Source organism: Sporolactobacillus kofuensis (genome assembly GCF_024125425.1).
In the GTDB taxonomy this organism is placed as follows: Bacteria; Bacillota; Bacilli; order Bacillales; family Sporolactobacillaceae; genus Sporolactobacillus; species Sporolactobacillus kofuensis.
This window is the reverse complement of sequence record NZ_JAMXWN010000005.1, coordinates 115,343-173,013: the sequence shown is the minus strand read 5'-3', so window position 1 is coordinate 173,013 and position 57,671 is coordinate 115,343. Positions and strand designations below refer to the sequence as shown.

The 57,671-nt window shown below is 42.5% G+C and carries 62 protein-coding genes (2 of these 62 running past the window's edge); 11 read left to right on the top strand and 51 right to left on the bottom strand.

Annotation, left to right across the window (positions count from 1 at the left end; all coding sequences use genetic code 11):
* The 3 genes from floA to rpsU all read right to left on the bottom strand — a co-directional run.
* Positions 1-729 carry the 5' portion of a flotillin-like protein FloA gene (gene floA, locus NIE32_RS06075; RefSeq protein WP_253053896.1) on the bottom strand. Its footprint begins 276 nt before the window's first position, so only the first 729 of its 1,005 coding nucleotides appear in the window; its start codon is at positions 727-729; the stop codon falls past the left edge of the window.
* A gap of 121 nt (positions 730-850) precedes the next feature.
* A complete protein-coding gene (locus tag NIE32_RS06070; RefSeq protein ID WP_253053894.1) occupies positions 851-1,294 on the bottom strand; it encodes a GatB/YqeY domain-containing protein in 444 nt (147 codons plus the stop codon).
* Between the two features lie 14 nt (positions 1,295-1,308).
* Entirely contained in the window at positions 1,309-1,488 is a 180-nt protein-coding gene (gene rpsU, locus NIE32_RS06065) for a 30S ribosomal protein S21 (protein WP_010025726.1), read from the bottom strand.
* Between the two features lie 241 nt (positions 1,489-1,729).
* Between rpsU and NIE32_RS06060 the strand changes: the two genes are divergently transcribed.
* Complete coding sequence (locus NIE32_RS06060) at positions 1,730-2,650, top strand: Na/Pi symporter (RefSeq protein ID WP_253053892.1); 921 nt, start codon at positions 1,730-1,732, stop codon at positions 2,648-2,650.
* A 5-nt stretch (positions 2,651-2,655) separates the two neighbouring features.
* Here the strand turns inward: NIE32_RS06060 and mtaB are convergent, their stop codons facing one another.
* The 11 genes from mtaB to gpr form a co-directional block, all read right to left on the bottom strand.
* Positions 2,656-4,005, bottom strand: coding sequence for a tRNA (N(6)-L-threonylcarbamoyladenosine(37)-C(2))-methylthiotransferase MtaB (gene mtaB, locus NIE32_RS06055; protein WP_253053891.1), 1,350 nt, complete (start codon positions 4,003-4,005; stop codon positions 2,656-2,658).
* Between the two features lie 2 nt (positions 4,006-4,007).
* Positions 4,008-4,775, bottom strand: a complete 768-nt coding sequence (locus tag NIE32_RS06050) for a 16S rRNA (uracil(1498)-N(3))-methyltransferase (protein WP_253053889.1) — start codon at positions 4,773-4,775, stop codon at positions 4,008-4,010.
* Position 4,776: 1 nt separating this feature from the next.
* The gene (gene prmA / locus NIE32_RS06045) at positions 4,777-5,721 is read right to left on the bottom strand and encodes a 50S ribosomal protein L11 methyltransferase (RefSeq protein ID WP_253053887.1); all 945 of its coding nucleotides are present in this window, start codon (positions 5,719-5,721) and stop codon (positions 4,777-4,779) included.
* Positions 5,722-5,797: 76 nt separating this feature from the next.
* Positions 5,798-6,937, bottom strand: a complete 1,140-nt coding sequence (dnaJ, locus tag NIE32_RS06040; protein ID WP_253053885.1) for a molecular chaperone DnaJ — start codon at positions 6,935-6,937, stop codon at positions 5,798-5,800.
* Between the two features lie 183 nt (positions 6,938-7,120).
* Positions 7,121-8,962 (bottom strand): molecular chaperone DnaK, encoded by a 1,842-nt coding sequence (gene dnaK / locus NIE32_RS06035; RefSeq protein ID WP_253053883.1) that lies wholly within the window; start codon positions 8,960-8,962, stop codon positions 7,121-7,123.
* A gap of 50 nt (positions 8,963-9,012) precedes the next feature.
* The gene (gene grpE, locus NIE32_RS06030; RefSeq protein ID WP_253053881.1) at positions 9,013-9,657 is read right to left on the bottom strand and encodes a nucleotide exchange factor GrpE; all 645 of its coding nucleotides are present in this window, start codon (positions 9,655-9,657) and stop codon (positions 9,013-9,015) included.
* A gap of 35 nt (positions 9,658-9,692) precedes the next feature.
* On the bottom strand, positions 9,693-10,718 hold the full coding sequence (gene hrcA / locus NIE32_RS06025; RefSeq protein ID WP_253053879.1) for a heat-inducible transcriptional repressor HrcA: 1,026 nt from the start codon (positions 10,716-10,718) through the stop codon (positions 9,693-9,695).
* Positions 10,719-10,969: 251 nt separating this feature from the next.
* Positions 10,970-12,115 (bottom strand): radical SAM family heme chaperone HemW, encoded by a 1,146-nt coding sequence (gene hemW / locus NIE32_RS06020; RefSeq protein WP_381450638.1) that lies wholly within the window; start codon positions 12,113-12,115, stop codon positions 10,970-10,972.
* A complete protein-coding gene (gene lepA, locus NIE32_RS06015) occupies positions 12,105-13,928 on the bottom strand; it encodes a translation elongation factor 4 (protein ID WP_253053877.1) in 1,824 nt (607 codons plus the stop codon). The genes hemW and lepA overlap by 11 nt, the downstream gene beginning before the upstream one ends.
* A gap of 170 nt (positions 13,929-14,098) precedes the next feature.
* Complete coding sequence (locus NIE32_RS06010; protein ID WP_253053875.1) at positions 14,099-14,416, bottom strand: hypothetical protein; 318 nt, start codon at positions 14,414-14,416, stop codon at positions 14,099-14,101.
* Between the two features lie 75 nt (positions 14,417-14,491).
* Positions 14,492-15,571, bottom strand: coding sequence for a GPR endopeptidase (gene gpr, locus NIE32_RS06005; protein ID WP_253053873.1), 1,080 nt, complete (start codon positions 15,569-15,571; stop codon positions 14,492-14,494).
* Between the two features lie 260 nt (positions 15,572-15,831).
* Between gpr and rpsT the strand changes: the two genes are divergently transcribed.
* The gene (gene rpsT, locus NIE32_RS06000; protein ID WP_253053871.1) at positions 15,832-16,098 is read left to right on the top strand and encodes a 30S ribosomal protein S20; all 267 of its coding nucleotides are present in this window, start codon (positions 15,832-15,834) and stop codon (positions 16,096-16,098) included.
* Positions 16,099-16,177: 79 nt separating this feature from the next.
* Here the strand turns inward: rpsT and holA are convergent, their stop codons facing one another.
* The 4 genes from holA to NIE32_RS05980 all read right to left on the bottom strand — a co-directional run bounded on the left by holA (position 16,178) and on the right by NIE32_RS05980 (position 21,203).
* Entirely contained in the window at positions 16,178-17,206 is a 1,029-nt protein-coding gene (gene holA / locus NIE32_RS05995) for a DNA polymerase III subunit delta (protein ID WP_253053869.1), read from the bottom strand.
* Between the two features lie 386 nt (positions 17,207-17,592).
* A complete protein-coding gene (locus NIE32_RS05990; RefSeq protein ID WP_253053867.1) occupies positions 17,593-19,908 on the bottom strand; it encodes a DNA internalization-related competence protein ComEC/Rec2 in 2,316 nt (771 codons plus the stop codon).
* 74 nt (positions 19,909-19,982) lie between these two features.
* A complete protein-coding gene (locus NIE32_RS05985) occupies positions 19,983-20,450 on the bottom strand; it encodes a ComE operon protein 2 (protein ID WP_253053865.1) in 468 nt (155 codons plus the stop codon).
* A gap of 87 nt (positions 20,451-20,537) precedes the next feature.
* Positions 20,538-21,203, bottom strand: a complete 666-nt coding sequence (locus tag NIE32_RS05980) for a helix-hairpin-helix domain-containing protein (RefSeq protein WP_253053864.1) — start codon at positions 21,201-21,203, stop codon at positions 20,538-20,540.
* A 109-nt stretch (positions 21,204-21,312) separates the two neighbouring features.
* On the opposite strand from NIE32_RS05980, the gene comER reads away from it, so the two are divergent.
* Positions 21,313-22,146, top strand: a complete 834-nt coding sequence (gene comER / locus NIE32_RS05975) for a late competence protein ComER (RefSeq protein ID WP_253053862.1) — start codon at positions 21,313-21,315, stop codon at positions 22,144-22,146.
* 362 nt (positions 22,147-22,508) lie between these two features.
* On the opposite strand, the gene NIE32_RS05970 is transcribed toward comER, so the two are convergent.
* From NIE32_RS05970 to NIE32_RS05935, 8 genes are all read right to left on the bottom strand, one after another.
* Entirely contained in the window at positions 22,509-23,477 is a 969-nt protein-coding gene (locus NIE32_RS05970) for a DMT family transporter (RefSeq protein WP_253053860.1), read from the bottom strand.
* A 121-nt stretch (positions 23,478-23,598) separates the two neighbouring features.
* On the bottom strand, positions 23,599-23,952 hold the full coding sequence (rsfS, locus tag NIE32_RS05965; RefSeq protein WP_253053858.1) for a ribosome silencing factor: 354 nt from the start codon (positions 23,950-23,952) through the stop codon (positions 23,599-23,601).
* A gap of 22 nt (positions 23,953-23,974) precedes the next feature.
* Complete coding sequence (yqeK, locus tag NIE32_RS05960; protein ID WP_253053856.1) at positions 23,975-24,547, bottom strand: bis(5'-nucleosyl)-tetraphosphatase (symmetrical) YqeK; 573 nt, start codon at positions 24,545-24,547, stop codon at positions 23,975-23,977.
* Positions 24,537-25,115, bottom strand: a complete 579-nt coding sequence (locus NIE32_RS05955) for a nicotinate-nucleotide adenylyltransferase (protein ID WP_253053854.1) — start codon at positions 25,113-25,115, stop codon at positions 24,537-24,539. Before NIE32_RS05955 ends, yqeK begins: the two co-directional genes overlap by 11 nt.
* Before the next feature lie 10 nt (positions 25,116-25,125).
* A complete protein-coding gene (yhbY, locus tag NIE32_RS05950) occupies positions 25,126-25,422 on the bottom strand; it encodes a ribosome assembly RNA-binding protein YhbY (protein WP_253053852.1) in 297 nt (98 codons plus the stop codon).
* Positions 25,423-25,449: 27 nt separating this feature from the next.
* Entirely contained in the window at positions 25,450-26,286 is an 837-nt protein-coding gene (aroE, locus tag NIE32_RS05945; protein WP_253053850.1) for a shikimate dehydrogenase, read from the bottom strand.
* Between the two features lie 6 nt (positions 26,287-26,292).
* Positions 26,293-27,390: a ribosome biogenesis GTPase YqeH gene (gene yqeH / locus NIE32_RS05940; protein ID WP_253053848.1), complete on the bottom strand. Its 1,098-nt coding sequence runs from the start codon at positions 27,388-27,390 to the stop codon at positions 26,293-26,295.
* 3 nt (positions 27,391-27,393) lie between these two features.
* Positions 27,394-27,909 (bottom strand): YqeG family HAD IIIA-type phosphatase, encoded by a 516-nt coding sequence (locus NIE32_RS05935; RefSeq protein ID WP_253053846.1) that lies wholly within the window; start codon positions 27,907-27,909, stop codon positions 27,394-27,396.
* Positions 27,910-28,508: 599 nt separating this feature from the next.
* Between NIE32_RS05935 and NIE32_RS05930 the strand changes: the two genes are divergently transcribed.
* From NIE32_RS05930 to NIE32_RS05920, 3 genes are all read left to right on the top strand, one after another.
* On the top strand, positions 28,509-28,679 hold the full coding sequence (locus tag NIE32_RS05930; RefSeq protein WP_253053975.1) for a sporulation histidine kinase inhibitor Sda: 171 nt from the start codon (positions 28,509-28,511) through the stop codon (positions 28,677-28,679).
* Positions 28,680-28,789: 110 nt separating this feature from the next.
* Complete coding sequence (gene sigK / locus NIE32_RS05925) at positions 28,790-29,491, top strand: RNA polymerase sporulation sigma factor SigK (protein ID WP_253053844.1); 702 nt, start codon at positions 28,790-28,792, stop codon at positions 29,489-29,491.
* A 93-nt stretch (positions 29,492-29,584) separates the two neighbouring features.
* Complete coding sequence (locus NIE32_RS05920) at positions 29,585-29,911, top strand: acylphosphatase (RefSeq protein WP_253053973.1); 327 nt, start codon at positions 29,585-29,587, stop codon at positions 29,909-29,911.
* A gap of 195 nt (positions 29,912-30,106) precedes the next feature.
* Here NIE32_RS05920 and NIE32_RS05915 read toward each other — a convergent pair whose 3' ends face one another.
* From NIE32_RS05915 to NIE32_RS05890, 6 genes are all read right to left on the bottom strand, one after another.
* Positions 30,107-30,328: a YrhC family protein gene (locus NIE32_RS05915; RefSeq protein ID WP_253053842.1), complete on the bottom strand. Its 222-nt coding sequence runs from the start codon at positions 30,326-30,328 to the stop codon at positions 30,107-30,109.
* A 125-nt stretch (positions 30,329-30,453) separates the two neighbouring features.
* Positions 30,454-31,587 (bottom strand): bifunctional cystathionine gamma-lyase/homocysteine desulfhydrase, encoded by a 1,134-nt coding sequence (locus NIE32_RS05910; RefSeq protein ID WP_253053840.1) that lies wholly within the window; start codon positions 31,585-31,587, stop codon positions 30,454-30,456.
* 37 nt (positions 31,588-31,624) lie between these two features.
* Positions 31,625-32,539 (bottom strand): PLP-dependent cysteine synthase family protein, encoded by a 915-nt coding sequence (locus NIE32_RS05905; RefSeq protein WP_253053838.1) that lies wholly within the window; start codon positions 32,537-32,539, stop codon positions 31,625-31,627.
* A 32-nt stretch (positions 32,540-32,571) separates the two neighbouring features.
* On the bottom strand, positions 32,572-33,048 hold the full coding sequence (locus NIE32_RS05900) for an S-ribosylhomocysteine lyase (protein WP_253053836.1): 477 nt from the start codon (positions 33,046-33,048) through the stop codon (positions 32,572-32,574).
* Positions 33,049-33,747: a 5'-methylthioadenosine/S-adenosylhomocysteine nucleosidase gene (gene mtnN / locus NIE32_RS05895; RefSeq protein WP_253053834.1), complete on the bottom strand. Its 699-nt coding sequence runs from the start codon at positions 33,745-33,747 to the stop codon at positions 33,049-33,051.
* Positions 33,748-33,769: 22 nt separating this feature from the next.
* Complete coding sequence (locus NIE32_RS05890) at positions 33,770-34,408, bottom strand: class I SAM-dependent methyltransferase (protein WP_253053832.1); 639 nt, start codon at positions 34,406-34,408, stop codon at positions 33,770-33,772.
* Positions 34,409-34,617: 209 nt separating this feature from the next.
* On the opposite strand from NIE32_RS05890, the gene NIE32_RS05885 reads away from it, so the two are divergent.
* The gene (locus tag NIE32_RS05885) at positions 34,618-35,082 is read left to right on the top strand and encodes a hypothetical protein (RefSeq protein ID WP_253053830.1); all 465 of its coding nucleotides are present in this window, start codon (positions 34,618-34,620) and stop codon (positions 35,080-35,082) included.
* On the opposite strand, the gene NIE32_RS05880 is transcribed toward NIE32_RS05885, so the two are convergent.
* From NIE32_RS05880 to cymR, 16 genes are all read right to left on the bottom strand, one after another.
* Entirely contained in the window at positions 35,069-35,620 is a 552-nt protein-coding gene (locus tag NIE32_RS05880; protein WP_253053828.1) for a YrrS family protein, read from the bottom strand. The genes NIE32_RS05885 and NIE32_RS05880 overlap by 14 nt on opposite strands.
* A gap of 457 nt (positions 35,621-36,077) precedes the next feature.
* Positions 36,078-36,548, bottom strand: coding sequence for a transcription elongation factor GreA (greA, locus tag NIE32_RS05875; protein WP_253053826.1), 471 nt, complete (start codon positions 36,546-36,548; stop codon positions 36,078-36,080).
* 35 nt (positions 36,549-36,583) lie between these two features.
* On the bottom strand, positions 36,584-37,255 hold the full coding sequence (gene udk, locus NIE32_RS05870) for a uridine kinase (RefSeq protein ID WP_253053824.1): 672 nt from the start codon (positions 37,253-37,255) through the stop codon (positions 36,584-36,586).
* 1 nt (position 37,256) lies between these two features.
* Entirely contained in the window at positions 37,257-37,931 is a 675-nt protein-coding gene (locus NIE32_RS05865; RefSeq protein WP_253053821.1) for an O-methyltransferase, read from the bottom strand.
* A gap of 43 nt (positions 37,932-37,974) precedes the next feature.
* Positions 37,975-39,063, bottom strand: coding sequence for an endolytic transglycosylase MltG (mltG, locus tag NIE32_RS05860; protein ID WP_253053819.1), 1,089 nt, complete (start codon positions 39,061-39,063; stop codon positions 37,975-37,977).
* A gap of 314 nt (positions 39,064-39,377) precedes the next feature.
* Positions 39,378-39,698 carry a DUF1292 domain-containing protein gene (locus tag NIE32_RS05855; RefSeq protein ID WP_253053817.1) on the bottom strand — a complete coding sequence of 107 codons (321 nt, stop codon included), beginning with the start codon at positions 39,696-39,698 and terminating at the stop codon, positions 39,378-39,380.
* Positions 39,691-40,128, bottom strand: a complete 438-nt coding sequence (gene ruvX, locus NIE32_RS05850) for a Holliday junction resolvase RuvX (RefSeq protein ID WP_253053971.1) — start codon at positions 40,126-40,128, stop codon at positions 39,691-39,693. The genes NIE32_RS05855 and ruvX overlap by 8 nt, the downstream gene beginning before the upstream one ends.
* Positions 40,125-40,391 carry an IreB family regulatory phosphoprotein gene (locus NIE32_RS05845; RefSeq protein WP_253053815.1) on the bottom strand — a complete coding sequence of 89 codons (267 nt, stop codon included), beginning with the start codon at positions 40,389-40,391 and terminating at the stop codon, positions 40,125-40,127. The genes ruvX and NIE32_RS05845 overlap by 4 nt, the downstream gene beginning before the upstream one ends.
* 37 nt (positions 40,392-40,428) lie before the next feature.
* Positions 40,429-43,071, bottom strand: a complete 2,643-nt coding sequence (gene alaS, locus NIE32_RS05840) for an alanine--tRNA ligase (RefSeq protein ID WP_253053813.1) — start codon at positions 43,069-43,071, stop codon at positions 40,429-40,431.
* 340 nt (positions 43,072-43,411) lie between these two features.
* Positions 43,412-44,473: an AI-2E family transporter gene (locus NIE32_RS05835; RefSeq protein WP_253053812.1), complete on the bottom strand. Its 1,062-nt coding sequence runs from the start codon at positions 44,471-44,473 to the stop codon at positions 43,412-43,414.
* Positions 44,474-44,596: 123 nt separating this feature from the next.
* Complete coding sequence (locus NIE32_RS05830; protein ID WP_253053811.1) at positions 44,597-44,794, bottom strand: YrzR-like zinc ribbon domain; 198 nt, start codon at positions 44,792-44,794, stop codon at positions 44,597-44,599.
* 174 nt (positions 44,795-44,968) lie between these two features.
* Positions 44,969-47,284: an SF1B family DNA helicase RecD2 gene (recD2, locus tag NIE32_RS05825; protein ID WP_253053810.1), complete on the bottom strand. Its 2,316-nt coding sequence runs from the start codon at positions 47,282-47,284 to the stop codon at positions 44,969-44,971.
* Positions 47,285-47,326: 42 nt separating this feature from the next.
* Positions 47,327-47,986: a tetratricopeptide repeat protein gene (locus NIE32_RS05820; RefSeq protein ID WP_253053809.1), complete on the bottom strand. Its 660-nt coding sequence runs from the start codon at positions 47,984-47,986 to the stop codon at positions 47,327-47,329.
* A 276-nt stretch (positions 47,987-48,262) separates the two neighbouring features.
* Entirely contained in the window at positions 48,263-49,396 is a 1,134-nt protein-coding gene (mnmA, locus tag NIE32_RS05815) for a tRNA 2-thiouridine(34) synthase MnmA (protein ID WP_253053969.1), read from the bottom strand.
* Between the two features lie 4 nt (positions 49,397-49,400).
* The gene (locus NIE32_RS05810) at positions 49,401-50,561 is read right to left on the bottom strand and encodes a cysteine desulfurase family protein (RefSeq protein ID WP_253053808.1); all 1,161 of its coding nucleotides are present in this window, start codon (positions 50,559-50,561) and stop codon (positions 49,401-49,403) included.
* Between the two features lie 67 nt (positions 50,562-50,628).
* The gene (gene cymR, locus NIE32_RS05805; protein WP_253053807.1) at positions 50,629-51,051 is read right to left on the bottom strand and encodes a cysteine metabolism transcriptional regulator CymR; all 423 of its coding nucleotides are present in this window, start codon (positions 51,049-51,051) and stop codon (positions 50,629-50,631) included.
* 241 nt (positions 51,052-51,292) lie between these two features.
* On the opposite strand from cymR, the gene NIE32_RS05800 reads away from it, so the two are divergent.
* Together NIE32_RS05800 and NIE32_RS05795 are read left to right on the top strand one after the other, a co-directional pair.
* Entirely contained in the window at positions 51,293-52,639 is a 1,347-nt protein-coding gene (locus NIE32_RS05800; protein WP_253053806.1) for a replication-associated recombination protein A, read from the top strand.
* Between the two features lie 131 nt (positions 52,640-52,770).
* Entirely contained in the window at positions 52,771-53,469 is a 699-nt protein-coding gene (locus tag NIE32_RS05795; RefSeq protein ID WP_253053805.1) for an RsfA family transcriptional regulator, read from the top strand.
* A gap of 149 nt (positions 53,470-53,618) precedes the next feature.
* Here the strand turns inward: NIE32_RS05795 and NIE32_RS05790 are convergent, their stop codons facing one another.
* From NIE32_RS05790 to NIE32_RS05780, 3 genes are read right to left on the bottom strand one after another with little or no spacing between them, the layout of a single operon-like run.
* Positions 53,619-54,836 carry a hypothetical protein gene (locus NIE32_RS05790; protein WP_253053803.1) on the bottom strand — a complete coding sequence of 406 codons (1,218 nt, stop codon included), beginning with the start codon at positions 54,834-54,836 and terminating at the stop codon, positions 53,619-53,621.
* A complete protein-coding gene (locus NIE32_RS05785; RefSeq protein WP_253053801.1) occupies positions 54,820-55,338 on the bottom strand; it encodes a pilus assembly FimT family protein in 519 nt (172 codons plus the stop codon). The genes NIE32_RS05790 and NIE32_RS05785 overlap by 17 nt, the downstream gene beginning before the upstream one ends.
* The gene (locus NIE32_RS05780; protein ID WP_253053799.1) at positions 55,328-55,768 is read right to left on the bottom strand and encodes a type IV pilus modification PilV family protein; all 441 of its coding nucleotides are present in this window, start codon (positions 55,766-55,768) and stop codon (positions 55,328-55,330) included. The genes NIE32_RS05785 and NIE32_RS05780 overlap by 11 nt, the downstream gene beginning before the upstream one ends.
* Before the next feature lie 103 nt (positions 55,769-55,871).
* On the opposite strand from NIE32_RS05780, the gene NIE32_RS05775 reads away from it, so the two are divergent.
* Both NIE32_RS05775 and NIE32_RS05770 read left to right on the top strand, forming a co-directional pair.
* Entirely contained in the window at positions 55,872-57,530 is a 1,659-nt protein-coding gene (locus NIE32_RS05775) for a GspE/PulE family protein (RefSeq protein ID WP_253053797.1), read from the top strand.
* Positions 57,531-57,554: 24 nt separating this feature from the next.
* Positions 57,555-57,671: the start of a type IV pilus twitching motility protein PilT gene (locus NIE32_RS05770; RefSeq protein WP_253053795.1), read on the top strand. The gene runs 918 nt beyond the window's last position; only the first 117 of its 1,035 coding nucleotides appear in the window; its start codon is at positions 57,555-57,557; its stop codon lies off the right edge, out of view.

Genomic DNA, 57,671 nt, shown 5'->3' with positions numbered 1-57,671 from the left:
TTCAGCTTGCTCCGTCTGCAGAAATGCCCCTATGTTCTTACCAACATCCACATCGGCAATATCGATGGAGAGAATTTCAAAAGCGGTCCCGGCATCTAAGCCTTTCTCCAAAACGGTCTTCGAGATCGTGTCCGGATTTTTCAAAACATCTTTATGCGTGTGCGAAGCACCAATCGTGCTGACAACCCCTTCACCAACCCGAGCAACAACCGTCTCTTCGCCTGCTCCTCCGACGAGTCGGTCGATATTGGCACGTACAGTAATTCGCGCTTTAACTTTCACTTCAATACCGTTAATCGCAACTCCGGCAATGTACGGTGTTTCAATGACTTTTGGATTAACGCTCATTTGTACTGCTTCCAATACATTTCGGCCGGCAAGATCAATGGCTGCCGCACGTTCAAAGGTCAATGCAATATTTGCTCGATGTGCTGCGATTAATGCATTCACGACCCGATCTACATTACCACCAGCCAAATAGTGGCTTTCTAATTGGTTTGTATGCAAATCAAGTCCTGCTTTCGTCGCTTTTATCAAAGGATCAATAACGCGCCTTGGAACCACACGTCTCAGCCGCATACCAATCAACGTGAAAATGCTAATCCTTACACCGGATGATAATGCAGAGATCCAAAGCATGACCGGAACAAATGTAAAAAGAATCACAAGAGCAATAATAAGAAGAGCAGCAATAATTAAAACACTAACTGTTGATGCATCTAATCCCATCAATTCATCCCCTTTAATATGGTCCTATTCATAATCAAAACAAAACATGCGAAAACTTACAAATAGTTCCTATGAAAACAAAGCTCTGTTTGCATGATAAAACAAACAGAGCTTCTGTAAATTAATTTAATTTTTCACGCACAATTTTATTGATCATGCTGCCATCCGCCCGGCCTTTAGCCTTCGGCATGACTGCTTTCATCACTTTGCCGATATCAGCCTTTGAGACAGCACCAACCTCAGAAATTGTTTCATCTATAAGCGCTTCAACTTCCTGTTCGGAAAGTTGTTCCGGCATGTAAGATTGAACAATTGCAATTTCTACAGCGACTTCATCAACAAGATCTTGTCGCTCTGCATTCTTAAACTCTTGGAGGGAGTCTTTCCTCTGTTTAAGCTCTCGGGTTAGAACTGCCAGTGCCTCGTCTTCCGACAACGGTTTACCTAGCTTGATCGATTCATTCTGCAGTGATGTTTTAATCATGCGAATCACCGAGAGACGTGCTTTCTCCCTCGCTTTCATCGCTTGTTTCATATCTGTAGTCAGACGATCAACAAGGCTCATGTTAAAACTCCTTCTCAGTATCTGCGGCGTTTCTTACGCGCAGCCTCAGATTTTTTCTTACGCTTAACACTCGGTTTCTCGTAATTTCTCCGTTTCTTAACTTCCGCTAATGTACCGGATTTAGAAACCGACCGTTTGAAGCGTCTCAGCGCATCTTCAATCGATTCATTCTTCCGAACCCTTGTCTCGACCATCTATGTTTCCCTCCCTCCAAAAACGAAAACAACTCAAATGACATCTCTTTTATGTCACTAGCCATTATATACGATAGAAAACAAATTATCAAATTTAGGAAAACGTTTTTTTTACTTATTCGCATATTTGATGAATGATTAGGACAATGAGTCACGAATGAAACTGTTATTTCCAATGTTCGATTAATTTGATGTCATGCTCGGTTACACTTGTCCATACAATAGGACGAGGTGATCAGATTTGGATCAACACGTCATCCTTTTCGTCCTTTATATCTTACTTTTTCTTCTTGGAATGGGTATCATGACCGGTGGCATGCATGCCTTGGTGGGTCATAAAATGCAGCATACACTCGAACGTGCGGCAAGCACACCATTCAAAGGATTGGTCATCGGTACCATTGCCTCGATGCTGCTTCAGAGCAGTTCCGCAGTGACCATTATTACTGTTGGATTGATCGGTGCTCATGCGATGCGTTTCTCCCAAAGTGTTGGCATCATCCTCGGTGCAAACATTGGGACGACCATGACCGGAGAGATTGCCGCATTACCTATGGGGTCACTGCATTATCTATTTCTTGGTGCCGGACTGATCTTGATGTGCCTACCGATTCGTCGGTTCTTTTCCTTAGGCTCACTCTTGTTCGGCATCGGTTGCTTATTTGCATCAATGACCGGCTTCAGCTCATTAGCTGAATCATTGATTCAGGCTCCATTTATCCGCGATCTGCTTGTTGATGCAAATAACAGTATGATTTATGCGGTCATTGTTGGTACGCTTTTTTCAGCAATCATACAATCCAGTTCGGCAACCTTACTCGTTTGTATGGGTTTTCTTGATCACAATATTTTAACCCTTCCAGCATCGATAGCGATCATGCTCGGATCCAATGTTGGAACATGTCTCACCACATATATCGCCAGTCTTGGAACAGGTAAAGAAGGGCGCTGGACCGCCTATACACATATTTTATTTAATGTACTCGGTGTCGTCGTCTTTTTCCCATTAATCCACTTTATGGCTGATTACACCATAGCCCTTGCCGGAAGTGGAAGGGCGGCACTCGCACATGTCTCAGTTATTTTTAACCTCATCACCGGTTTACTCGCTGTCCCACTTGCAGGTCCATTTGGACGTTGGGTGGAACGCACACGTCTTTAATTCTCTTAAAGCACCGTCTCTTGGGGTGCATCCTCTACAACGCGTACAAAGGTACCTTCATTCAATGGATACCCTGATTTCACAAGTTTCACACGAACCAGTTTGCCGACGATATCATTTGATGGATAATAAAACTTCACTTTCAAATAGTTATCGGTGAAGCCAACGAAATATCCGTCTGGTTCCCGGTGATTCATCGGTTCTTCCGGGATCACTTCAAGCACTTGATCCTGATATTTCGCTGCATATTCCGCAGACAATTTGTCGGACAACGCAATTAAGCGCTCAACACGCTCATGTTTGATTTCGTCTGGTACTTGATCAGGCATATTTGCCGCAGGCGTCCCCGTTCTTTGGGAGTAAGGAAAAACGTGAAGTTCCGAAAAATGTAGATCCTGAATAAAATTATAGGTCTCTTGGAATTCTTCTTCTGTCTCTCCAGGAAATCCGACAATAACATCTGAGGTCAATGCAAAATCAGGGAGAGCTTTACGCAGACGTGCAATCTTCTCTGCAAAAAAAGCTGTTTTATACTTGCGATGCATCCGTTCTAGAACACCATCTGATCCTGCTTGAAGCGGAATGTGAAGATGTCGGGCAAGAATTTTGGAGCGATTGACGACTTCAATCACTTCTTCCGTGATTTGACTTGCCTCAATCGAAGAAATTCTTAACCGCTTTAAACCGCGTACTTTTTCTTCTAAATCACGCAACAGTTGCGCGAAATTATAGTTCTCCATATCTTCACCGTATCCCGCTGTATGAATACCGGTCAAGACAATTTCTTTATACCCTGCATCGACAAGTTGTTGCGCTTGTCGAATCACATTCTCGGGTTCCCGGGAGCGCAGCAATCCACGTGCCCATGGAATAATGCAGAACGTACAGAAGTTATTGCACCCTTCCTGTATTTTCAAGGACGCACGAGTTCGATCTGTGAAAGCCGGCACATCTAGCTCTTCGTACACTTTTGCTTTCATGATGTCACGGACACCATTAATCGGCTCACGTTCTTTTCTGAACTGATCAACAAAACCAAGCAAACGGTTTCTGTCTTGGGTGCCAACAACAATATCAACACCAGGGATTGACATGACTTCTGCTGGAGAAGTTTGGGCATAACAACCTGTGACGCATATCACCGCTTCCGGGTTGTTACGAATAGCACGCCGAATGACTTGGCGGCTCTTCTGATCACCAGTATTGGTAACCGTACATGTATTAATAACATAGACATCGGCATGTTTCTCAAATTCAGATCGGTCATACCCGTTCTTTTTAAAGAGCTGCCAGATCGCCTCTGTTTCATAATGATTCACTTTACATCCTAACGTGTGAAAAGCAACTGAAGGCATTTTTATTCATCCACCTCACCATGTAGTAATTCAAAATGATAAGAAACTGCAGACAGTAAATACAAAGCAGCGGTTTCTGTTCTCAATATCCGAGGACCTAAGCCACAAAGGACAAATCCGTGCTCCTGCAGTTGAGCAGCTTCTTCAGTAGTTATTCCGCCTTCCGGGCCGATCACCGCGAGCAATGGATCATCTTTACTCATTTTCTTAATCAATGTTGGAAATCCTGACTGAGCGCCTACTTTTGCCGTTTCTTCAAAAGCAACCATTTTATAAGTAAATTGATCACCATAAGTAATTAATTGATCGAGTGTCATCGGATCGTAGATCTCCGGCACAAGCAGACGATGCGATTGCTCAGCCGCCTCTTTGCATATTTTCCGCAGACGTGTCAGTTTCTTTTCCTGTTTGCCTTTCTTCCATAGAGCGATCGATCGATTTGCCTGAAACGGAATAAACCGGTCGGCACCGCATTCCGTTCCCTTTTGAACGATGGTATCAAATTTTTCTGCTTTTGGAATGCCTTGAACAATCGTGACATGAATCGGCAATTCAGGATTGGTAGTCAGTTTCTGTAAAACTGTTGCATAGACAAGATCATCCTCAAAGTGCTCAATGGCGCACAAAAAGGCCTCACCCTGATTATCGGCACATTCAATTTGGTCAGATACCTTCATACGCATCACTTTTTGAATATGACGAGCATCATCACCAGAGATCCGCACACGCTGTTGATCCATTTGATCCCTAGGCACAAAATAGCGTTGCATTTCAAACCGCCTTTCGTGCAACAAGCGCAACCCAATCGCCGGATACTCGTTCGTCAATAATCTGTAGGCCTGATTGAGTAAGTGCTTGAGCAACTAATTCCTTTTTCGGCTTGATAATACCTGATGCAATAAGTAGACCATCTTTCTTAATGCAGTCTGCAACCCCGCCTTCACTCAGGCGAATCACGAGCTCTGCGAGTAAATTTGCAACCACGACATCATACGTACCGGTTATATTATCGGACAGATTATTTTGTCGTACCGAAACAATATCCTGAACTTTATTCAATTTAACATTGATCGTTGCGGATTGAACGGCAACTGAATCAAGATCTACCGCAAGTACATGATGAGCACCTAGTTTTGCTGCAGCGATTGAAAGTACTCCGGTACCCGTCCCAACATCCAAAACATCTGCGTGATTAGGCAAATAGTCCTCAAGCGCTTCAATACAAAGAACAGTCGTTGGATGAGTACCCGTCCCAAAAGCCATACCCGGATCGAGTTCAATGACCTGTCGCTTCTTATCCTCAGGGTGAAAATCCGTCCAAGTTGGTGAAATATAAAACTTATCGCCAACACTCACGGGTTTATAATACTTCTTCCATGCAGTCGCCCACTCTTCTTCATTATGTTCACTGAAAGTCAAGCGACCTTCACCTAAGTCAATGTCATAAAGTAAAAGATTATTCACCGATTGTTTTATTTCTTCTACGGTCTCTCCAAGAAAGCTATTCACCGGCAAATAAGCCTTAACATTTACGCCATCAACAGGATAATCTGCAGGATCAAGAGAATAAGTGGATTCTGCATCCGCTGGCCATTCCTTCTGCAGATCTTGTGAATCTTCAATGACAACACCGCCAGCTCCGGCTTCATAGAGAATGTTTGTCACCGGTTCAATTGCTTCTTCTGTAGTATGGATACAAATTTCCGACCATTTCATCGTAGTATTGGATTCGCTCCTTGTAGAGGATGTCAAAGACGTTTTCTTCGATTATGCTTCTCGCAAGATCTTAGAATCAGTCCGCTTTAAAGACCTTTTTCTTCATTTTGTCAAAAAAACTCTCGTCGCCTTCGCTAACTGGACTGCCCCCAACTTCTGCCAGTTTTTTAAACAGCGTCTTTTCCTCTTCTGACAGATGTTTCGGAGTCACGACTTTGACGGTTACATGTTCATCCCCTTGGCCATATCCTCTGACATTCTTAATTCCTTTATCTCTTAACCGGAATTTTGTTCCGGTCTGAGTACCGGCAGGTATACGCAACTTCACCTTACCGTAGAGGGTCGGAACCTCAATCTCATCGCCAAGTGCGACTTGAGCAAAATTCAAAGGTACCTCTAACAGCACATCATCGCCATTACGTTGATAATATTTGTGTGGTTTCACGCTAAAAACGATATAGAGATCACCCGACGGACCACCATTGACACCCGGTTCACCCTGTCCTGACAAACGGATTTGCTGTCCGTCATCAATTCCTGCAGGGATTTTCACTTCAATCTTCTTATTCACCTTCATCTTGCCGGTACCTGCACAGGTGCTGCAAGGATTTTTAATGATTTTACCGGTTCCATGACAATACTGACACACACGACGATTCACAATACGTCCAAATGGTGTATTCTGTTCCTGATTGAGTTGACCGGTACCATGGCAATGTGAACATTGTTCAGGTTTTGATCCTGCTTTTGCTCCTGTACCATGACATGTTGAGCAGGTTTCTTCTTTTGGTATACGAATATCTGTTGTCTTACCAAATGCAGCCTCTTCAAAAGTGATCGACATTTCGTACTGAAGATCCGAGCCCTGTCTTGGTGCATTAGGATCACGTCTTCTCGCACCGCCATTAAATATCTGATCGAAAATATCACCAAATCCCCCGAAGTCGCCACCGCTGAATCCTTGACCACCGCCAAAACCACCGAATCCACCCTGATTCGGATCGGCTTCGCCGAATTGATCGTACTGGGCTCTTTTTTGCGGATCGCTCAAAGTTTCATATGCTTTTGTTGCTTCCTTGAATTTTTCAGGCGCATCTGCATCTTTATTAACATCGGGATGGTATTTTCTCGCCAGTTTTCTAAACGCTTTTTTTATTTCATCCTTTGAGGCATCTTTACTAACGCCAAGGATCTCGTAATAATCCCGCTTACTCATCAAATCACTCCCGAAATGATTTCACATAAAGTTTATCATATCACCCAAATAGATAGTTAAGCAAGAAAAAGCCAAAGCCAGAACCCACGTCCGACTTCGGCTTTCTCAGAAACTTAATTCCATCGTACACTTTAAAAAAAACAGTGGTTGTTGAACCGAATCACACGATTAATCTATGAATGATCAGTTCTTTTTGTTCTTATCCTTATCGTCGTCATTTACTTCTTTGTAATCTGCATCAACTACGTCATCGTCTTTCTTTGCGTTTCCAGCAGTTCCTTGTGCATTTTGTGCACCTTGTGCTTGCTGATACAGTTTTACTGAAAGCTGTTGAACAACTTCATTTAATTCATCTTTTGCTGCTTTAATTGCTTCAAGATCTTTACCTTCGAGTGCTTTTTTCAGTTTATCTTTAGCTGCTTCAGCCTTAGATTTTTCTGATGCCTCCACTTTATCGCCAAGATCTTTAATCGTCTTCTCCGTTGCAAAGATTAACTGGTCTGATTCATTGCGAAGATCAACTTCTTCTTTACGTTTCTTATCTGCATCTGCATTTGCTTCAGCATCTTTAACCATTCTATCGATCTCATCATCACTTAGACCTGAAGACGATTGAATGGTGATTGATTGTTCCTTGTTTGTTCCCTTGTCCTTTGCCTTAACATTAACAATACCGTTTGCATCAATTTCAAATGTCACTTCGATTTGAGGAATGCCACGTGGTGCTGGCGGAATATCCGTTAATTGGAAACGGCCAAGCGTTTTGTTATCGGCTGCCATCTGACGTTCACCTTGAAGCACATGAATATCTACTGCCGTTTGATTATCTGCAGCTGTTGAGAACACTTGTGATTTGCTTGTTGGAATGGTTGTATTACGATCAATTAATTTCGTGAATACGCCGCCCATAGTCTCGATACCAAGTGAAAGCGGAGTAACATCGAGAAGAACAACATCCTTAACATCACCAGTTAGAACACCGCCTTGAATTGCAGCGCCGACAGCGACAACTTCATCCGGGTTAACGCCCTTGCTTGGTTCCTTACCCGTGATATTCTTGATCGCTGCTTGAACAGCAGGAATTCGGGTTGAACCCCCTACGAGTACGATCTTGTGAATGTCATCCATCGTCATGTCAGCATCAGAAAGAGCCTGACGAACCGGTCCCATTGTTGATTCAACAAGGTCAGCAGTCAGTTCATCAAATTTCGCACGTGACAGATTCATTTCCAAGTGCTTAGGACCCGTTGCATCAGCAGAGATAAACGGTAGTGAAATTTGTGCTTGTGAGACACCGGAGAGTTCTTTCTTCGCTTTTTCAGATGCATCTTTCAAACGTTGCAGTGCCATCTTATCACCGGAAAGATCAATGCCTGTTTCCTTTTTGAATTCGCTGATCAAATACTGGATAATTCGTTCATCAAAGTCGTCACCGCCAAGTCTGTTGTTACCGGCAGTCGCCTTTACTTCGAAAATACCGTCGCCGAGTTCAAGGATAGACACGTCAAAAGTACCGCCACCTAAGTCAAAAACAAGAATTGTCTGATCTTCACCTTTGTCGAGACCGTAGGCAAGTGATGCTGCTGTTGGTTCGTTGATAATTCTCAACACTTCAAGGCCGGCAATCTTTCCGGCATCCTTTGTTGCCTGACGCTGTGCGTCATTGAAGTAAGCAGGTACGGTAATAACCGCTTTATCAACTGCTTCGCCAAGATAGGCTTCAGCATCAGATTTCAGTTTCTGAAGAATGATGGCTGAAATTTCCTGAGGCGTATATTTTTTGCCTTCAACTTCAACCTTGTAGTCCGTACCCATATGACGTTTGATGGAAAGAATTGTATTCGGGTTCGTGACAGCCTGACGTTTTGCAACTTCGCCGACCTGACGTTCACCATTCTTGAAGGCTACTGCTGATGGTGTTGTTCTCGCGCCTTCCGGATTAGGGATTACAACAGGTTCTCCGCCTTCCATTACTGCTACACAAGAGTTTGTTGTACCTAAGTCAATACCAATAATTTTACTCATGTTTCTTATCCTCCTAATATTAAAAAAACATTAAGTTTGAACCTTCAAAATCAAGAACTAACTTTCACCATTGCCGGACGAATGACCCGTCCATTCAATGTGTAACCCGCTTGAAGGACTTGGGTGACTGTGCCTGATTCATGCTCAGCACTTTCCTCCTGCATCACCGCTTGATGCACGTTTGGATCAAACGGTTGATGGAGGGATGGAATTTCTTCAACGCCTTCTTTTTTCAAGGCATTCTCCAACTTTGATAGGACCATTTCCATGCCTTTTTTCAGGGCTTGACCGTCTTCAGATACAGTTTCAACGGCCAGTGCACGTTGAAAGTTATCAAGTATTTCAAGCATATCTGAAACAAGATCCTGAGCGCGAAATTTTCGTGAATCCGCTTTTTCTTTGGTCGTACGTTTGCGGAAGTTATCAAAGTCTGCCTGTGTTCTTAGCCAGCGATTATTATTTTCATCCACTTGCGCCTTAAGTGCTTCGATTTCAGCAGTTTGTTCAGCAATTTTCTTGAGCAGCGAATCTTGAGAGTCAGAACTTTCGTCATTTGACGATTCTGCATGCTCCGATTCAACGGTAGCTTCTGAAGAAGTACCCTCTCCCGTTGCAGTGTTTGCTTGCTCAGTATTCTTTATTTCTTCTGATTCTACATCGTTGTTTTGCGTTTCTTTATTTACCTGTTCTGCCATAGGCTCACCTCCTGAAGTATCGAAGAGCTGGGAGTTCAACGCTCTTGTTTGTTAAGGTTTTCAGTTAATAATTTTGAAACTAGGTCAATCAATGTGACGACGCGTGGATACGCCATTCGTTTTGGACCGATAACAGCAACTGTACCTAAATGCTCGCTGCCCACTGAATAGGTTGTTGTGATTAGACTGCACTCTTCAAAACCATTCAGTTTATTTTCCCGGCCAATACGAATATGCAGACCCCTTGTCGGCATATTCATGAGTTCACGGACGATCTCTTTTCCTTCCAGAACATTGAGAAGTGAAATAATCTTTTCCACATCTTGAAATTCAGGCTGTGACAAAATATTATTCTTTCCACTATAAAAAATCTGTTCCGGATCATTGATCGCAAAACTATTGTTGAGCAGCGCCATCACCTTTTTATAGTCACGGATGTTGGCACGTAGCACGCTCGCCAGTTCGTCATTCAACCGACTCTGAAGATTAAAAAGAGGAACCATCTTGAGCTTGTCATTTAAAATATTAACAATCTTTTCGATATCTTCGGCACGAATCGTCTCCGGAAAAGAAACGACACGATTTTCAACATGGCCGGTGTCCGTAACGATGATCAAAACACCCTGAGTCTGACTCAGTTTCACCATTTGAATATGTTTCAGCTTCATCTCTAAGAGTTCAGGGCCAAGCATAATTGCTGTATAATTCGTAAACTCTGAAAGAACTTTAGCCGTAATCCGAATTAATTCCTCTGTCTCCGAGAACTTTTTCTGATATTCATTGCGAATACTGTCCATTTCATCATCAGAAAGCATCTCCGGCGACAATAAATGATCGACATAAAATCGGTAACCTTTTTCCGACGGCACCCGTCCTGAGGAAAGATGCGTTTTCTCAAGGTAACCCATCTCTTCCAAATCCGCAAGCTCATTTCTGATCGTCGCAGGACTAAAATGAACATCATCCCGTTTGGAGATCGATCGTGAACCCACAGGCTCAGCTGAGACAACATAGTCATTAACCAGAAGCCGCATGAGAAACAACTGACGTTCAGTTAACATCTTGTTGATCACCTCTGTTAGCACTCGTTCTATCTGAGTGCTAATTCTACATTAAAATTTACCAACTTCATGCCCATTTGTCAAATATTTTGGGGCATTAATCCTTATAATCCTCAAAGAAAATTGACGAGAGTAAGCGTGTAAATTATCGTGATGGTACCGTCTGACCATTCATAACCCAGTAAAAGGGTCAAACACGTGCAACTGTTGAAAATCATCCACGCTTTCTTATTTGCAGCAAACATTAACTGTTATGAAGTGATGAATGCTTCGAAGACATTGTTTCCTAAGAAAATACCCCTCCGTGTCAAAGAGAGCCGTCCATGATGTTCCGTTAACAATCCTTCCTCTTGTAAGCGAGCGATTTGAGTACCATAGATTTGATCGATCGGCACTCCGAATTTTTCTCGAAAATGAGACGTACTCACACCCTTCATAAGTCTTAGTCCAAGAAACATTTCCTCTTCCATCTTTTCAGTAACCGTGACTGGATGCTCAGAAGTTCGTGCATGTCCATGTGCATGCACACGTTCAATATATTTTTTCACCGGACCGGCATTTGCATACCTGACGCCCTTCCAATAACCATGGGCACCTGCACCAATACCATAATATTCTTCATTCTGCCAATATAAGGAATTGTGAATGCCTTCATAGCCCGGTTTCGCAAAATTGCTGATTTCATAGTGATGCAACCCGTGTTTCTCCAACTCAAATATAATTTGACCATACATATCCGCTTCGATATCTTCACCTGGAAGTCTCAATTTTCCCGACCTCATACGATTATAAAAAATTGTTTTCGGTTCGATTTGAAGCGAATAGATGGAGATGTGCGGCGTTCCCAATCCTATAGCTCTTTCAAGTGATTCATGAAGACTCGTTTCTGTCTGTCCCGGCAGTGCAAACATCAGATCCAGTGTTACATTATCAAAGCCATGCGTTTGTGCTAACTTGACTGCGTTTGCTGCGTCAGCAGACTTGTGTGCACGGCCAATTTCTTGCAGGAGATGATCATCAAAGGTCTGCACCCCGATACTCAGCCTCGTGACACCGAAACGTTTCATAATCTCAAGTTTTTCTTCATTTAAACTTTCCGGATTGGCTTCAACTGTGAATTCTCGAACAGATGAATGAACTAAATTTTTCTGAATATCGATAAATAGCCGTTCAAATTGAACTTCATTCAATGCCGTTGGCGTTCCTCCACCAATATATATCGTCTCAGGCAATCCATCTTCTCTATAATGTTGCATTTCCTTTGCAAGTGCATCTAAATACTCGTCAACAGGCTGATTCTTCATAAATACTTTATTAAAATCACAGTAATGACAAATATGATCGCAGAATGGAATGTGGATATATGCACCTCGATGTGCGTTTGACTTAATCATCATGGCTCATTTTAAAGACGGCCATAAACGCTTCCTGTGGTACTTCGACACTACCAACCGCCTTCATCCTCTTCTTACCTTCTTTTTGTTTTTCCAGCAATTTGCGTTTTCGTGACACCTCACCGCCATAACATTTTGCTAAGACATTTTTACGTAACGCCTTAATTGTCGAGCGGGAGATAATTTTCTGTCCAATCGCTGCCTGAATCGGTACCTCGAATTGTTGGCGAGGAATCAATTCTTTTAACTTTTCAACGATTGCTTTTCCACGATCATACGCAAATTCCTGGTGAACGATTACGGAAAGCGCGTCCACCTTTTCCCCATTCAGTAATATATCCATTTTCAATAAATCACTGACGCGATAGCCATCCATCTCATAATCCAGTGAGGCGTACCCTTTCGTGCTGGACTTCAGAAAATCGAAGAAATCAAACATGATTTCTGATAGAGGGAGATCATAAATGACGTTGGTTCGATTTGCATCAAGGTATTCCATTGTTTTAAACTCTCCACGTTTTCTCTGGCAGAGTTCCATAATCGCTCCCACATAATCATTAGGAGTCATGATTGTTGCCTTTACATAGGGTTCTTCAACTTCGGAGATGAATTTTCGTTCTGGCATCTCAGAAGGGTTACCAACGCGTACACTCGAACCATCTGTCAGTTTGACGTTATAGATCACACTTGGTGCTGTGGCAATCAAGTCTATATTAAATTCACGTTCTAGCCTTTCTTGTACAATATCCATATGCAAGAGGCCAAGAAAGCCGCATCGAAAGCCAAACCCAAGTGCTTCCGATGTTTCCGGTTCATACTGCAACGCTGAATCATTTAATTCCAATCGACCAAGTGCCTCACGCAGATCATCATAGCGTGCTGTATCAATAGGATATAACCCGCAATAGACCATTGGATTCATCTTTCGATAGCCAGGAAGCGGCTCGGCAGCCGGCCGTTCCGCATGAGTCACTGTATCGCCGACTTGTGTATCGTGAACCGACTTAATCGATGCCGTGAGAAAACCTACATCACCCACGGATAATACTTCACGATTTTCGATTTTCGGTGTTGAGACGCCAACTTCAAGAACTTCAAAAGTTTTTCCATTCGCCATCATTTTAATTTTATCGCCAACACGAACTGATCCCTCAACCACCCGGATATAGACAACAACGCCTCGATAGGCATCATAAAGAGAATCAAAAATCAGTGCTTGCAATGGGGCATTTGGATCCCCTGAAGGTGCAGGAATGTTCTCAATAATTTGTTTCAGAATTTCGTCCGTACCAATACCGGCTTTCGCTGAGGCAAGCACCGCATCCGAAGCATCTAAACCAATAACATCCTCAATTTCATTTTTCACCCGTTCCGGATCCGCGTTCGGCAAGTCAATTTTATTTATCACCGGAATAATTTCCAGATTGTTCTCTAATGCCAGATAGACATTTGCTAAGGTCTGAGCCTCAACGCCTTGGGCCGCATCCACAACAAGTAGCGCACCTTCGCAGGCAGCCAAACTACGCGAAACTTCATAAGAGAAATCGACGTGACCTGGTGTGTCTATAAGGTGGAAGATATACGTTTCACCATTTGGTGCTTTATAATTTAATTCGACAGCATTTAACTTAATCGTAATGCCGCGTTCACGTTCTAGATCCATGGCGTCAAGCGTTTGCGCCTTCATTTCTCTTTGCGTAAGGGCTTGTGTCGCTTCCAAAATTCGGTCCGCCAATGTTGATTTTCCATGGTCGATATGGGCAATAATTGAAAAATTGCGGATATGCGCTTGGCGCGTATCTTTATTCTCTGACATAGTTGCTCCTCCTGCTCGAAAAAAACATCACTTAAACTCGATTATATCAATCGTTCGAGAGCGTTTCAATCAAGAAAGAGATAGAGCCAGTGTATAGTTATGGTGGATGAGCTCTTTCATCGTAAAGAGCCGATCAGATTCGGATCGGTCTTATCCTTCATTTATCCGTGTTAAACAAGTGCATGGATAAATCCCTCAACAACCTCTGCTACCCCGCTGATCATAAACAGAAAAAAGCGTTGAACCTTTTCAGAGAGCGTATATCCATGCTGTGTTGGAGGACTTATTGCCTTCTGTGGTGTACTCAATGTGGAGGGATCTGCTTTATTCGCATCCGGGACAATAATTTTTTGTGCATAAGCTCGGTTTCCGATTTGTTGGCTCACCGGTTGCGTTTGCTGTGCATCTCTAATCGTAACAGCCCCATAAAGCATGCAAAACATAACAACAGTAAGAATAATGAAACATTCCAAAACAAAACGTTTCATCCCCATCGGCTCCTTTCACAACTGCTTGTCCAACTTTGTTAAGGATCCTATGCACGCCTTTCTATATTCATAACCTTAATGTGTGTAATGACCAACATTTTTCTGATTCACTTGATGATGAAGTGCTGCGTTCAGCCCTTGCGCAATAACATTCCCCATTTTTTCGATGAAGAAGTCGACTTCTTTCGGTGTGACCATTAATTGCGTACCGCTAGCGCCAAGCGCTTCCTGAATAAGTTGCGCTTTTTCTTCCTCACTCAGTGTACCGACCATACCAAGAAATGCCGCTCTGTTTTCTTCACTTGGCAATTTTAGTCCCTTGTAATCCACTTGCTCGCCAAATGCCATCCACGAAGGTGCCAGTGCTTTTGATGGTTTCTTATCATTCATTTCGCGTTCTAAATGACGCAGCAACAAATCAAGCGAATCACTCGTAATAGTTACCGCATCGACCACGGTGGGAACACCGATCGCAATAACCGGGATACCTAATGATTGGCGGCTTAACTCTTTACGGTTGTTGCCGATACCGGATCCGGGATGAATGCCGCTATCCGCCACTTGTATCGTTGTGTTGACACGATCAATTGCACGTGCAGCCAGTGCATCAATAGCAATAAGAAAATCCGGTTTCGTCTTCTCAATCACGCCTAGAATAATATCGCTTGTTTCAATACCCGTAACGCCCATAACGCCAGGTGTGATCGCACTTACCGGCCGATAACCCGGTTGGATATTTTCAGGTTGAAGATCAAAGAGATGTTTGGTTACCAAAACGTTTTCGACCACACTTGGCCCTAATGCATCAGGTGTGACTTTCCAATTTCCCAGACCAACGACAAGGCAACTCGCGTTGTCAGCGATGCCTAGCTTTTTAAGAAACTGAGAAAAATATTTAGCAAATATTTCTTCGACCTTTCCTTCTACATTCGTATCGCCTGAGCGCAGTGCTTTCGCTTCAAAGGTCAGGTATGTTCCTGATTTCTTTCTCATTGATAATGATGCGTGTTCGTCAATAGTCATGAACGTGACCTTTATTCCATCTTCCGTTTTCTCATCTACATGAACACCTTGAATTTCGGGCTTTTTTTCATTTGCTTCAATGGCCAAGTCTGTGCGCACGGTATACTGTTTTAGATCTAAATTGTGATCCATCGCAAACTCCTCCTCATGCATCGCATCCAAATGAGTCAACATCTAACACGACTCAATATCTGTTTAAAGGATGTTCATTTCCGCTTTTTTCATTCATTCATTGCAAAAGATGGGACGCTTTGATACAATACACTTTGTCAGAATGAATCTCTGCTCATAGGAATAGATGCTTTTTAGCGTTTCGTTTATTTATAAAAGAACGTGTTATTTCGGCGGAGTTAGTTTGATGACCGGGAATTCATGATTTGGAGGTGAATCGAATGCCAAACATTAAATCAGCGATTAAACGTGTAAAAACGAGCGAAGCGAACCGTCAGCACAACGTGCAATACAAGTCCGCAATGCGCACAGCAATTAAATCATTCAACACTAAGGTTGAAGAAAAAGACGTTGATGGCGCAAAGGCCGCTTTTATTGCTGCTACGAAAAAAGTTGACAAGGCAGCTACTAAAGGCTTGATCCATAAAAATAAAGCAGCTCATGAAAAGTCCAGACTTTCAAAGAAATTGAACACTCTGGAAGCCTAAGTTGGACGATGAAAACGGCTCGCTATTGTAGCGAGCCTCTTTTTTTTGCCTTTTTTAGTATTATTGAATCTCTTCTTGATTAGGCTGTTCGATCAGAGATCGAAGCAATAAGCAGTTCAAGCGCCAACAGTTTATCCGCTTGACCGGTCTTGATTTGATAATCCGTTTCGACGCATTTCTCAAGCGCATGTTTTAACAGAGGCGCACTAAATAACCGTGTTTGGTCGAGTGCCAATTTTACGGCATAGGGATGAACACCGATTTTCGATGCGATACTATTCTGAGTAAATCCGGCTTTTTGGTAATAGCCTGCTTGGTAAACGATACGAAATTGTCTTTCAAGGAGCGCAAGCAGCTTTAGGGGTTCTTCTTTCATTCTGACTAAATCATGTAAGAGATGCAATGCGTCGGCAGTTTTTCTTTGCATCACCTGATTCACGAGCAGGAACACATTCGTTTCCAGTGATTTTGAGCCAATCTCATCCACAACTTGTGCGTCAATAGGTCGATCTGCGCCACAATACAAAGCACATTTGCCAACTTCATTGGCTAACTGACCGAGGTGAGGACCGATCGACGAAATTAACTGCTCATGCCCTTCTCTTGTGTACTGTGCACCATACTGCAGCGCAACATTCTCGAGAATGTGATAAAGTGTCGTATCGGTCAAATGTGAAAGTTCATAAACAGACGCAGTCTTTTCAACGGCTTTCACAATTTTCTTGCGCCGATCAAGTTTTTCATAAGGCGCTGTAATCAAAAGCACTGTATCTTCAGCAGGATGTACCAGATACTGCTCGAGCCGCTCAATTTTCTGATCAATTTTCGTTTTCGCTTTCTCCGGAGTTAGAAAATAGGCATTATCAAGTACCACTACTTTTTTCTCACCAAAGAACGGAACCGTTTCGGCATCCTCAAGGGCATATTCGAGCGGGGACTCAGTCATATCGTACCTTGAAAAGTTAAAGTCCCGTTCTTCTGTATTTAATGCTTCATCAATAATGGTTTTCTTCATCAATTGTATAAGATAATCTTGTGTACCAAACAGCAAGTATATAGGGGCAAGTGGCTTGCTTATTGATAGATCAGCCGATTTGGGTGTCGCCATAACTTTTCATCCTTTACGTCAACGAACAGTTCATTCTTATTCTTCTCTCTCTTTACTTTACCGTCCATGATTCCTGATGACAAGTAAGAAAAAATCGAACACCAAACGCCAGCCACTTTGCTGGCATCAATTATGCTCCGATTGCTCGCTTGCTGCAGGTTTCTCGCATCTTCACCTCATGCTAAGAAAAAGAATATAATTTTATTGTTCCAAAAAAAGAGAGCAGCGTCCCGCTACTCCCATTGATATATATGAACGCTCGACTGACGAAGCCTAGGACAACGCTGGTCAAGCGATATTCATTACTCTTTCTATGTTATCCTATGATCAAAAAAAGTATGGGTGACAACTCTTGTTATTTTTATAAAATTTCTGGTAATGACCGGTTAAGGGTGTACGGCCGATCTCACATGAACAATCTTCTTGTTCGTGAAATAAAAAGCGATCGCTCCCAGTTGATCGGTACGCAATGTCCTGATTTTTCGCGCCTTTAAATGATCGAGTACTTCAACATGGGGATGTCCATATCGATTGTTTTTTCCACTTGAAATAATCCCAATTTTAGGATCAAGTTGTTCGAGCCATCGTTCTGATGTCGACGTTCTACTTCCGTGATGTCCTAATTTAAGTATGTCCGCTTTAATGCTTGGAAATTTCTCCATTACTTTCTGCTCACCTTGCTGGCTCAGATCCCCAGTGAACATCCAGCGCTGACCACCCATCACCCCATAAATGACAAGAGAGTTGTCATTGCTTTCCGTCGACCTCACATTGGGAGAAAGTATATAGAAGCTCGTTTCACCAATTTTTATCGTCATCCCCTCTTTAACAAAAGAGAGTTGAGTTCCACCGTTGATCATCTTTCTCATGAGCCTTAAGTCTTCATGATCCGGGTCATGATAAGGACTGATGAACAGATGTTTAATACCAACTTTTCCTATCAAACCTTTCATGCCGCCAATATGGTCAGTATCCCGATGTGTTAGAAACACTGCATCCAGTCGATTCACCCTTAATGCGGTGAGCTCTTTCAACACAACATCTCTGCCGACCTCAAATGGTTTCTTCCTTTTCTGCCATGTTTCTTGTTCATAGGCAATTGTACCGCCACTATCAATAAGCAAAGCACCTTTTCGATGTGGCAATTGAATCAGAATACTGTCGCCTTGCCCAACATCTAGAAACGTTACCTTCCCCATAGGCTGAAGATAATCAGCAGTATAAACCCATACCAATAGGATGAGAAATGGTGCAAGAAGCACTGCATTTGAGCGCACACCGTTTCGCATCTCCCAGATCGTCAATGCCACTGCAACAAGGAGCACGGACCCAACTGCCTCCCAACCGGTCAATGCGCCATAATTCAATTGAAGCAACGGGTGATTAGATAAAAACAGCAATAAACGGTGTGGAATGTATAAGACTAAATCCAAAAGAAAGGATAAAAAATCGACAAACGGCAAATGAAAAAGCGAAGCAAAATACGCAAGCGTACCAAGAGGGAATACGAGGAGTGTAATAAACGGTACAAAAAAGATACTTAAAAAAATTCCTGCAAGGGATAGTTGATAAAAGTTAAAAACGACGATTGGAAAAGCAGCAAGTTCGCATAGGAGGGAAAGAATAATTGAACGGATGATCCGAGATCGGTACCTCTGAAGAACAGTCGGTCCACCGATAAGAACTGCGAAAGTAACCGCAAATGAGAGCTGGAATCCAAGATCGAAGACGATATTTGGATCATAAACAACCATTAAAAGACAGGCAAGGCTAATCGGATCGGATACCGGTAATCGATAGTGAGTGAGTCCAAAGAAAAGCACAATCATTGCTGTGAGGCCAGATCGTATAATCGAAGCTTCAGAACCGGTCAAAATGACGTAAAACGGGATAAGCACAATCATTACAATCATTGCATAGTCACGCACAACCCCTAAGCGCCTAAAAATATAGAAGAGTGTGCCAAAAACAACAACGACGTGCATACCTGATACGACCAATAAATGCACAAGCCCAAACATTCGATATGCAGACACAAGTTCATCATCCATTTGATCATCCGCACCGAAAATGAGTGCATTCATCATTTCAGAACTTGTCGTAGAAAAATGATCGGAAATAAAGAGGATTTGATTCTGGCGCAAACGTTGCATGCGTTCGATCAGATTAGGTGAGCCATCTGTAACGATCGGTATACTGGTCGCCCTCAGCTGCCAGTATATATGGTGCCGTTCCAAATATTGACGCTGGTCAAATGCATGAAAATTAGTGGGGCTTGGCGGCTTCTCCAGTTTACCAGATACACGGCACGGCATTCCTGGCTTTAGTTTCCGGATGAGAAAACTTTTCTCTTTTTTCGAACGCAATTTGGTATAGATAAGCATGGACTCACCAGAATCGGTCTTCAGTTGAAACGTTAGTTGATCTCCATTAACTTGCGGAAGTCCCACAATCCGTCCTTGGACCGATTCCTCAGCTCCAGAGAACTGCGATTGATTGGTTTGAAAGTAAACAATATCTAATTGAATAATAAAAAAAATAGTGAGTAATGTGAAAAGAAAAGCAAAGTGCTTTCTCATCGCGAGATATACTCCGTATATGAGCAAAACAACCAATGGAACCACGGAATGTTTTTCTAATCCCGCCCATGCGGAGAGGCAACCGGACAATGCGAAAAGATGCCATCGGCCAATGAAAGGCATTTCATTCTACACCCTGACAGCAAACCAATTTTCTATCCATAATGGGACACATAGCCAAAGGATACCCCTTCCTTTTATTGTGCTGTATTATTCACTTGTTTTAATTCAATGACTTTATCAAAAGGTACCTTCTTCACGTAAACATGCGCTGTTCGAAAAAGTTCTTCTGCGTAAGGATGATTCTTGTAATCCTTGGCGTAATAGACGCTCTTTATTCCTGCTTGAATAATCGATTTACAGCACTGCACACAGGGATAATGCGTAACATAAAGCTCTGCTCCATCGGTTGACTCCCCGAACTTTGCACATTGCAGAATGGCGTTCATCTCTGCATGGATCGTACGTGCACAGTGCCCATCAATCATATAGCATCCTTCATCAGAACAATGTGGTCCTCCTGCAATTGATCCATTATAACCACCAGCAATGATTCGTTTGTCCCGTACAATTGTCGCCCCGACAAAAAGTCTCGTGCATGTACTTCTCGATGCAAGCAAATGGCTCTGGGCCATAAAATATTGATCCCAAGATAGTCTTTCCATACTTCTACCTTCCTTCTGAATTCTAGCAGCCTGTCCCCATTGTATCAGATTGTAGCACTGTCTATCGAAAATTTTTTCCACTGCATTTTAATTGAGCGTCGCTGCAGGCTTGATTTTTTCCAGTGATTTATCACCTATGCCTGATACATTGGTTAAATCATCAAGGCTTTTAAAAGGCCCATTTTCCTCCCGATATAGGATAATTGCTTTTGCCTTTGCCGGACCAATTCCAGGAAGATCCTGCATTTTCTGTTCGTCAGCCGTATTAATATTTACTTTTTCCACGCCATCTTGAACGGGACGCTCTCCCCCCTCACTTCCCATTGGATTTGACAGACTATTCACCCCCTCTTCACCTTTTACCGGAACATAAATAACCATTTCGTCCGCAACTTTCTGTGCCAAATTTACTTTGTTTCGATCGGCTTTCTTTGTCAATCCGCCGGCAAGCGTTATACCGTCTATAACACGATCATCGGGGCGAACATGATAAATACCCGGATGCACCACAGCCCCTTTAATGTCTACAATGAACTCCTTCGCCTCGGTATTCTGGTCTTTCATTGAACGGCTTCCTTCCGTATTCTGCTTCGATGTACGAGAATCTGAATTTGAGAACACTGCACTCGTTTTTTCGAGCGTTATTGTTTTTTTGAGGTTGGATTGGTGCCGATAGAACAGCCAAAGGCAAATAATGAGGATAATCAGGCAAAGAATAATCACGGTCTTGTACTTCGTCCATTGAATGTTCAAGTTATTTCTCCTCTCAGTTCCGACGCACAACTGCTGGCGGCGATACATATTATTGATAGTGCGGACATAGAGTTCAAAGGGATATGAAGTGAATTTGAGGTGAAGGACAATGAGAATTGGTTTGATTGGGACAGGGAATATGGGAACGCTAATTGTTGATGCACTAGTAAAAAGTAAAGCTGCAAAACCACGATGCATATCTGTTACAAACCGGACAAAACAGAAGGCAGTTGATTTGGCAAAAAAGCACCGGAAACTAAAGGTTTATTCAACACCAAAAGAAGTGCTGCAACACGCTGATATTGTCTTTCTGTGTGTGAAACCTGCGCAGTTTCATCCCCTCTTGAAGTCCCTGCGCAGTGATTGGCATCCAAATCAAATCGCCATATCAATCACCAGCCCAATTAGCGTGCGTCAACTGGAGAGTCTGATTCCATGCCAAGTCGTTCGTGTGATTCCCAGCATTGTGAATCAGAGTCTTTCAGGCAGCACCCTCGTTACGTTTGGATCAAGCATGACTGATCTACAGAAGAGTAAATTGTGGGCCATACTCTCACAATTTTCACACCCCATTGAAATTGATGAAGAGAATATACGGGTTGCTTCAGACCTCTCTAGTTGTGGTCCGGCTTTTCTTTCTTATTTGTTGCAGAAAATGATTGATGGAGCGGTCATGAGTACATCAATTTCAAAAAAACAGGCCACACAACTGACTACGGAAATGGTTTCAGGAATCGGCAAGTTACTTGAGGAACAAATCTTTACATTAAAGCAATTAGAGGAAAAGGTTACTGTAAAAGGTGGCATAACGGGCGTTGGACTATCAGTCTTGGAAGAGGCAAATAATGGGGCATTCGAAAAGTTGTTTTTAGAAACACAGAAAAAATTCAAAGAAGACCAACAGGCTGCAGATGCGCTGTTCAATGAGGATCTAAACAAATAAGCAGGCAAAGACAGATCGATAATAATTTAATTCGACAGATTCCGCTATGTTCCTGCTGTAAATAAATTTTCATTTCACGTTTTCCTTTTTAATACTGATGAAGCTAACAATAAGTAAAACCGGACAAATAGCACCTGATCTTTACCCATGCCTGTTTTTGATGACGCTCCGAATGCGTTTTTTACAGGAGTCTCGCATCTTTGCTGCATTTTAATCAACACGCCTTATCCTTTGATACGTCGATTTAGCATTTTAAATTTTCTTGCGAGCGGGGACATGAATGTTTCTTTTCGTACGAAAAAAAGATCCAAACGATTTGTAGACCATCACGTCGTTCGGATCAGTACTTCACTTATTTTTATTTATACACCCTCTGATTTTTCAACAGGTTTGGAATCAGATTGAGACAAGAGACTGTGTAAGATCATTCCAACCATGATGATCAGCATGCCTGTCCAAGAAAGTATAGAAGGCAGGGGTGCTGACAGGAGTACAAGCTCACCCAATACCGTAAACAAAACTTCCATCGATTGTGTTGCTTCTACTGTTGCCAGCTTTTGCATATTCCCCCTAACTAAATCAGTCGCATAGAAAAAAAGTATCGTTGCAATGACGCCTGAGCTGATTGCAACAATGAATGATTGAACCACCTGTGTCTGGCTTGGTTTACCAACAGTGAAGATGCCATATAGTGCAAGAATGATCCAAAATGGCATACTTGCAAGGGTCATCCCAAATACACGCTGATAGGTATCTAACTTCCCCCCACATACATCCATCATCTTCCTATTGCCTAATGGATAAGCAAATGCGGCAACCACTACCGGGCCAACCGCTAGAAGAGCATGGCGTAGTGAGAGACTGTTCATTTGTTCCACTTGAAGGAGACCAATGCCAATAAGAATGATTGACGACAAGAAAAGGCCCTTTATCGGGATCTTTCCTCTAACCTTCATCTCTCCTGTTGTTGTTTGAACTGTTTCATAAAAGAGCGGTGCGAGCAGTGAACCGGCAATAATCGTGAATTGCCAAGTTCCGGCGATCAGCCAACCCGGAGCAAAGCTGGCAGCATAACATAACGGGGCATAAAATAATCCGAATCCAACAGAACTCCATAGTATCCATCGCCACCAATCCAATTTCATTACGCGCAATAAAGGCAATAAATTGCCGCGTATAATGACAAGCAAAGCTAGAAACGGCAACATAAAAAAATAACGTAGAGATCCGCTCCAAATCCAGCTCCCTCCGGATAATTCCATTGATCGATTAAAAATAAATGCTGCTGCAAAGAAAAAGGCAGCGAACACGCCAAGTACAATTGCTTTCAAACACGTCTCCTCCTAACGATAACCGCCGTTCAATGATCCTTTGTTCAGAAAACATAAAAAGTTTATGCAATAGAAAAGGTGGAGAGAAATTGATCTCCACCACATCATAATGATTCATCATTTAAAGGGGTTTTTTTTCTAATGTATATAATGGGGCATCTCCCCATAATTTTTCTAATTGATAGTAATCCCGTTCATCTTTGTGGAAAACGTGGGCAACAACATCCCCAAGATCAATCAAAACCCAACGTGCCTGATCGTATCCTTCCATCCGATGAATCGTGACTCCCTTCTCATCTGCAGCTTTGCGAAGGGCCATCGAAATAGCCTGTACTTGTTTTTCCGAATCACCATGACAGATGATAAAGTAATCAGCCATGATGGATATACCTTGCATTTTCAGCATCACAAGATCCTGAGCCTTTTTATCATCGGCGGCCTCCGCCAGATACTTCACCCATTCCTCACTGTTCATTCAGTCACCTCATTGAATTTTCTTATTTGTTCTTTTGTTGTTGTACGAGATCATTATATGCTTCAAAGGTCTTCGGATAGACACTCTGACTCTTGGATAACAGATAGATAATGGTCTTTTGTAATTCTAGAAAGACCGCCAGATTAAGGTCACGTTCGGCAGCTTCCCGAACCTCATCCACTCCTGGAAAATCTCGACCAGGTTCAATATAATCCGCCAAGAATACAATCTTTTCCAGCAACGTCATTTGTTTGCGCCCGGTGGTGTGATAAATCACTGCATTTAAAATTTCCGGATCTTTGATCCCATATGTTTCTTCAATATAAATGGCACCCGCCGGAGCATGCCAGAGTTTATCCGAATAATCAAGACTGTCGCTCCATGTTCCTGGTTTGCGCAAAATTATTGTCTTCAATTCATCATCGGAAAAATATTTAACAATATCATGCAGCATACCTGCAAGCTCTGCTTTTTCCTTATTTGCTCCGTACATTTCCGCCAAACGCCCGGCTGTTTCCGATACACCAACCGAATGACGAAATCTCTTTTCCGGAAGAATCGCTTTAATCGCTTGTTCCGCTTCATTAATCTTCATAAAGTCGTCGCTCCTTTATGTAGTTTATCACCACATCGCTAAGAAAATATCGGCACGACCGCCCTTGTTTCAAACGCGCTCGCAAAAAGCTAGACGACAAGTCAACTTTCGGCATGTCAATATAGCGTACATCAGCAAAGTCAGGATGTGTTTCCGCATACCCTGGACGTTTAAATGCGATGAAAGAGGTCAGTTCGCACAATTCTTCTATACGATGCCATGTAGGAAGATCATCAACCATGTCTGCCCCTAGTATGAAATAAAAGTGATCATTCGGATAGATCTCTTTCAGTTCATGAAAGGTGTCAAACGTATATGACTTTCCTTTCCGTTTGAGTTCAAGATCACTCACCACAAAATGATGATTATCCCGAATCGCTAACTCAACCATCTCTAAACGGTGTTGGGCACTTGTATGCGCCTGTTTTCCTTGAACATGAGGCGGCTGATAGCTTGGCAAAAACCATACTTGATCGAGTTTGCAGGCTTCTAATGCCTCTTGGGCGATCAGCAAATGCATCAGGTGCGGCGGATCAAATGTTCCGCCAAATACTCCAATTCTACTCATGGTCAAAGCCCTACTTTTTCGGAAGTTCAATCCGTTTGTGTTCTTTAGAACGTCTGAACAACACTGCAGTATGACCAATGACTTGTACAAGTTCTGCTTTTGTACGTGCACATATTTCTTCTCCTGCTGCAGCCGGATCTTCAAATGTATTCTGCAAAAATTGGATTTTAATAAGCTCTCTCTTTTCTAAAACGTGATCAATCTCATCAATAAACTGATCGTGCACCCCTATTTTACCAACTTGAAAAACAGGTTTTAGTGGATGTGCCAATTTCTTTAAATATTTTTTTTGATTGTTGCTTAACATAAAGTGCATTGCTCCTTTATTATTCACTCAAGATAAATACGTGTGCAGTAAATAATCTTCCATTTTCTTGCCATCTGGATGAATGCCTGTCCATCGTTCAAATGCAAGTGCCCCTTGAAACACCAGCATTGGGAGCCCATTCATTACCGGATAACCCTTCCGCTCAGCCTCCTGTAGAAATGCCGTTCGATAAGGTTGATAAATAAGATCTGCAAATAATGTATTCGGGGCTGCCCCGTCAATACGGAACAAGTGCTGGTCTGCGCTCGGGTTCAAACCTATCGATGTTGTATTAATCACCATTTGATAGCGTCCGATGTCCTCTTCTGCCTGTTGAAAAGTTAACGCATCAGAAGTACAGAAACGACGGCATGCTTCACTTAAAAAAACCGCTTTAGAAAAAGTTCGATTTGTGATGTCCACTCTTGTTTCAAATTTCTGAGCCAACACGAGCGCTACCGATCGGGCAGCCCCTCCGGCACCAATGATTAATACTGATGGCTGTTGCTTCACAAGTAAAGGAAAATGAGCACGGAGTCCTTCATAGAAACCAAGACCATCTGTATTATACCCGATTAGCTGTCCATCTGTTTGGATTACGGTATTTACGGCACCAATTGATCCAGCCGTTCCTCTAACTTCATCAAGCATAGGAATAATTGCTGTTTTATGCGGAAAAGTGACGTTAAAGCCTTTGATACCCAGCGTTCTTAATTGATCAACTGTTCTCGCAAGGTTTGGTTTTGGTACGGAATAAGCTGTGTAGTGACCCGAAATCACTGTTTCCTTAAACCATAGATTGTGCATAGCCGGGGAGAGACTATGCTCAATCGGCTCACCAAGAAGGCCATACTTTTCTTCCATTGCGCACTACCCCTTAATTATGGATGGACGCAGCGAAACGCCAATTCCTTTTGGTGCATATGCTGAAATTCTTGCCCCTCTACCTTTGATGGTTATCCAGCCTAAGCCGGAAAAAACAACATCTGAGTCCGTTTCCTCAGTTCGAAAATCAAAGCGTACCATTTCAGGAAGGCGTACGCCCTCACTTGGAGGAGCAAGTAAATGACCAAGTTGCCGAGCGTAAAGGTCGTCAGCCTGTTCCGTCTTGGTACGATGAATGAGTAAAGAACTTGCTACATAGGCAATCAGGGATCGCTTTGAAGGCCCCTCATAATCGACGCGCGCCACCCCTCCTAAGAACAGTGTTTGTTTTTCATTAAGCTGAAACACCTTGGGTTTGACCTCTTTGGTTGGCATGATCTTTTTGTAGTCACGTGTCTCAATAAAATGGGCGACTTGATGTGCATTGACAACCCCTGGCGTGTCAAAAAGTGAACAACCATCCTCCAGTGGAATCTCAATGAAATCAAGTGTTGTCCCTGGGAACCGCGACGTCGTAATGACCGCATCCTCACCAGCCTGACGAATCAAATGGTTAATAAACGTTGACTTTCCAACATTTGTCGCACCGACAACATAGACATCACGGCCATTCCGATAATGATCAATATTTACTGCGACTTCTTCAATACCATGATTTTTACCCGCGCTCATAAGGAGAACATCTACAGGTTTAAGTCCTTGTTCATGAGCAGATCGGCGTAACCAAGACATTAACTTATGATCATTTGTTGACTTAGGAAAGAGATCCCTTTTATTTCCAACCAATAGTATTGGATTATTGCCGACAAATCGCTGCAGGCCGGTTACCCAGCTTCCCATAATATCGAATAGATCTACGAGGTACACAACCAGTGCATCACGCGAAGCAATTCGTGAAAGCATGCTGAGAAAATCATCGGCAGTTAACGAAACCGCTTGAATCTCATTGTAGTGGGTGAGTCGGAAACAGCGCTGACAAACAACAGGATCATGTTGAAGTGCGCTTTTCGGCGCATAGCCCAGTGCATGTTCATCGCTTGTCTGTATTTTCACACCACATCCTGCACAATAGTGTTCATCCATGCGTCATTCCTCCCATTTTATCCAACCTTTACGCCGCATTTGCGACATGATCATTCGCTCTAAATAACGATTCATTTTTGTTCCCCATCCGTCGGTTGAAGCAATCGGTGTAACCAAGATCGTACGTGCACCGGCCGAGTTGCCCCCCCAAATATCTGTCATCAGCTGATCGCCCACCACAACCAATTCATCCTTTTTTACCTTCATCATCCGCATTGCCCGTATAAAGGCAAAGGGAAGTGGTTTTCGAGCCCGAAAGATGTACTGAAGGTCAGCGGAGTGTGAAAATCGTTTGACACGTTTCTCATTATTGTTCGAAAGAATCATGACTGAAATACCTGCATCTTTTACTGAAGAAAACCAAGATACAAGTTCAGGAGTTATGTCCGGCTCGTCCCAGGCAACGAGTGTATTATCCAAATCTGTCACCAGGGCTTTAATTCCTCTTTTTTTCAACATTTTCGGTTGAATATCTAGAATGCTTGCTACATGTTCATCAGGTAAAAAATTTTTCAACACTGAATTTTGCCACCTCATATTCTGTTTACATTTTCCCACATGTTGACGTTTTTACCAACCCCTAAATCTTTTTTATCGATCAAACCACCAAAACCCTCATTATTTTCATGATAAATAGTAAAACAAACAAAAATTGACAAGAATATAAACTATGATCATGGATTAGTTCCTAAATATTTCGACAAATAGTGACAGCCTAAATAGTGTGGATAAACTTATTCACTTTGATCCCCAATAAAATCCTACGTTTGAAAAAGTTACCCACACGAAACGCACAATTTATCCACTTTCGTTGTGGATAAAACGTGAATTGTCCAAATTCATTGAACATGATAGAGTGAATTTATTGTAAATCACTTAACCATTTTTGAAATTAATTCGAATGGAAGTCCGATGACCCAGTTAATATGGACTTCATTCACAGGAGTTCAAGAAAGGAGTTGATCCTAATAAGCAGGAGCTTGAATTATCATGTACCAAATGATGTCGTAACTAGCGAACAGACGATGCTAAACGCAGTCTACATTTGAAAAGTCGATCACGTAAATACGTAGACTGTCACATGTAAAAAGGAGTTGAGAGACCGGAAACGGTTGACAATGGACACACTATCCGACGACCTGCTTATTGAATCTTATACAAAAGCCAAGGAAATTCACTTAAGTGAAGATTTTATTCATCTTATAGAGAAAGAAATCGAGCGAAGAAGCTTGTGCACAAAGCACGGCATGCCCGCTGATCTTTATCGACGCTATTCAACATACAATTAATCAAGTTCTAACTTTCGACTATTTCAATCGGGACAGACACAGGACAGGGTAAAAGCCCATAAACTAAAAGACAGCAAGGTAAAATCAGATCTCCTGAGGAGTGGTCGATCATGCTGTCGATTGTCGGTGGACTTGCTTATCTGTTCAAAAACGTATGGTTGCTTGTCTCTTATGTCAAAAATAACGCTTTTCCTCAACCTCTTTCTGAGGAGGAGGAAGCGCAGTGCTTGACATTAATGGCCGAAGGCGACGATGATGCACGGAATAAACTAATCGAACACAATCTCCGGCTCGTCGCTCACATTGTCAAGAAATTTGAGAATACTAAAGAAGATACAGATGACTTAATCTCAATCGGAACCATTGGCCTGATAAAAGCAATTAACAGCTATTCAACCGGTAAAGGAACGAAACTCGCAACCTATGCAGCTCGATGTATCGAAAATGAAATACTGATGCACTTAAGAGGGTTAAAGAAAACACGGAAAGATGTTTCGCTTAACGATCCTATTGGTCAAGATAAAGAAGGAAACACGATTTCATTAATCGATATTCTTAAATCAACAAATAAGGATATCGTGGACGAAATATCGTTAAATATCGAATCAAAAAAGATCTATGGGGCGCTTCATGTTCTCGACCCTCGTGAAAAAGAAGTGATTATTGATCGATTTGGCCTGGATAATCAAAATGAATTGACGCAAAGGGAAATTGCCAAAAAGTTATCAATCTCGCGAAGTTATGTCTCACGTATCGAAAAACGTGCTTTGATGAAATTATTTAATGAGATTTACCGTAAACCGAATCAGTAATCTTTAGTAAAGCATTCTCATACCGTCTCTGTTTGATAAATGGTAACATAGTGAAGAGAAGTTCAGAATATGGATGAGAATCGAGGCATTATTATGGACGAATCAGACAAAAGAATAGGGTTAAACCTGTTTGGCGAACCTGAAAAAATTAAAAGCCTTCACTTAATTGTCGAGGGGAGAGTACAAGCCGTTGGTTTTCGTTATTTCACATGGCAAACTGCCAATGTATACCGTATTTCCGGATGGGTACGCAATCGTGATGACGGCAGTGTTGAAATTGCTGCAGAAGGTGAAGAAACCGAGATAAACCAATTTGTGAAAACGATAAAAAAGGGTAGTCCCTTCTCACGGGTGAAACACGTGGATATATATGAATATACAGAGCCGAAGAATTACCACCTATTCAAGATATTAAATTAACGTTGTTGAAATCGATGGTTTAAAAATAATACCGCTGAGCGATTCTGTGATCGTTCAGCGGTTCTTACTTTCATTTATTATCATTGTCTATTATTGCACGCAGCAAGCGTAAACTTTTTCTCAATTCTCGGATTAGGCACGTTTTTCACGTTTGATAGTTTTCCCCAGATTCAATTGGTTTTTTCCCAGATTAAATTATAATTTGGTCCTAAGTGTTGATGATCGCCAGTAAAATACACATGCGCCGATCAGAAAGATCAAACTGGATCCAGAAAGAATCTCAAGTTTCCATTGAATCTCACTATATTTTGGAATTAGTGTCCCAGCATAGAGAAATGTACTTAAAAAAAGACATAACATACCGATTCTCTGGCAATCCATGATCTTATCTAGAATCATTTTTTGTTGTTCTTCCATTCTCATCCCTCCGTCACTAGATTACTATAACATGAGATGAAAATAAGTTTCTCAGGTAGTTTATGACAAAAAAAACACCACCGAATTCGGCAGTGCTCTGAATCTACAATTTAACGATCTATAATTTAACTTAAAGCTTGCTCCAAATCCTCGATTAAATCCTCGACATCCTCAATTCCTATCGACAAACGGATCAATCCGTCAGTAATCCCGAGCTCATCCCGACGTGGTTTTGGTATTGATGCATGAGTCATCTTTGCAGGTACGGAAATCAGGCTTTCAACAGCACCAAGACTTTCAGCTAATGTGAAATACTTGGTCTTTGAAAGGATCTGGTTAACCGTTGCTTCATCCCCTACATCAAATGAAATCATGCCACCAAATCCGCCTGCTTGCTTTGCAGCGACCTCATGACCAGGATGACTCGCTAGGCCGGGATAGTATACTTTCCTCACCTTAGCATGTGCTGAAAGATAGTCAGCGATCTTGCCCGCGTTCTTTTCTATTTGTTCCATCCGCAGCGCTAAAGTCTTAATCCCACGAATAAGCAACCAAGCGTCTTGAGGACCAGGTACTGCACCGACTGAGTTTTGGATAAAATATAGTTTTTCGGCCAGTTCTTCTGACGAGACTACAACTAAACCTGCAACAACATCACTATGCCCGCCAATATATTTTGTTGCGCTGTGAAGAACGATATCAGCACCTAGATCAAGAGGATTCTGCCAATATGGCGTAGCAAAAGTATTGTCAACAATTAACAGTAACTGATGCTGATGGGCGAGTTCTGCCACTTTACGAATGTCTGTGATCTTAAGCAAAGGATTTGTTGGTGTTTCTAGATATATAGCTTTGGTATTCTCTTTGATTGCATTTTTAATTCGATCTGGATCGCTTGTATCCACAAATGTTGCTGAGATTCCAAGTCTATTAAATACCTTATCCACAACACGGAACGTTCCGCCATATACATCATCTGTGATGACTACGTGATCGCCACTATTAAGCAACATAAGCACCGAAGAAATAGCTGCCATTCCCGATCCAAATGCAAATCCTGCTTTGCCGTGCTCAAGTTCCTGAATCAGGATTTCCAACGCGTGTCGTGTTGGATTTCCTGAACGTGAATAGTCGTATCCCTTCGTTTTTCCAATCGCTTCTTGTTTATATGTGCTCGTCTGATAAATGGGAACAGAAACACTCCCTGTGTTTTCATCTCCAAAAATACCTGCATGAATGACTTGTGTTTTGGGTCTCAAAATGAGGTCCTCCTATTTTCTTATCATTAAGTAACTATTAATCATAGATATTTTCACTCAAATAACGTTCGCTAGAATCAGGAAAAATAACAACAATATTCGTGCCTGGTGCTGATTTTTGAGCCTCGAGCAAAGCTGCGTGCAACGCAGATCCTGACGAGCTGCCAATCAGCAGTCCTTCTCGCTCGGCAGCTTCTTTTAATCGTTGGAACGCATCTTGATCACTAATCGTATAAATTTCATCAAAATACTCGGTTTTAACAAAAGTAGGAATAAACTCCATCCCTATTCCTTCCGTTCTATGGGATGACGGCTTTCCTCCGTTCAAAATCGAACCAACGGGCTCAACAACAATTGTCTTCACTTCTGGGTTTTTCTTTTTCAAGAATTCAGCAGTACCTGTAAACGTTCCGCCAGTTCCAGCACCGGCAACAAGAACATCCACTGCTCCATTCAGATCCTCCCAAATCTCTGGACCTAACGTTTCAAAATAGGCGCTGGGATTATCCGGATTTGCAAATTGGTTTGGGCAATAACTTCCCTTAATTTCCCTTTCCAATTGACGCGCCTTGGCTACTGCCCCTGCCATTCCTTGATCCGTCGGCGTATTTACAACTTGGGCACCCAAAGCCCTCATCAGGATCTGTTTTTCCATACTGAATTTTTCAGGAACGCAAAAGAGTACATGAATCCCTTTCCCCACTGCCGCAAGAGCAAGACCAATTCCTGTGTTTCCGGCAGTTGGTTCAATCAATGTGCCTCCCGGCTTCAGCTTCCCCATTGCCAAAGCCTCTCGTATTATTTTTTCACCGAGCCGGTCTTTTACACTACCACCAGGGTTAAAGTACTCACATTTTGCATATAAATGGACACCTTCTGGAAGCGGAAAAGCATGGAGAGCAACGAGAGGAGTCGAACCAACGAGTTCATGAACGTTCTGGTATAAAGTCACACTCTTTCACCTCTAGTCATACGTAGGCATGTTCAAGCTTCTGCATAAACTTCTTTCCACTCTGCCTTGTGTGCTAACATTTTTTCTGCGATTTTCTTTGCGCCATCAAGATCATGACTTGCTGCCCAACCGCATTGGTAGCAGTTTGCAGCCGGCACTTCGGTCGCATTGAGAACATCATTGAGTGTACGTTCAAGAGCCTCAAGGATTGCATCGTAGCTGCTGTTGTCAATGATCGATACATAAAAACCTGTCTGGCAGCCCATCGGACCAACATCGAATATATTTTCAATGTGATTACGAATGTTCTCAGCCATTAAGTGTTCAAGAGAATGCAATGCGGGCATTTCCATATGTTCCTCGTTTGGCTGGCAAAAACGGACATCATATTTGTAGATTTCATCTCCGTGCGGCGCTTTTGTCACGCCCACGAGACGGACATAAGGTGCTTTCACTTTTGTATGATCCAGGTTAAAACTCTCAACATTCATTTTCTTATGTTCTGTCATTTAAGCCATCTCCTTAATGAGTGATAGAATAAATTCAGCTGAATGTTTCGCTGCTGTTTGTAAAAATTGATCGAAGGAAATATTGGATTGCTTTCCTGCAATATCTGATAACGACCGAACAATCAAGAATGGTACATTAAATTGATAACATACTTGAGCGATCGAGGCCGCTTCCATTTCAACAGCCATCATTTTCGGGAATATGACTTTCAGTGCTTGTATGCGTTCTGCATCCGCCATGAAAGAATCTCCAGTGCCGATCCATCCCTCAACAATCTGATGACCTTGTAGGACTTTACTTGCAATGCGGTCTGCTATTTTCATAAGATTCTCTTCTGGTAAAAATACCGCAGGCATTCCAGGTATTTGCCCAAGAACATAACCAAAAGCAGTTGCATCAGCATCATGATGAAGAACACCTGATGAAAGGACAACATCACCTATGTTTAAAGAAGGATTCGTACCGCCAGCAGAACCTGTATTGATCACATGATCCGGATGAAAATGGTCAATCAATAAGGTTGTTCCAATGGCGGCATTGACCTTACCAATGCCGGACTGTAGCAAAACAACATCTGAACCTTGAAGTTCTCCTTGGTAAAAATGGCACCCGGCAATTTCCTGTTCCTTAACTCCGCCCATTTGTTCTTTAAGTAGGGCAACTTCTTCCTCCATGGCTCCGATGATTCCTATAGTCAAAACTGAATCCTCCTGAAAAACATCATTTTTTATCTGCAATAATCAACCAGGCAAATTTGTTCAATTGCTTGAAATAAGGTACAAGATGATGTTTCCGAAATGCCGTGTAAAGCGTTTGGCGTAACGGATAGTATTCTGTACGCAAATCTTTAAGCAAATGTGAAAAACCATTTTTCTTTGCCCATTGGTGCACCTTTATTTTTTCAATCTCATTATCATAAAGTGTATCTGCAAAAACTATTCTACCATTAATTGAAAGCAAACGACTATATTTCTCAATCGCCTCCTCCTTTTCATCATCTGTTAAATGATGAAAAGCAAAGGAACTGACAATGGTGTCAATGGGATGATCTGGGATAGGAAAGTCGAGAAAATCACCATCAATTAATGTGATCCCTGCTATCTTTTCTTTTGCTTTCTCCCGCATTTTTTCTGATGGCTCAATACCCACAACAGATAATCCATGATCGATTAAGATTTGTGTGAGATTTCCAGTACCTACTCCGAATTCTAGGACATGTCCTTTTGCATGCGCTGAAACCTGTTCGAGAATCGAGTGATAGTTTTTGAAAACTTCCTGATATTCCTGATCTCCTCCAGCAACCGTTTGATCATAGACCTCAGCCCATTTCTCAAATGTACCGATAAATTCACGTCCCATGATTGCTTCCCCCCATACTGGTTGCAATTCCTTTAATTCATATAATATTAGTATGGAATATTGGAATTAACGTCACTAAATTTAGCATACCTCTCTTAATTTATCAACAATAATCACTCATTAATCGCTAGAAATCCGTCGGCACAAAACTGTCCAGTCCTTATCATTGTATCCATGTGCTTCGATGGCTCGCTTGCCGCGGGCGTACCGTGAGCCTCCTCATACAACCGATTATCTGCGGGGTCTCACCTGCACGCTCATCCCGCTGGCGTCTCGCATCTTCGCTGTTTGTACTAAACCAATCGTATCGTTTCGAGCTCTTGAAGAAACTGGGCACAAAACTGCTCAGTCCTTATCTTTGTATCCATATGCTTCAATGGCTCGCTTGCCGCGGGCGTACCGTGAGCCTCCTCATACAACCGATTATCTGCGGGGTCTCACCTGCACGCTCATCCCGCTGGCGTCTCGCATCTTCGCTGTTTGTACTAAACCAATCGTATCGTTTCGAGCTCTTGAAGAAACTGGGTAAAAAACTGTCCAGTCCTTATCTTTGTATCCATGTGCTTCGATGGCTCGCTTCGTTTTTCATTAAACAGTGTTATATAGTTAAGATACGAAAAAAAGCCGCATTTGCGGCTTTTTCTGGGTTAATCATTTTTATTATGGCTTTTTAACATTGTCTGCTTGCCAATGTCCATCTTGATAAATTAAGTGCACAACATAAATTGCACTTTGATCATTTTTCGGAGATACACGTGCGAGCGAACTATTTGGTGATCCCCCGTTCCCCAACCAACGAATCGTCATGTTTGCTTCATCAATGCCCGTTGCCTCAGCAATGGCATGTACTTGAGCATTCCAGTCCTCAGACCCCATTTCATAAGATGCTTGATGGTTTTCGTCTGCCTCTTGAGATGCTGAGCTGGAAGAATCTGAACTACTTTCCTCATTTGATGCTTGTCCGGAATCAGATTCCGAAGAAGATTTCGATGAGTCCGTTGTTTTACTCTTCTTATTGTCTATTGACGCTGTTTTCGATTGGGATGATGGTGTAGTCGATGGCGATGTGTGAAAGACGGAGATGAGAATGATACAACCAACTGCTAATATCAATAGCGAAACGATGCCAATTATCAAGGTGAGCATTCGATCCGTTTTGCTCTTTCGCCTTTGTTCTCGAGACGAGTAACCACTGCCTCTCTGATTTCTCATGTGACATCCTCCTTTTTGACAGACAACTATTTAATAATTTACTATGCGATCATCTCTTGGGAATCTTCCGTGAAACGCTCTCTATCTTCTCACATGAACCACAATGTATCTCGTTAATCAGTTGAATCGTAATCTAACGAAGATCTATTCTCGCATAAAGATAACTTCCTATTTAAAATAATTCGCATTCATCTAAGTAGTCATGTCTGTCCAATTATAACACGCCAATAGAACTCTCTTAAATCTATGCACGAACACGTCGACTATTCCAATAATAAAAGCGCAAAACTGTTGATGTGGTCAAGACAGATTTGCACTAATATTCATGAAGTAACTATAAAGTTGAAAATATTATTTACGAACAATAGATATTCTACTTGTCCTGAATTTGGTTGCAATCAATTACTGCTCGATAAAATCAGTAGATGAGAAGAGCGTAAGGGATAATTTTAGGTACTTACTCAACTTTTAAGATCTTCACGCGAATGTCTCCGCCAGGGGTACTCACGCTGACCTCTTCACCGACAGACAAACCAATAAGGCCTTTGGCCATCGGAGAATCATTAGAAATCTTTCCATTAAATGGATCTGATTCGGCGCTCCCGACAATTTGATAGGTTTCTTCTTCACCATCTGGAAGTTCTTTAAACGTTACCGACTTACCGATCTTAACAACATCCGTTGTTTCGTCATCTTCAATGATTACAGAATTACGGATCATCAATTCCAATTGTTGGATGCGCGCTTCAACAAACGCTTGTTCATCTTTTGCAGCATCATATTCGGAGTTTTCTGAGAGGTCCCCAAATCCACGAGCAATTTTGATTCTTTCAACAACTTCTTTGCGCTTTTCAGTTTTCAGATATTCTAATTCATGTTCTAGTTTTGCTTTTCCTTCAGCGGTCATATAGTGAAGTTTTTCTGCCATTGTATGCCACACTCCTGACTAAATTTATACTCAAATTATTTGTTTGCATCGTCATGATGTTGTTCATTAATTTGTTGACCTTTGCCCTCAAGCACGGTTCGTATTTTCGTCACCATCAAGTCGACAGCTACCGAATTTTTTCCACCTTCGGGAATAATAATATCCGCATAGCGTTTTGTTGGTTCAACGAATTGAAGATGCATCGGACGAACCGCAGTTAAGTACTGATTAATGACTGATTCAACACTTCTCCCGCGTTCTTCTGTATCACGAAGCAATCGTCGGATTATGCGCAAATCAGAATCCGTATCGACGAAAACCTTTATGTCCATAAGATTACGAAGACGTTCATCTTCCAGAATAAGTATGCCTTCCAAAATAATTACGTCTTTAGGTTCGACGGGTACAATTTTATCAGATCTTGTATGTACTGTATAGTCATACACCGGTTTTTTTATTGGATGGAACTGAAGGAGCTCCTTTACCTGTGAAAGTAACAAGTTCGTATCAAACGCAAGAGGGTGATCATAATTTGTAAGTAGCCGTTCCTCAAAAGGTTTATCATCCTGAGCCTTATAATATGCATCTTGCTGAATTACAGCAATGGACTTATCAGGAAAACTACGGTAAATTTCCCGAGTCACTGTTGTTTTCCCTGAACCCGAGCCCCCCGCAACTCCGATCACGATTGGCTTACTTCTTTTCATGTCAATAGTTCCCCCCACGCGCAGTATATGTCTTTTTGGTGCTGATCGCCATGCCATCACCAACAGTTAGAAAGACGGTATCAAATGATGGTTGATCAACAAGAAAATGATTGTATGCATCCACTTTTTTAACCAGTCGATTCAGCTGTCTTTTTTTCACAGCATCAATGTCGCATACCAACCCATGAAAGAGAATATTATCGGAGACAATGATGCCATCGTCTGCTAGAACGCCCACACATTTTTGAAAAAGGCGCTCATATTGTGCTTTTGCTGCATCAATTACTATTAAATCATAGGGGGCAAATGCTGTAACTTCGGGTAGATCCTCGGTGGCATCCCCATTCACGATTTTGATGGTATCTTGTAAATTGTGTGCTTCAATATTCTTTGTTGCTTCCTCGATCATCGCTTGGTCGCGTTCAACTGTAATAATCTCTGCACCTTTACCAGCTGCTAAAGCCATTCGGATTGAGGAATAACCAATGGCTGTCCCTAGTTCCAAAATTCGTTTTGTGCCTGTCCAACGGATTAATTGTTGCAGAAACGCCATTGCAGATGGCTGCATGATCGGAATATAAATATCTGCTGCCTTTTTTTCCATTTGGCGAAGCAGATCAGTTTCAGAATGTGTAAAAGCAGCAGCATACGCTGACAGCTCCTTAAATTCGACCAATATTCTCTTCCTTTCTAAAATCTAAACAATCGACTATGATCTATTAGTTCTTCGACCATTCATGGCGGTACTTAGCAACGATCTTCTGATGCTCCGTGTACGTTTTTGAGTAATAGACTTTGCCACTCGGTCGTGCGTAAAAAAAGAGATTTTTTGAATTGACCGGATTCAAAACCGCCTGAATTGCATCTTTTGCCGGGGCACCAATCGGTCCAATCGGCAAGCCCTTTCGCATATAGGTATTATATGGAGAAGATGTTTGCAAATCCTTCTTTGTATAATCACGGATCCTTCTCTGAAGGCTATAAGCTACGGAAGGATCAGTCTGCAGCCTCATATTTAATGCTAAACGATTGAAAAAAACACCAGCGATTTTCTGACGATTTTTACTGTCCGGTGCCTCTTGCTCAACAAGCGATGCCATTGCTAAAATTTTATAGAGTGAATCCAACTTGCTTGCCTTAATCTCAGATGAATAAGCCTTCACCGTTTGCCCCGTTTGATCAAGCATTTGATCCACCATCCGATCAAGCGTAAGCGGGTTATCTTTCTTAATTTTAAACCGATAGATACCAGGAGCAAGATAACCCTCTAAGGGGTATTTAATTCCCTTTCCATAAATATCGTTGCTTAAGAACTTATATTTTGTTGCATAATGTTCTTTTACATAGGTAGGATCGCTAAGTTGTTTTCGAATCACTTTTTCATCTAAGTTTGCCACTTTTGCCATCTGAGCAGCGATCTCACTTACCCACATACCCTGACGCACATCGATGAGACGAATGATTTCATGGTGCGCACCATGTTTCAAATCATTCATCAATTGACCCGCAGACATCGTTTGATTGAAGACATAGATCCCTGATCGATAGTTATTGAGATGATTCCACCGCACGTAGAATTCAAAAGCCCATGCCTTGCGAATTAATCTTTTTTTCTCAAGAATATGGGCAATATCCCGAACTGATGCACCGGATGGGATGTTAACCGTAATGGAATGCTGATTGGTTTTATCCATAGGTGTCAACAAGCTGGCATAATAGCGGTTAAATCCCCATGCTGAACCGGCAATGATGCCAAGCAATAGGATCGTGATAAGGACAAAGATCCTCCAGTGTTTTTTTATTTGCATGTAAATGAGCCGCTCCTTTCAAAGAGAACCTCATCCATTATACACTAAATCGTCATTAACTTTGTCACCAATCGACATGATTCAAGCAAATTGTCCTCGATCATCGCATTGAGAAAAACTTTGGAAAACTCGTCTATACCTTTTTTGTGTAACGGTTATGCTTCGATTGCTCGCTTGCCGCGGGCGCACCGCGATTCTCCTCGAACAGGAAAAAGTGTGCGTGGTCTCGCTGGCACCTGATTCCAGACGTCTTGCATCTTCACCACATTTATAAGCACTATTGAAAAAGCCCCGCAAATGTGGGGCTAAATCATTTACTCTTCACTTTCATCACTAAATGTGTTAATCATTTCTTCAACAATATCCCATTCTTCATCGGTCTCAATTGGGAAGAGCTTGAAATCTTCATCTTCGCCTTCATACCGAAACGCAAATACTTCTTGTTCCTCATCTTCATCTTCAACTTGCTCGGAAGGTACAACAACCACATAAGATTTGTTTGTTTCTGGGACATCAAAATAAAAGAGAACATCAAATAGATTTTCGTCACCATTTTCTTCTGGGATCACAATTCGTTCTTTCTCTTCTGTATCAGGCAAAAAAATTGGATAATGATTATGTTCATGTTCAGTCATTTGTCCGATGCTCCATTCTTAGTTTATCGAGATAGCTTTGCAGTATCAGTACCGCAGCTTCCTTATCGATTACTTTTTTTCGTTTCTTTCGACTGACATCTGCAGCAATAAGAATGCGTTCAGCTGCCATTGTCGTTAGTCGTTCATCCCATAGATCAACCGGTATCTTGAACTTTCGCTTAATACTTTTTGCAAAACCACGTGACGCAATTGCACGTTCAGTTTCGGTTCCTATGAGATCTTTTGGAAGACCAACGACCACAGATTCAACATCGAATTGCTGAATTAATTCACCAATTCGATCAAATAACAGATTTTTCTTATGTTCGACATAATGTACAGTTTCAATACCTTGAGCAGTCAAGCCCATCGGATCGCTGATTGCGACGCCGACAGTAACCGTGCCAAAGTCCAAGCCCATTATTCTCATTCTTTGTCCCATTTCTCTTTAAGGTATGCGGTAACGAGTTCTTCAATGATTTCATCACGTTCGAGTCTGCGAATTAATTTCCGTGCATCTTTATGTCTCGGGATATAAGCAGGATCTCCGGACAACAGATACCCTACGATCTGATTAATCGGATTATAGCCTTTTTCATCGAGTGCATCATAGACTTGAAACAGGACCTCACGTGGATTGTGATCCCCTTGATCGCCAAAATTAAATTTCATTGTCTTATCCATGATCCTCATCCCCCAACGGTAGTTCAGATATACGCGTGATGCTGAATTAACGGACAGCCACTTTTTCAATCAAATCAGAGACTGCACGAAGCGCTTCGTGTACCTTTTCTGGATTTTTGCCGCCGGCTTGTGCCATATCCGGTCGGCCGCCTCCACCGCCGCCACAAATCGTTGCAACTTCTTTCACCAATTTGCCGGCATGATATCCTTTCTTAATCAAATCTTTGGTCACCCCAGCAACAAGATGTACTTTTCCATCTTCTACTGAAGCAAGGACAACGACAACCGATTGTAACTTGTTCTTCAGCTCATCTGCCATAGATCTAAGCTGATTCATGTCCATTTTATCCACTTTTTCCGCAATATACGAAACATCTCCGTTTTTCTTCACGGATTGTTCTAATTCACCAGTCTTGGCGCTACTTAATTTGTTCAATAACGCAGTGTTTTCTTTTTCAAGATTCTTAAGTTGTTGCACCATCGCATCCACACGTTCAGGCAATTGATCTGGGGTTACTTTGAGTGAAGTTGCGATGTTCTTAATCTGAAGCTTGTCTTGGTTCAACTTTTCAAAGGCTTTCTTACCTGTAAGTGCTTCAATCCGTCGTGTACCTGCACCAATGCCTCCTTCAGAAACAATAGTGAATAAGCCAATTTCTGCAGTATTTCTCACATGACAACCGCCGCAAAGCTCCAAGCTGTAATCACCGGCATTTACAACGCGAACAATATTCCCGTATTTCTCGCCAAATAATGCAATGGCCCCAAGTTTCTTCGCATCGTCGATCGGCATTTCTTTCGTTGAGACGGGCATCTGCGCCCAAACTTTTTCATTGACAATCTGCTCAACCTGTTGCAATTCTTCTTCTGTCACTTGGCCAAAATGAGAAAAATCAAAACGAAGACGATCTGCAGAAACATAAGAGCCTGCTTGACTGACATGTGTACCCAGTACATCCTTCAATGCCTGATCGAGCAAGTGTGTTGCCGTATGATTTTTCTGAATCGAAAGGCGGGCTTTACCATCAATTACTGCTTCTAGATGATCACCTAATCTCACTTGACCGTTCTTAACGATGCAAGTATGCAGGTTTTGACCATTTGGCGCTTTCTGAACATCTGTTACATCAAGCATAACCTGTTCGTTGGACAATGTCCCTTGATCTGCAACCTGCCCCCCCATTTCAGCGTAAAAAGGTGTCCGATCCAAGATCAATTGAATCGTGTCGCCTTCTGAAGCAGCTTCAACAGGTGTATCGTTTTTGATGAGTGCAACAACTTTAGCATCCGAAACAGCAAACTGACCATAACCAATAAATTCACTGGACGCAGTAACATTGCGTAACGTGTCATTCTGAACCTGCATCGATTTTTGATCTTTCCGCGCAGAACGTGCACGATCCCTCTGTGCCTCGAGTTCTTTTTCAAAGCCTGCTTGGTCAATAGCTAGTCCGGCTTGTTTTGCATATTCTTCTGTTAGTTCCACTGGGAAACCAAAGGTATCATATAATTTAAATACATTATCTCCGGAAAGTTCATTCTTGCCTTGTGCTTTGGCATCCTCTATTTGTTCTTTAAGAATGGAAACACCTTCGTGAATCGTCTCTTGGAATCGTTCCTCTTCGCCACGGATTACCTTTTGTACAAAGGGTGCTTTTTCAGACACTTCTTTGTAGTAATCTTTCATTATTGATGCTACAACAGGAACAAGCTCAAACAGGAACGGCTTGTTGAGGCCAAGATCCATTGCATAGCGAACGGCGCGACGAATCAGTCGACGCAAAACATAGCCGCGGCCTTCATTCGAAGGAAGTGCGCCATCGGCAATGGCAAAAGTTACGGTCCGAGCATGATCCGCAATCACCTTGAATGCTGTATTCTTCTCGCCATTCTTATATTTTGCACCGGACAATTCTTCAATCTTATGGATAATTGGAAGGAAAAGGTCTGTATCAAAATTGGTTTCGGCATTCTGAATAACGCTGACCATCCGTTCCAAGCCCATCCCGGTATCGATATTTTTCTTTGGTAGCGGCGTATGGCTTCCATCAGGATTGTGATTGAATTGTGAGAATACAAGGTTCCATACTTCAAGATAACGCTCGTTCTCGCCGCCGGGATACAATTCAGGATCATCCGGATCATTACCGAAATCTTCACCACGATCATAGAAAATTTCAGTATTCGGTCCACTCGGTCCCTCACCTATATCCCAGAAGTTGTGTTCCAATTTGATAATCCGGTTTTCCGGAAGTCCAATTTTTTCATGCCATAGTCGATAAGCATCTTCATCTTCAGGATAGATGGTCACGGATAACTTATCAGGATCAAAAGCGATCCATTTAGGGCTCGTTAAGAACTCCCATGCCCAAGTGATGGCTTCTTCTTTAAAATAATCACCAACTGAGAAGTTGCCCAACATTTCAAAGAACGTATGGTGGCGCGCCGTATAACCGACATTCTCAATATCATTTGTCCGAATAGCCTTCTGTGCATTACAAATACGAGGATTCTTCGGGACAACTCGACCATCAAAATATTTCTTAAGCGTAGCCACACCACTATTGATCCAGAGTAAAGATGGATCGTCAACCGGGATCAGAGAAGCACTCGGCTCGACTGTGTGTCCTTTCCCTTTAAAAAAGTCCAAAAACATCTGTCTGACTTCCGATGAACTAAGCTGTTTCATCTCAAGAACCTCCACTCAATTTGGTACAACTTTCATTATGTAAACCGTACCGACGCTCAACGAAAAAAGCCTTCATCCCATCACCAGAAAGGACGAAAGCTTTCAAGCTTAATCTGCGCCGCAAATGAAAAGAAAACGCCGCGGCTTATGTATCCAGCACGTTGTGCAACCGAACCATTATCCATTTCCTACCAATGAACAACGGCGACCGTTTCATAAAGTACGGAAAAGCCGATCCCGCACTCTCAAAGTATTCTTTAGGTCCTATGACTGCTCGCGCTATCGCTATTCTTTTCGTCTCGGTTTCGTTATTCTGCCGCTATTATAGATGAGTTTCCCCTTATTTGTCAATGATCCTGAACCGTTCATTCAAGTGTCTCCAGCAGGTGCGAAGAATGATAAAACATGGAATCGCAAGGAGCATGCCAACAATCCCAGCCAATTCGCTCCCTACACCAATGGCAAGCATGATATAGAGTGGATGGATTTCCGCACTTTTTCCAACGACGAGTGGTTCAATCACACTTCCTTCCAAGAATTGAATCAGAACAATCATCAGAATCACACCTGCCATCGCATAAAACGATTTGGTTGCTGCAATAAGCACTGCAGGAGCAGCACCAATAAAAGGACCGAAATACGGAATTAAATCAGTCGATCCGATAAATAGACCAAAGAGAATCGGATAAGGTACCTTTAGTATCCATAGCCCAATGGATGCCATTACGGCAAGAATTGCGCAAACAGTAAGTTGTCCACGGATGTATTTGCCTATTGATCGATCCATTTCCGCAAGGAGCTCAGCAGTCTGTTTTCTCCATCTTCTTGGAACGATTAGAAGCACGTTCTTCATTATCTTCGCTGAATCTTTCAATAGGTAAAAAGAAAGGAACGGAATAATGAGCAGTGTGAAGAAAGATCGAATCACTCCAGAGCACCAATCCATCGTCCGTTCTGCGGTTTTCGCCAGACTATGTCTCAATCGAGACAACGCTTCATTGACTTGGTCGTGAACTGCCTCCGGCGTCGCCCCATAAATATGTGCCAAATTCGTCTGATATAATTTTTCATAATTTGAAAAATGTTCATCAAGTCCTCTCAGCTCATGGACGAGTATGGGACCACCCTTATAAATCGCAAGACCAACGCTCCCAAAAAATAGCACATACAGACTGAGAATCGCTACTGTTCTTGGCAAACCCATACGCTGAATACGACCGACAAGAGGATGTAATAAATAGGCAATGATTGCTGCCGCAATGAATGGTATAGCGACCTTTGCGATAAAACCCAGAACAACACCAAGTAAAGGTAATAAACGATAGAACAAGTAGCCATTCAAAAAAAGCAGCAATGCAATTGACAAACCTTTCATCCAATGCAGGGCGGTCCATTTCCGCATAGTCATCCCTCCAAGTTTAGCTTTACCAAAAAAGAAGCAAAACATGAAACTTGGATCAGATAATGGTTAATACATATTCCCTACTAAAAACAGTTTGTCGCTGCTGTACGATAGATGTGCTGCTTAAAAACCGTTTGCTTTCGCTTCTCGTTCCGAGTCTTGAAACAAATCATCTAAAAGTGTCAGACTCCCATCTTCTTCGACCTGACTTAAGGACAGCTGCCCATCTTCAAGTGCCAATTCAATGTAACAATCCCAGCAATAAAACAGATTAACCCCTATTTTTCCAATGTTTTTACTCGAACAATTTGGACATTTCATTGATGCTCACCTCAAATTTAGCTACAAAGTTCTAACTTTGCATGTGTTACTGGCATCAATGTCCAAAATAAGTGGAAAATATACTTTACAAAAGAAAAAAAGCCAAGAAATTTTTTCTTGGCTTTTCTGTCCTAATTCTTTAATTGGAGGATCACAAAATCCGATCCAAAGATTTTATCCTATAGTTTTTTCGTTCGAATGATCATCTTGATCAGGCAAATGTCCACTTTGTTGGAGCCGTTCACGAATTTTACTCGATAAACGCGAATTGCGTTGATCAACGTCATTACGGTTTACCGCTTGGTCAAAAGCTTCCTGATCACCGCAAAGGACAAGCGAATCCTTGCTTCGCGTGACTGCGGTGTAGATAAGATTTCGCTTGAGCATACGATGATAGCCTTTGACAATCGGCAGAATTACGATTGGAAATTCACTGCCTTGTGCTTTATGTATAGAGCAACAATAAGCTAGGGTCAATTGATTCAGATCGTGCCGTAAATATTTCACTTCAATAGCATCAAAAGACACAATAACCGTGTCTTCTTTATCTGTCGTTTCCTTCGCTTTAAAAATAGCTGATATTTCACCAATATCTCCGTTAAACACTTGTTCTTCCGGGTTATTTACAAGCTGAAGGACCTTGTCATGAACTCGAAAAAGATGATCGCCATAGGTCAATTCACGTTTTTGAGGATCAGCGGGGTTAAAGAGTTCTTGAAGCGACTCATTAATTTTTTCAATTCCTGCATTGCCTCGATAAATCGGCGCAAGTACTTGAATATCTTTCGGATGATAGCCTTTCTTTTCAGCTCCGGCTGCAACTTTACAAATCACATCAAGCACTTGATTCTGAGTACATTTGAAAAAGCGTCGGTCATCCCTTGGTTCGGTCACATCATTGAGTTTTCCTGTTTTAATTTGATGGGCAAGTTCTATAATCGATGAACCTTGAGCTTGTCGAAAAATATCGGTCAGACGTATCACAGGTATAGCTTCTGACTGAATTAAATCACTCAGTACTTGACCCGGACCAACAGATGGAAGTTGATCTTCATCACCAACGATGACTACTTTCATTTCTTCGGGAAGCGATTTAAGGAGTTGGTTCGCGAGCCATAGATCAACCATCGACATTTCATCAACAATGAGCAGTTTTCCCTCAATGGGTTCATTCTCGTCGTGTGCGTAGCCAGTTCCGTTCCAGCCAAGCAAACGGTGAATGGTTACTGCCGGAAGTCCTGTTGATTCTTTCATTCTCTTCGCTGCTCGTCCCGTTGGCGCCACAAGTAATACAGGATAGGGGTGTTCACTGTCGTAATCCTTCGGCTCAAGAGAATAGCTGTTCAGTTCTGCATAGACCTCGACGATACCTCGGATGACCGTGGTTTTTCCTGTACCCGGACCTCCGGTAAGAATCATGATCGACGACTGAATCGCTTCACGAATCGCTTGCTGCTGACTTTCTGCATATTGCATCGACAATTTGTCTTCAACTTTGCCCAATGCTTCGAGAAATTCGCTTTCTGAGAACTCATCGGAGTTATCCTGCTCAACCAGCTTTTGAATACCGGTCACGATTCCCTTCTCCGCAAAAAAGAGTTCCGGTAAATACAAATGATCTTCATCTCGAACAATTTTTCCATCCTCTTCAAGGACGTCTAACTCACGTTTAAGGTCATCTTCTTGAATTTCTTGAGAAGACGACAGCAGCTTTTGCACTTCTTTTATTGATTCTTGTTCAGGCATGAAGACATGACCATCATTCATCGCTCGCTCATTTAACCAATAAAGAAAAGCAGCTTGAATGCGGTCTGGATGATTGCCAGAAATGCCAATACTTGCAGCGAGTTCATCGGCACGCTGAAAACCAATCCCTTCAATATCTTGAATCAATTGATACGGATTTTCTTGGATTACTTCTAACGTTTCATCGCCATAAGCTTGATAGATTTTCATCGCTAATTGAGAACCAAAGCCAAAGTCTGAGAGGCCAATTAGTATTTTTTCCAGTCCCTCATTCTTCAACAAAGTATCTGCAATCATCGTGCTCTTTTCTTTGTCAAGCTTCGGTACTTCCTCCAAGCATCCGGGATCATTTAAAATTTTCGAAATCGCATTTTCACCCAGTGCATTGACTATGGTTTCTGCGGTCTTCTTCCCAACCCCCGGAAAGAGATCACCAGACAAGTAATTGACAATTCCGGAACGCGACTTCGGCAGTAATTTCCGATAGTTTTCTACCTCATATTGCTGACCGTATCGCGGATGTGTCTTCAATCGACCTGCAAATTGGTAGGTTTCATACAGATGAACGGCAGGAAAGAAGCCAACCATCGTCATTTCTTTTTCATTGATTTCTTCAGTAGTTTCATCAATTTTTACGATCATAACCGTATAGCCATTCTCGCTGTTCTGGAACACGATCCGAGTAGGTTCACCCTTTACCCATGGACTATGTTCAGGAAATAAATCGAGGCTGGTTTGTTCCATCTTCCCTGTCGTCCTTTCTCACTTTTTTTACTCGACAATCGATTAATCCTTTTTCTCTGATAAAGTGCGCAGGGCGTTCGCTGCAAGGATATGCTTTGGATTCAATGCCAATGCTCTATCAAAGTATTGCTTTGCTTGATGATTATGATCTTGAAAAGCCGCTATGACGCCGAGGTTATAATAGGCATCTGCATGTGTTGCATCGCCTTCAATCACTAAGTGAAATTGTTGTTCTGCCGTATCTAAGTCACCCAGTCGAGCGAGTTGCAACGCATACTGAAAGCGCGCTTCAAGATCCTGGTCATTTAATTCAACTGCACGCTGAAATGCCGCAAGTGCTTGTCCACTATGCCCCAGTTCAAGTGCGGATCTCCCAATCATATAAAAAAGGTCTCCGCCATCCAAGCCAGATTTCTGAGCCTCATTAAATCGATCCAAAGCTTCTTGATAACGATCAAGCTCAAACAATGCATTGCCATAGCCAAATGAAGCCGAAGCATACAAAGGATCAATGGATAGTGCTTTTTCAAAAAAAGCGAATGACCGAGGGCTTTCCCCCATGGTCACCAGCAAATTTCCAAAATTCGTATAACCTGCAGGGTCCTCAGGGTGCTCTGAAATGGCTAGATCCAACGCTTTTGCTGCCTGTTCAAATTTTCTTTCAGCAATTAATTGCTGAACTTGTTCCATGGTGTGTTCCACATGCCGCACTCCCATAATTGATTTCTTCATTTCATCGCCTATTTCATTGTAAGAAAAACTGGGTAAACTTGCACCCAGTCCTTATCTCTACTTCGATTGCTCGCATTATCTAGGACAGCTGCGGGCTTTCGTGAGCCCCTCGGTCAACCCGCTGTCTGTAAGGTGTTACTTGGCTAACGATCAGCAGGGATGGGCCCGCAGGCGTCTCGCAGCTTCGCTGCATTCGTAAGCGAAAAGCGTTAGCTTTTTTCTTACCTGTGGAAAAAGACTCGAGCTTCAGAGTGAAGCCGAGTCCGTAAAATCAAGTGCAGCGTCTGTACCCTGATTCAAAATGGTCGAGATCGTTCCTCCTCCGAGGCAAACGTCATCATCATACAGGACAACAGACTGTCCAGGAGTTACCGCCCACTCAAGTTCATCAAACACAATTTCCAAACTTCCATCGTCGAGCAAATGAACCGTGACCGGACGATCCTTTTGTCTGTAACGGAATTTGGCTGTGCAATGGAAGACCGTATCTTTCGGTGCGCCTGAGATCCAATTTACTTGGTCGGCAAGGAGCCCTTGAGAATACAAAGCCGGATGATCTGCACCAGGTGCAACATAGAGAATGTTCTGTTTCAGATCTTTACCGCATACAAACCATGGGCCGCCGGGACCACCAATGCCTAATCCTTGGCGCTGACCATTCGTGTAGTACATTAGTCCATCATGATAGCCTTTTAACTCGCCATCGATGGTTCGAATTTCACCACGATTTGCCGGGAGATACGTGCTTAAGAATTGTTTGAAATTGCGTTCTCCAATAAAACAGATGCCGGTACTATCCTTCTTTTCTGCAGTCGCCAGATGATGCTCACGTGCAATTTCACGTACCTCAGGTTTTTCCAAATCCCCAAGTGGAAACATCACTTTTGAAATCTGTTCCTGAGAAAGTTGATTCAGAAAATAGGTTTGATCCTTATTTTCATCAACCGCACGAATCATTGCAACTTTTCCATCCCGTTCATCCACACGTGCATAATGTCCGGTTGCCACATAGTCAGCACCCAGAGCCATAGCATGATCGAGAAATGCTTTGAATTTGATTTCTTTATTGCACATGACATCCGGATTCGGCGTCCTACCCAATTTATATTCATTGAGAAAATAGGTGAAGACACGCTCCCAGTACTGTTTTTCAAAATTTACCGCATAATAAGGGATGCCAATTTGATTGGAGACACGAACCACATCTTCATAGTCTTCAGTTGCTGTGCAGACACCATTTTCATCGGTATCATCCCAGTTCTTCATAAAAATCCCGACAACATCATAGCCCTGTTGTTTCAATAAAAGTGCGGCAACCGTCGAATCTACACCGCCGGACATGCCGATTACGACCCTCGTCTGACTGGGGGTTTTTTTCATCAACTTAATTACCCACCTTTCCTAATGACACGAGTTCACGAACCGAAGTCGCGATGATTTTTCCAGCTTCGCGCAGTCGATCTTCCTGCATGGCGTCGCCAAAGCTGATCCGAATTGAACTTTTTGTCTCAGGTGCTCCTTGTCCGAACATCGCTGTTAACACGTGCGAAGGTTCAATAGATCCCGCAGTACAAGCAGAGCCACTAGATACTGCGACTCCACTCAAATCGAGCTTGGTAAGCAGCGTTTCCACTTGTGTTCCAGGAAAATAGAGATTCACTACTTGAGGAAGAAAATGTTCCGGATTCCCGTTAATTTGGTAATCCACATGTTCGTCATCAAGCGTTTCCAACATGACTTGACGTGCCTTTAGGCTCGACTGAATACGCTCATGCAAATGTTCGCCAACTTTCTCAACAGCACGTGCCAATCCCGCAATTTCAGGAACATTTTCCGTTCCTGCTCGGCGTTTCCGTTCTTGATCACCACCATGCGTAAAGGCTTGAAGGCGAACACCATCCCGAACAAAGAGAAAACCAATTCCTTTGGGTCCTCCAATTTTGTGACCCGCCATCGATAGCATATCAATTGGTGTATCTTTAACGTCCATATCCACCGTACCAAACGCTTGAACTACATCTGTATGAAAATAAGCTTGATGGTTCGCCAAAAGATGTGCAATCTCACGAATTGGCTGAATGGTCCCAACCTCATTATTGGCAAACATAATGGTCACGAGTATGGTATCGTCTCTCAGTTTCTGTTTTAAATCTTCAACGGAAATTCGCCCGGTGCGATCGACATCCAAATAATCAACGTCGAATCCTTGGCTCTCTAGATAGGCACAAGTTTTCAGAACACCATGGTGCTCAACCTTTGAGGTAATAATATGTTTGCCCTTATGCTTGTTGGCGAATGCCGTTCCGAGAATGGCAAGATTGTCACCCTCAGTACCGCCTCCGGTAAACACAATTTCACGGCTTCTCGCTCCAATATACTTGGCGATTGTATGTCGCGAATCGTCAACGATCTTGCGTGCCTGCCTTCCGAACGAATGAATACTCGATGGGTTACCGACCACAGTTTGATAGGTTTCCATCATCACTTGCAAAACTTCCGGATCGATCGGCGTTGTCGCAGCATGATCGAGATAGATTGGATCCACGTTCTTTCACTCCTTTACTTTCTTCCCAATAAACAGATGCTTATCTTTTCTTAACGATCTGTACTTATTAAATATAGAACATATCCGGATCTTGAACTTGAGGCTCCGAATCGTAATGAATCAGATCATCAAGAGTCGTTCCTTGAAGCACATCGCGAACAGCATCCCTGATTTTAACCCAAAGTTCTCGTTTTGCGGGATCATCATCTTCCATGACTTCCACCGGTTGGATGGGGCCTTCAAGAACACGAATAACATCCGCAGCGGTAATGCTACTTGGCATTTTGGACAACACATACCCACCATATGCACCACGGACACTGTTTACGAGTCCGGCATTGCGCAGCGGCGCAATCAGCTGCTCCAGATAGTGTTCCGATAGATTATGTTCTTGAGCAATTGCCTTCAGCGAAAGGGGGCCACGTCCCTTGTTTTTTGCAAGTGCCATCATAATCGTCAAACCATAACGACCTTTCGTTGAAATTTTCATATTATTACACCTCTTTATTCATCCTTAATCAACATGTACTTCTGAAAAATATATGTTCAAACAATGATTCAGGGGAAATCAACAGTTAGGTTATCTACAGGCTTTTGCTTCTAACCGAAAAGAGAAGCCAATCTATGGTAAACTATGTTCAGACCTTCAATCATTATAGACGAAAACGGTTGGAGTTGCACGTGATCAATCAGCATTCACAAAAATACCGAATAATGAGAGGATGATCGGGATGGATCTCTTCGACTTTCCAACCGATGACCAATCCAATTTAAATGGAAGACCGCTCGCAGACCGGATGCGTCCCCAAAACTTAGACGAGTTTGTTGGCCAAGATCAAATTGTCGGAAAAGGTCGCCTGCTTCGTCGTGCGATTCAAGCCGATAAATTAACACCGATGATTTTCTTCGGACCTCCTGGAACCGGAAAGACAACCTTGGCGCACATTATCGCTCAAAAGACATCAGCTTATTTTGAACAGTTAAATGCGGTAACCTCCGGTGTTGGCGATCTACGAAGAATAATTGCTGAAGCAGAAGAACGTCTAAAATTTGATCAGCAAAAAACGATCCTATTTATTGATGAAATTCATCGTTTTAATAAGGGACAACAAGATGCACTACTTCCTTCCGTTGAAAAAGGAACGATTATTTTAATCGGCGCAACGACTGAGAGTCCAATGTTTGAAATAAACGCGGCCCTGCTCTCTCGTTCCCGATTGTTTCGCTTTGTTCCATTATCTTCAAAAGATATCCGGAAAATTCTCGAGCATGCACTTTCTGATAAATCCAGAGGGTACGGTGCGATTAAGATCAAAGCGGACGCTGATGCTCTTGACCATTTGGTCCAAGTTGCCGGTGGAGACAGCCGCAGTGCACTCCACGCCCTTGAACTTGCTGTCCTGACTACCAACCCAGATCAAGATGGCGTCATTCATATTGACCGCAGTGTCGCTGAAGAATCTATTCAGGAAAAAGTCTTGCAATACGATAAAAAAGGAGATAATCATTACGACACGGTTTCCGCGTTTATCAAAAGTATGCGTGGATCGGATCCGGATGCCACGCTCTACTGGCTGGCAAAAATGATCGCTGCCGGTGAAGATCCGAAATTCATTGCCCGTCGCATCTTTATCCATGCCGCAGAAGATGTTGGACTGGCTGATCCTAATGCAATTCTTGTTGCCAATGCGGCAGTTACTGCAGTCACTTTTATTGGTTTGCCTGAAGCCAGAATTCCGCTTGCTGAAGCTGCACTCTATGTCTCCACCGCACCAAAAAGCAATGCTGCACTTGTTGGTATTGATCAGGCACTTTCAGCTGTAAAGCACGAAACGAGCGGAGAGGTGCCCATTCATCTCCGCGACGCACATTACCAAGGTGCAAGCAAACTCGGCCATGGCATTGGCTATTTATATCCACATGATTTCGAAGGCGGCTATGTCCCTCAGGACTATTTGCCGGAACCTATGCGGCATAAGACATTCTATCAGCCATCTGCACGCGGCTATGAACGAACGGTACAAAAAAGGCTTGATTATTTTGCTCAGAGAGATCGAGAAAAAAAAGAGAATAAGTAATAGGCTCATAAAAAGAGGCATCTTCATCGATGCCTCTTTTATCTCTCAAAATCTGATGTCTTTGTATAAAAATCTCACAAGTTGTCAATCCTTTTTACAAATCAGCAAGAATGCAAGAAGGAGCGTATACCATGACAAAAGTGAGACAAGATGCTTGGTCGCATGAAGATGACCTGCTGCTTGCAGAAACGGTTCTGCGCCACATCAGAGAAGGAAGTACACAATTAGATGCGTTTGAAGAAGTAGGTGACCGGCTTAACCGTACCGGAGCAGCATGCGGATTTCGTTGGAATGCCATCGTCCGCAGAAAATACGAACAAGCAATTGAAATAGCAAAGAAACAGCGAAAACAAAAGAAACGCGCGGAGCATCGAGGACGCCTCTTGCAACCGTCAGCCGCAACTTTCCCAGTGATGGAAACGGCGTATATTACCGATCCTTCTGAACTCACTACTCAGGAGCACGAGACGCTGCCTGTACCTTCAACGATTGAACACGCCATCCCTGCTGAAACAGGTGCGATACAACTACCAGATGTCATTCGTTTTCTGCAATCGATGCAAGATGGTAAGGTAACGAACAGTAGATTAGATGAAGAGAATACTCACTTGAAAGAAGAAAATAATCGTTTCAAAAAGAAAATTGCTGAACTCGAAAGTGAAATTGAGTCGTTAACCAATCGTCAGCAGACGGTCGAAGATGACTATCAAGCGCTAATCGGTATTATGGATCGAGCACGACGCATGGTTGCATTCAAAGACCAGGAAATTGCTTCAGGTCCTACGTTCAAGATGGATCAGAATGGGAATTTGGAGAAATTAGCGAAGTAACTTAACAGACATTCAAATACCAACTAGACTTTTTAAAAGTAGTTTAATTAAATAGTATCTAATTACAGCGAAAGGCATCCGCCTTTCGCTTTATGATTTCAACATAATGTTCCAATTGATCAGTAATAACCTAGCATTGGTTAACGCTCTTATTCATAGACAATTTTACCATTCATCGGTGGTTTTAATGGATTTACTGATGCATTCGAATCGCTTCTTTGAGGATAGAAATAGATATCGCCATTCGCACTTGTTTGCAAACTTGCACTTTTTACGATAACACCTTGTGAAAAAAACAATTCAGATTTATTTCCATCATTTCTAGGTTCAAAACTTCCATTTACATAAACGGTACGGTCAAAGTGGACATCGAGGTCATCACGTGGATTTCCTCCATTACTTGATTCTTTTAGGAAATCCCCTCCAACAAATACATATCCCTGATAACGTTGCCCAAAACCATATGTCAAGTCGTTCTCAACATAGAGATTTCCGGCCACATTCACGATTCCCGTGGCTGCCAGACTACCATTTATATGTACATTACCTTTGAATGTCACATCACCTGAAATTTCCACATCTCCATTAATATAAACATCGCCTTCAAAAGTTCGATTTTTAGACCAATCAATTTGTCCTGAACTTACATATACATTTCCACTCACGTCAGCACTTGTCACAGAATTCGAACTGTCTGATGGTTGTGCCATACGCATATTTTCAAATCGATCTTTCATTTCCGTTAAATCAACGGATTGATATGTGGGTTCTGTAGGATTTTTATTTTGATCAATGATATGAATCGTATCTTTATTACCTGCACCTTGTATTTGCCACTGTCCTGGCTCAACAATGACTGCCCCATTCATATAGGGTAATGACAGACCTTCATGTTCTTCAGTCATTTGATAATTCTCGTCATAGACAAACTTTTTCTCCATTGAAATTGTTCGTTCTTCACCATGAACAATACCTAAAGATTGAATTCTAATCACATATTGATTGCTTGAACTATCAACCTGTACTTTACTTATTTTATATTCAGGATTGCCTTGTAAATTAAGAGTCCGATCAGGTACATTGATCGCCCATATTTGATTTTTCAAAGTAGCAAAGCTAGGGGGATTGTGCACATCAATAGTTGAATACCACTGATTTAGTTGATCATTATATGCTTTGAGCCCCATCTCAGCAGCGTTTGTTGCCTGTGTTTTATAAGTTTCTTTACTGAATTGCGTGGAATGATTGAAGGATACGGACATGACTGTGAGCCCAAGCACAGAGAACACAGTTATAACGAGGAGAACAACGATTAGTGCATAACCGGTCTCGCTTCTTAACTCTGATGATTTATTTTTGGGAATCACTCGATCCACTCTCCTCGTCATCTGTCCATGGGTAATTTAATGTGGTGTCTAAATGAAAACTCGGACCACCAATATCGGCTTCATTGGATGAATTTCTCATTTTTATAACATAATCGACCGTTATTTTCTTTCCGATCTCTTTATTGTTTCCATTAAGTATGGACTGTGGTTGCGTGTCGGCATCCTCTTCTTTTATGTAAAATAAGTCAGGGTCTGAGATTGTTTCGTCACGCGTTGATGAATCGCTGTTTGTTAGGGTAAGAATCACGTTTCCATTATCTATATTTACTGAAAAGGGACGGTCTTGTTGATCATAGAAAGCCCGCGTGATTCTTACTTGAACAAGATGTGCATCTGCCTGCAAATCATTTTCCGTCATCGTCCGTTTTGCCGATTGATCTCCGGACAACCAAATTCCGAATATCAATGTCAGACAAATCGTTGCGATGACGACCACCGCCAGCAGTTCAACCATAGTCACACCTTTAGAATTAGTGATCATTTTCCGATGCCCCTTGGCTGCTTGACGTTGTAGAATAGTTATAAAGTTCTACATAGTTTGTATTCGAATAATAGGTTCTGACAACAACCATTTGCTTTCCATCGTTGTCTTTAGCAATAACATAGACGTACGTTTGATAGGTTCCGTGATCAATCGTTGCCGTATCCGCCCCATCATGAACCGTGTAATTGGTATGGCTTGGTTCTGCTGTGGGCGATTGAACGTTTTTGCCTGGATCATTTGGAAGATTCTCAAGAACATCAGACAACCTCTTCTGCGCCAATTGAAGTGCCGTAAGCCTGTCACCGTTGTTTGTTGTGACTTGCTGAAATTGGATAAAGACATAAGCGAAGGTCAGCATCACCATACTCAGTAGAGTGATCGCGAGGATGACCTCTATTAATGTCATGCCGTCTTGTTTTCGGTTCATCAGTCGCAGTCCTTTCGCATCTGTCTCATACTATTTTAATGGCTTTTCTGATAGAATAAAAGTGTCGATTCTTAGCATATAAAGAAATCAGGAGGAAGTCCACATGCAACGCACACATCGGAGACTTGGCGACTTGCTCGTTGATTCAGGAATGATCACACCGGAGCAGCTGAACTCTACGTTGGAACAAAAGGAAGCCTCGCAGAAATTGGGCGATGCTTTGATTGAACGCGGGTACATTTCCGAGCAGCAATTAATCGATGTGCTCTCCCTTCAACTGAATATTCCACAGGTTCATTTGGCAAACATTGTGATTGACCATCAAACGGTGAACCTGGTAGACCAATCGTTTTCACGACAGAATGAATTAATTTGTTATAAAAAAGCGGACAACATCCTCTATGTTGCCATGGCAAATCCGCTCAACTTTTTCGCAATTGACGACCTGCAAATGATGACTGGATTTCAAGTCAACGTTGCCCTCGCGCTACCAAGTGAGATCATAAGCGCAATCAATCGTTTATATAACGAGGAAGATTCAGTAAACGAACTATTGACGTCCATGAATAAGAATGCGATGGACGACGATGTATTAAGTGCCAGCGATGATACACCGATTGTAAAAATTATTAATAAATTGCTGCTTAGCGCAGTTGAGGAACGGGCCAGCGATATTCATATCGATCCGCACGAGTTCAGTGTGGTGGTTCGCTTTCGCATCGACGGTGAGCTGCATACATACCGAACATTCCCGAAAGAAATTCTAAATGTACTGGTCACACGGATTAAAGTCATGAGCGAACTGGACATCACAGAAAAGCGGTTGCCACAGGATGGCCGCGTAACAGTTGCCATTGGAAAAGACCGATTGGATCTTCGTATTTCCGTGCTCCCGACTTTGTTCGGCGAGCGGATCGTCTTGCGTCTGCTCAATACGAAAGATTTGCTACTCAAAATTCCTAATGTTGGGTTTACCGAATCACAGCAGAAAACCTTTATGAAAATGATCGCTAAGCCAACCGGGCTCGTCTTGATTACCGGGCCAACAGGATCAGGAAAAACATCAACACTGTATGCAGCATTGAATCATTTGAACAGCGAATCGCAAAACATCATCACCATTGAAGATCCGGTGGAATACCAGATTGACGGCATCAACCAAATTCAAACCAATGCGCCCATTGGTTTGACCTTTGCCGCCGGTTTACGGGCAATTTTACGGCAGGACCCGAATATTATCATGGTCGGAGAAATTCGCGATTCAGAAACTGCTGAAATTGCGATTCGTGCATCGCTGACAGGGCACTTGGTCCTCAGCACCTTACATACAAATGATGTGCCAACAACCATATATCGTCTCATTGATATGGGCGTGGATCCGTTTTTAGTTGCCGCATCACTGACCGGTGTCGTTTCACAGCGATTGGTGCGACGCGTCTGCCGCGATTGTGCACGGCCTGTGGATCCATCACCCATTGAGCATGCCCTGTTTGAAAAAGCTGGACTAGAGTGTCCACATGAACTTATGAAGGGGACTGGATGCAAATCCTGTCATCAGACCGGTTATCTTGGCCGGACGGCTGTTCATGAGATGCTCGAACTTTCCGAAGAAACGTCTGAGATGCTGATCACGCATCATTCATTTAAGGACATTCAAAATTTGGTCAAAGACTCCGGTGGCGTTTCGATGCTTGAAAACGGGCTCACAAAAGTCGCTAAAGGCATTACCACGGTAGACGAACTGCTTAAAATTATTAGTTGATCATTCACAAAAGAGGGATCGAACATGATTGATTTTCTTAAAGAATGTTTGACGATCGCGTGCACGCGCAGCGCTTCCGATCTTCATATTTCCGTTGGCATCCCGCCGACGATTCGATTGAACGGTGAACTGATGGCGTTG

Coding starts and splice junctions, on each gene's coding strand:
- NIE32_RS05955 (WP_253053854.1), bottom strand. CDS start 25,115: ATGAGTAGAATTGGAGTATTTGGCGGAACATTTGATCCGCCGCACCTG.
- alaS (WP_253053813.1), bottom strand. CDS start 43,071: ATGAAACAGCTTAGTTCATCGGAAGTCAGACAGATGTTTTTGGACTTT.
- NIE32_RS05900 (WP_253053836.1), bottom strand. CDS start 33,048: ATGACAGAACATAAGAAAATGAATGTTGAGAGTTTTAACCTGGATCAT.
- NIE32_RS05890 (WP_253053832.1), bottom strand. CDS start 34,408: ATGGGACGTGAATTTATCGGTACATTTGAGAAATGGGCTGAGGTCTAT.
- NIE32_RS06010 (WP_253053875.1), bottom strand. CDS start 14,416: ATGAAACGTTTTGTTTTGGAATGTTTCATTATTCTTACTGTTGTTATG.
- hemW (WP_381450638.1), bottom strand. CDS start 12,115: ATGATGATTAAGTCAAACGCACATCGAGGTGCATATATCCACATTCCA.
- NIE32_RS05785 (WP_253053801.1), bottom strand. CDS start 55,338: ATGATCACTAATTCTAAAGGTGTGACTATGGTTGAACTGCTGGCGGTG.
- NIE32_RS06070 (WP_253053894.1), bottom strand. CDS start 1,294: ATGAGCCTTGTTGATCGTCTGACTACAGATATGAAACAAGCGATGAAA.
- NIE32_RS05780 (WP_253053799.1), bottom strand. CDS start 55,768: ATGAACCGAAAACAAGACGGCATGACATTAATAGAGGTCATCCTCGCG.
- greA (WP_253053826.1), bottom strand. CDS start 36,548: ATGGCAGAAAAACTTCACTATATGACCGCTGAAGGAAAAGCAAAACTA.
- NIE32_RS05845 (WP_253053815.1), bottom strand. CDS start 40,391: ATGAGGATCATGGATAAGACAATGAAATTTAATTTTGGCGATCAAGGG.
- aroE (WP_253053850.1), bottom strand. CDS start 26,286: ATGGAAGAAAAGTATGGCCTTCTTGGTGAGCCGATTGAGCATAGTCTC.
- udk (WP_253053824.1), bottom strand. CDS start 37,255: ATGAAAAGAAGTAAGCCAATCGTGATCGGAGTTGCGGGGGGCTCGGGT.
- cymR (WP_253053807.1), bottom strand. CDS start 51,051: ATGAAAATTTCAACGAAAGGTCGTTATGGTTTGACGATTATGATGGCA.
- rpsT (WP_253053871.1), top strand. CDS start 15,832: ATGCCAAACATTAAATCAGCGATTAAACGTGTAAAAACGAGCGAAGCG.
- NIE32_RS05920 (WP_253053973.1), top strand. CDS start 29,585: ATGGACGAATCAGACAAAAGAATAGGGTTAAACCTGTTTGGCGAACCT.
- yhbY (WP_253053852.1), bottom strand. CDS start 25,422: ATGTTAAGCAACAATCAAAAAAAATATTTAAAGAAATTGGCACATCCA.
- NIE32_RS05775 (WP_253053797.1), top strand. CDS start 55,872: ATGCAACGCACACATCGGAGACTTGGCGACTTGCTCGTTGATTCAGGA.
- gpr (WP_253053873.1), bottom strand. CDS start 15,571: ATGGATCACAATTTAGATCTAAAACAGTATACCGTGCGCACAGACTTG.
- holA (WP_253053869.1), bottom strand. CDS start 17,206: ATGGCGACACCCAAATCGGCTGATCTATCAATAAGCAAGCCACTTGCC.
- NIE32_RS05985 (WP_253053865.1), bottom strand. CDS start 20,450: ATGGAAAGACTATCTTGGGATCAATATTTTATGGCCCAGAGCCATTTG.
- prmA (WP_253053887.1), bottom strand. CDS start 5,721: ATGAAATGGTCGGAAATTTGTATCCATACTACAGAAGAAGCAATTGAA.
- NIE32_RS05855 (WP_253053817.1), bottom strand. CDS start 39,698: ATGACTGAACATGAACATAATCATTATCCAATTTTTTTGCCTGATACA.
- sigK (WP_253053844.1), top strand. CDS start 28,790: ATGCTGTCGATTGTCGGTGGACTTGCTTATCTGTTCAAAAACGTATGG.
- NIE32_RS05915 (WP_253053842.1), bottom strand. CDS start 30,328: ATGGAAGAACAACAAAAAATGATTCTAGATAAGATCATGGATTGCCAG.
- grpE (WP_253053881.1), bottom strand. CDS start 9,657: ATGGCAGAACAGGTAAATAAAGAAACGCAAAACAACGATGTAGAATCA.
- comER (WP_253053862.1), top strand. CDS start 21,313: ATGAGAATTGGTTTGATTGGGACAGGGAATATGGGAACGCTAATTGTT.
- NIE32_RS06050 (WP_253053889.1), bottom strand. CDS start 4,775: ATGCAACGCTATTTTGTGCCTAGGGATCAAATGGATCAACAGCGTGTG.
- mnmA (WP_253053969.1), bottom strand. CDS start 49,396: ATGAAAAAAACCCCCAGTCAGACGAGGGTCGTAATCGGCATGTCCGGC.
- recD2 (WP_253053810.1), bottom strand. CDS start 47,284: ATGGAACAAACCAGCCTCGATTTATTTCCTGAACATAGTCCATGGGTA.
- NIE32_RS05835 (WP_253053812.1), bottom strand. CDS start 44,473: ATGCGGAAATGGACCGCCCTGCATTGGATGAAAGGTTTGTCAATTGCA.
- NIE32_RS05830 (WP_253053811.1), bottom strand. CDS start 44,794: ATGAAATGTCCAAATTGTTCGAGTAAAAACATTGGAAAAATAGGGGTT.
- NIE32_RS05800 (WP_253053806.1), top strand. CDS start 51,293: ATGGATCTCTTCGACTTTCCAACCGATGACCAATCCAATTTAAATGGA.
- lepA (WP_253053877.1), bottom strand. CDS start 13,928: ATGTCAGAGAATAAAGATACGCGCCAAGCGCATATCCGCAATTTTTCA.
- rpsU (WP_010025726.1), bottom strand. CDS start 1,488: ATGGTCGAGACAAGGGTTCGGAAGAATGAATCGATTGAAGATGCGCTG.
- NIE32_RS05930 (WP_253053975.1), top strand. CDS start 28,509: ATGGACACACTATCCGACGACCTGCTTATTGAATCTTATACAAAAGCC.
- rsfS (WP_253053858.1), bottom strand. CDS start 23,952: ATGAACAGTGAGGAATGGGTGAAGTATCTGGCGGAGGCCGCCGATGAT.
- yqeH (WP_253053848.1), bottom strand. CDS start 27,390: ATGGATGAACACTATTGTGCAGGATGTGGTGTGAAAATACAGACAAGC.
- NIE32_RS05795 (WP_253053805.1), top strand. CDS start 52,771: ATGACAAAAGTGAGACAAGATGCTTGGTCGCATGAAGATGACCTGCTG.
- dnaK (WP_253053883.1), bottom strand. CDS start 8,962: ATGAGTAAAATTATTGGTATTGACTTAGGTACAACAAACTCTTGTGTA.
- ruvX (WP_253053971.1), bottom strand. CDS start 40,128: ATGAGAATAATGGGCTTGGACTTTGGCACGGTTACTGTCGGCGTCGCA.
- dnaJ (WP_253053885.1), bottom strand. CDS start 6,937: ATGAGTAAGCGGGATTATTACGAGATCCTTGGCGTTAGTAAAGATGCC.
- hrcA (WP_253053879.1), bottom strand. CDS start 10,718: ATGTTAACTGAACGTCAGTTGTTTCTCATGCGGCTTCTGGTTAATGAC.
- NIE32_RS05990 (WP_253053867.1), bottom strand. CDS start 19,908: ATGCCTTTCATTGGCCGATGGCATCTTTTCGCATTGTCCGGTTGCCTC.
- NIE32_RS05880 (WP_253053828.1), bottom strand. CDS start 35,620: ATGAGAAATCAGAGAGGCAGTGGTTACTCGTCTCGAGAACAAAGGCGA.
- yqeK (WP_253053856.1), bottom strand. CDS start 24,547: ATGAAGATTAATGAAGCGGAACAAGCGATTAAAGCGATTCTTCCGGAA.
- mltG (WP_253053819.1), bottom strand. CDS start 39,063: ATGCAAATAAAAAAACACTGGAGGATCTTTGTCCTTATCACGATCCTA.
- mtaB (WP_253053891.1), bottom strand. CDS start 4,005: ATGCCTTCAGTTGCTTTTCACACGTTAGGATGTAAAGTGAATCATTAT.